Origin of the sequence: Streptomyces solitudinis (assembly GCF_036323765.1) — a bacterium.
GTDB lineage: Bacteria > Actinomycetota > Actinomycetes > Streptomycetales > Streptomycetaceae > Streptomyces.
Genome location: NZ_JAZDCW010000012.1, coordinates 114377 through 157788 on the forward strand (window position 1 = coordinate 114377; position 43412 = coordinate 157788).

Annotated in this window: 25 protein-coding genes, 8 pseudogenes and 7 CRISPR repeat arrays (1 of these 40 cut by a window edge); of the genes and pseudogenes, 14 read left to right on the forward strand and 19 right to left on the reverse strand. The window is 69.2% G+C overall.

All coding sequences use genetic code 11. The annotated features are described in order from the left end of the window. The 6 genes and pseudogenes from V1J52_RS24400 to V1J52_RS24420 form a co-directional block, all read right to left on the reverse strand. Positions 1-138: pseudogene (locus V1J52_RS24400) on the reverse strand (hypothetical protein) (its annotated part extends 98 nt beyond the left edge of the window); the annotation flags it as partial. 71 nt (positions 139-209) lie between these two features. Next, positions 210-679: pseudogene (locus V1J52_RS26205) on the reverse strand (transposase); the annotation flags it as partial. 129 nt (positions 680-808) lie between these two features. Beyond that, positions 809-1399, reverse strand: coding sequence for a DUF6461 domain-containing protein (locus V1J52_RS24405; protein WP_330142127.1), 591 nt, complete (start codon positions 1397-1399; stop codon positions 809-811). 132 nt (positions 1400-1531) lie between these two features. Next, positions 1532-2206: a hypothetical protein gene (locus tag V1J52_RS24410; protein WP_330142128.1), complete on the reverse strand. Its 675-nt coding sequence runs from the start codon at positions 2204-2206 to the stop codon at positions 1532-1534. Between the two features lie 598 nt (positions 2207-2804). After that, the gene (locus tag V1J52_RS24415) at positions 2805-2996 is read right to left on the reverse strand and encodes a DUF1877 family protein (protein WP_330142129.1); all 192 of its coding nucleotides are present in this window, start codon (positions 2994-2996) and stop codon (positions 2805-2807) included. Between the two features lie 68 nt (positions 2997-3064). After that, a pseudogene (locus V1J52_RS24420) lies at positions 3065-3643 on the reverse strand (DUF1877 family protein); the annotation flags it as partial. Between the two features lie 141 nt (positions 3644-3784). Here V1J52_RS24420 and V1J52_RS24425 point away from each other — a divergent pair. After that, positions 3785-4045: pseudogene (locus tag V1J52_RS24425) on the forward strand (transposase); the annotation flags it as partial. A 648-nt stretch (positions 4046-4693) separates the two neighbouring features. On the opposite strand, the gene V1J52_RS24430 reads toward V1J52_RS24425, so the two are convergent. After that, positions 4694-4915 (reverse strand): hypothetical protein, encoded by a 222-nt coding sequence (locus V1J52_RS24430; RefSeq protein ID WP_330142130.1) that lies wholly within the window; start codon positions 4913-4915, stop codon positions 4694-4696. Between the two features lie 261 nt (positions 4916-5176). On the opposite strand from V1J52_RS24430, the gene V1J52_RS24435 reads away from it, so the two are divergent. From V1J52_RS24435 to V1J52_RS24455, 5 genes are all read left to right on the forward strand, one after another. Then, positions 5177-6544 (forward strand): NsdA family TPR-like regulatory protein, encoded by a 1368-nt coding sequence (locus tag V1J52_RS24435; protein WP_330142131.1) that lies wholly within the window; start codon positions 5177-5179, stop codon positions 6542-6544. A 465-nt stretch (positions 6545-7009) separates the two neighbouring features. Beyond that, on the forward strand, positions 7010-8227 hold the full coding sequence (locus V1J52_RS24440) for a cytochrome P450 (protein WP_330142132.1): 1218 nt from the start codon (positions 7010-7012) through the stop codon (positions 8225-8227). A gap of 107 nt (positions 8228-8334) precedes the next feature. Further along, positions 8335-10203 (forward strand): asparagine synthase (glutamine-hydrolyzing), encoded by a 1869-nt coding sequence (gene asnB, locus V1J52_RS24445; RefSeq protein WP_330142133.1) that lies wholly within the window; start codon positions 8335-8337, stop codon positions 10201-10203. A 72-nt stretch (positions 10204-10275) separates the two neighbouring features. Then, on the forward strand, positions 10276-11412 hold the full coding sequence (locus V1J52_RS24450; RefSeq protein WP_330142134.1) for a TIGR03857 family LLM class F420-dependent oxidoreductase: 1137 nt from the start codon (positions 10276-10278) through the stop codon (positions 11410-11412). Between the two features lie 86 nt (positions 11413-11498). Further along, the gene (locus V1J52_RS24455; protein ID WP_330142135.1) at positions 11499-12578 is read left to right on the forward strand and encodes a phosphotransferase family protein; all 1080 of its coding nucleotides are present in this window, start codon (positions 11499-11501) and stop codon (positions 12576-12578) included. A gap of 110 nt (positions 12579-12688) precedes the next feature. Here V1J52_RS24455 and V1J52_RS24460 read toward each other — a convergent pair. Both V1J52_RS24460 and V1J52_RS24465 read right to left on the reverse strand, forming a co-directional pair. Then, positions 12689-13078 (reverse strand): annotated as a pseudogene (locus V1J52_RS24460) (helix-turn-helix domain-containing protein); the annotation flags it as partial. A gap of 158 nt (positions 13079-13236) precedes the next feature. After that, positions 13237-13539, reverse strand: a complete 303-nt coding sequence (locus V1J52_RS24465; RefSeq protein WP_330142136.1) for a hypothetical protein — start codon at positions 13537-13539, stop codon at positions 13237-13239. 108 nt (positions 13540-13647) lie between these two features. On the opposite strand from V1J52_RS24465, the pseudogene V1J52_RS24470 reads away from it, so the two are divergent. After that, positions 13648-13959 (forward strand): annotated as a pseudogene (locus V1J52_RS24470) (aldo/keto reductase); the annotation flags it as partial. Positions 13960-13991: 32 nt separating this feature from the next. Here the strand turns inward: V1J52_RS24470 and V1J52_RS24475 are convergent. Next, the gene (locus V1J52_RS24475) at positions 13992-15248 is read right to left on the reverse strand and encodes a serine hydrolase domain-containing protein (RefSeq protein ID WP_330142137.1); all 1257 of its coding nucleotides are present in this window, start codon (positions 15246-15248) and stop codon (positions 13992-13994) included. Positions 15249-15494: 246 nt separating this feature from the next. Here V1J52_RS24475 and V1J52_RS24480 point away from each other — a divergent pair, with 246 nt between their 5' ends. Then, positions 15495-16742, forward strand: coding sequence for an MFS transporter (locus V1J52_RS24480; RefSeq protein WP_330142138.1), 1248 nt, complete (start codon positions 15495-15497; stop codon positions 16740-16742). Between the two features lie 52 nt (positions 16743-16794). Here the strand turns inward: V1J52_RS24480 and V1J52_RS24485 are convergent, their stop codons facing one another. The 6 genes from V1J52_RS24485 to V1J52_RS24510 form a co-directional block, all read right to left on the reverse strand. Next, positions 16795-16935 (reverse strand): hypothetical protein, encoded by a 141-nt coding sequence (locus tag V1J52_RS24485; protein ID WP_330142139.1) that lies wholly within the window; start codon positions 16933-16935, stop codon positions 16795-16797. Between the two features lie 211 nt (positions 16936-17146). Continuing rightward, a CRISPR array of direct repeats spans positions 17147-18577; the repeat unit is 28 nt; unit sequence GGACCATCCCCGCGGGTGCGGGGCCGAC. A 137-nt stretch (positions 18578-18714) separates the two neighbouring features. Beyond that, entirely contained in the window at positions 18715-19431 is a 717-nt protein-coding gene (locus tag V1J52_RS24490; RefSeq protein ID WP_330142140.1) for a type I-E CRISPR-associated protein Cas6/Cse3/CasE, read from the reverse strand. Beyond that, positions 19428-20258, reverse strand: a complete 831-nt coding sequence (cas5e, locus tag V1J52_RS24495; protein WP_330142141.1) for a type I-E CRISPR-associated protein Cas5/CasD — start codon at positions 20256-20258, stop codon at positions 19428-19430. Before cas5e ends, V1J52_RS24490 begins: the two co-directional genes overlap by 4 nt. Next, positions 20255-21592 carry a type I-E CRISPR-associated protein Cas7/Cse4/CasC gene (locus V1J52_RS24500; protein ID WP_330142142.1) on the reverse strand — a complete coding sequence of 446 codons (1338 nt, stop codon included), beginning with the start codon at positions 21590-21592 and terminating at the stop codon, positions 20255-20257. Before V1J52_RS24500 ends, cas5e begins: the two co-directional genes overlap by 4 nt. Then, complete coding sequence (casB, locus tag V1J52_RS24505; protein WP_330142143.1) at positions 21589-22164, reverse strand: type I-E CRISPR-associated protein Cse2/CasB; 576 nt, start codon at positions 22162-22164, stop codon at positions 21589-21591. Before casB ends, V1J52_RS24500 begins: the two co-directional genes overlap by 4 nt. Then, complete coding sequence (locus V1J52_RS24510) at positions 22161-23648, reverse strand: type I-E CRISPR-associated protein Cse1/CasA (protein WP_330142144.1); 1488 nt, start codon at positions 23646-23648, stop codon at positions 22161-22163. The genes casB and V1J52_RS24510 overlap by 4 nt, the downstream gene beginning before the upstream one ends. A gap of 146 nt (positions 23649-23794) precedes the next feature. Here V1J52_RS24510 and cas3 point away from each other — a divergent pair, with 146 nt between their 5' ends. Then, entirely contained in the window at positions 23795-26818 is a 3024-nt protein-coding gene (gene cas3 / locus V1J52_RS24515) for a CRISPR-associated helicase Cas3' (RefSeq protein WP_330142145.1), read from the forward strand. A gap of 1591 nt (positions 26819-28409) precedes the next feature. Here the strand turns inward: cas3 and V1J52_RS24520 are convergent. After that, positions 28410-28870, reverse strand: a pseudogene (locus tag V1J52_RS24520) (HIT family protein). A gap of 263 nt (positions 28871-29133) precedes the next feature. Further along, a CRISPR array of direct repeats spans positions 29134-29711; the repeat unit is 28 nt; unit sequence GTCGGCCCCGCACCCGCGGGGATGGTCC. Between the two features lie 1032 nt (positions 29712-30743). Continuing rightward, positions 30744-31019: a DUF6087 family protein gene (locus V1J52_RS24525; RefSeq protein WP_330142146.1), complete on the reverse strand. Its 276-nt coding sequence runs from the start codon at positions 31017-31019 to the stop codon at positions 30744-30746. Positions 31020-31215: 196 nt separating this feature from the next. On the opposite strand from V1J52_RS24525, the gene V1J52_RS24530 reads away from it, so the two are divergent. The 5 genes from V1J52_RS24530 (at position 31216) to V1J52_RS24550 (ending at position 42765) form a co-directional block, all read left to right on the forward strand. Continuing rightward, a complete protein-coding gene (locus tag V1J52_RS24530) occupies positions 31216-31482 on the forward strand; it encodes a putative ATP-grasp-modified RiPP (RefSeq protein ID WP_330142147.1) in 267 nt (88 codons plus the stop codon). Positions 31483-31485: 3 nt separating this feature from the next. Next, positions 31486-32460: an ATP-grasp ribosomal peptide maturase gene (tgmB, locus tag V1J52_RS24535; protein ID WP_330142148.1), complete on the forward strand. Its 975-nt coding sequence runs from the start codon at positions 31486-31488 to the stop codon at positions 32458-32460. A gap of 3 nt (positions 32461-32463) precedes the next feature. After that, positions 32464-33663 (forward strand): ATP-grasp peptide maturase system methyltransferase, encoded by a 1200-nt coding sequence (gene tgmC, locus V1J52_RS24540; protein ID WP_330142149.1) that lies wholly within the window; start codon positions 32464-32466, stop codon positions 33661-33663. Positions 33664-33792: 129 nt separating this feature from the next. Continuing rightward, positions 33793-34126: direct repeats of the CRISPR family, unit length 28 nt; unit sequence GTCGGCCCCGCACCCGCGGGGATGGTCC. Positions 34127-34307: 181 nt separating this feature from the next. Further along, positions 34308-34640: direct repeats of the CRISPR family, unit length 28 nt; unit sequence GTCGGCCCCGCACCCGCGGGGATGGTCC. 742 nt (positions 34641-35382) lie between these two features. Then, positions 35383-36009, forward strand: coding sequence for an ATP-binding protein (locus tag V1J52_RS24545; RefSeq protein ID WP_330142150.1), 627 nt, complete (start codon positions 35383-35385; stop codon positions 36007-36009). 746 nt (positions 36010-36755) lie between these two features. After that, positions 36756-37456: direct repeats of the CRISPR family, unit length 28 nt; unit sequence GTCGGCCCCGCACCCGCGGGGATGGTCC. 181 nt (positions 37457-37637) lie between these two features. Beyond that, a CRISPR array of direct repeats spans positions 37638-38824; the repeat unit is 28 nt; unit sequence GTCGGCCCCGCACCCGCGGGGATGGTCC. 181 nt (positions 38825-39005) lie between these two features. Beyond that, positions 39006-39583: a CRISPR direct-repeat array (repeat unit 28 nt). A gap of 1556 nt (positions 39584-41139) precedes the next feature. Next, positions 41140-42765, forward strand: a complete 1626-nt coding sequence (locus tag V1J52_RS24550) for a hypothetical protein (protein WP_330142151.1) — start codon at positions 41140-41142, stop codon at positions 42763-42765. Between the two features lie 376 nt (positions 42766-43141). On the opposite strand, the pseudogene V1J52_RS24555 reads toward V1J52_RS24550, so the two are convergent. Further along, positions 43142-43412 (reverse strand): annotated as a pseudogene (locus V1J52_RS24555) (hypothetical protein); the annotation flags it as partial.

A 43412-nucleotide genomic window follows, 5' to 3' on the forward strand; every position in this document is an offset into this window, starting at 1 on the left:
TGTCATCGTCTGGCTGGACGACCACGAGGTGTTGTCGGAGTGGTTGAGGTCGCTGATCATCATGAACAGCGCGTCCTCAGACGCGTCGTCGATGCGGTCGCCGTTCTTGCTGTCGGCGCCGTAGTTCCGAGCCCCCATTCCTTCCGTTCTCCCTCGCTCCGTTCAACCTGGCCGCGGGCATGGCATGCGTAGCCGGTATCTCCGGCAGGTCACAGCCATTCGCCGGTCGCGGCAATCAGGACAGTGGCCTCGAAGCGGACCACGAGTATCTCGAACCGTGTGGCCACCACCCGAGTGCTTTTAAGCCGGTTGCTCCCGCACTCGACCGCCTGCCGGGCCTTGTAGCCGCCGCGGTCGAGAGCCGGAGGCCGTCCGCCCGTGTTTCCACGTCGCTTGCGGTTGCGGCCTGGTCAGCCAGGCTCGGGGACGGTGCAGGGGATCCCCCGCTTCCGCAGGTAGGCCCGGTTGGCGCGTGATGAAGACGCCTTGTCGCCGCGCACCCGCAGCGGCCGGCCACAGGGGCGGCCCGTCCCGATGCGAGACTCGGATGGCTTCCAGTACGGCGGCGAGCTGAAGACTGTCGCCGAGCTGTCCGGCCGTGACCAGCAGGGACAGAGGTCGTTGGCCCTGTTCAGGCCAGATGGATCTTGGAGGTGAAACCACCTCGGGACCGGCCTAGAAGGAAGGCGAAGGACTCAAACAAGCAGTGCTCGCCCTTGCCCGGTGCCGCGCCAACGTTCTGTGGGCCGTGACCTGGGACAGCGTTCCCTTCCATGCTGCGCCAGCGTGCACGACGCGCAGCTGAGCGCTATTCCTCAGCGGGCAGCGGCAGCAAGCTGCCGCTCCAGCGTCCCTCGCCCTTCCTGGCCGGCGTCACTCGTAGCCCGAAGGCATCCTCGGCGAGAGCCAGGACGCCGTACAGCGGAGCCGGCGCCCCTGGGATGAGCCCGAGGGGACGCATGAACGCTTCGAGCCGGTGGGGGTCAAGGCCAGTCGGCTCGATCGGCTGCAGGGTGTGGAAGTCGACGACGATGCCCCCTTCGACCGCGTACTTGAACCAGTGCATCGGCTTCTCGTTGCAGTGGAGCGCGACCGCCTCCGTCCCTCGCGAGACCCTGGACAGGACTCCCCCGTCCAGCCCATGACTGCCGCCCTGCTCCCATGCCCAGGCCCACACGCCGTCGACCCCGGTCGTAGCCACCGGCTCGTCCTCGTCAAGCAGGGTGTCACCGAACTCCTCCTCCAGGTCCAGCAGGCTGCGGAGGGCCAGCGTCTCGGTGTCCACCCCCATGCGGGTCAGCAACTCCGCAGGAGACAAGCCTTTGGCGAAGGTAAGCGTGTAGAGGGGCATGTCCGCGCGAAGAACATCCAGACCATGAGCTGCATCGGCACCCGTCATGCCCGGACTCTGGCACGCCTCACTGACAGATCGAGCACTGACCAACCCCACCCTCGCCCTGACAACGGGATCGGGAAGTCCGCGCACCTCAGCATCCGGGCCCGGCGCTGCTGCGCGGGACGTGGCTGCTGGCTATCCGTCGTAGCTCAGGTGAGCGGTACAGGCGACTCCGCCTGCGCCCGTCGCCGGGACCGGCGCGAGAACGGGCATACCGGCGAGTCGCAGGTGGGCGGCGATGACGGTGAGTTCGGACATGGCCATGCCGTGGTGGACGTCGCGCAGGGCCTGTTCCAGGACTGTGTCCGCCGCCGGGTGGACGGTCCAGGCGGTGACGGTGGCAGCGCCGCCGTGGGGTGGGGTGACGCAGACGCCGACCGAGGTGAGAGTCAGAATCTGTCCGGGCAGGGTGCCGAGGTCGGCACGGTCCACCGGGCATACCGCCGACCGGGCCACCCATCGGCCTGGGTGCTGAGCGGCGGCTGGCAGGGCAGCGCGGCCGTAGTCCAGCCACAGGATCACCTGGCCGTTGCCATCCGGCCCCCGGTCCTCAACACCCGGCAGGCAGGGGTCAGGCCGGTGCGGCGGGAAGACCTGCTCACCGCGGTAGGTGTACCACTCCCCCACCTCATGCAACGCAAGCGTCGCCAGGGCGTAGTGCGCCTGGGCCACAGCCAGCGCCGACACATGCCCGTCATCGAGTCCAGCCGCACACGCGGCGATGAGCTGGTCGTCGGCCCACATATCGAACCAGCGGAAGGTGCTCACCGTGCGGTGGCGATCGGTGACGTCAGGCGCCGTGAACTGCACGCGAGCGGTGAACGCGGACGGCTCAAGCTCAGGTGCACACCGCGGTGCTCGTAGGTGATGGCGGAAAGCAGTCCGGCCAGGCGGTCACCGTGCTCATCGACCGCCCGCCGCCGACAGGCCCGGCACAACAACTCCTCAGCCGTAGCGCCCGGCCGGCCGCACAGGCAGGGCTTCAGATTCCTGGCCATCGGCGGCAGATACGGAACCAAGCAAGGCAGCACCACCACACCAGCACCCGGGCACAGCACGGGACTGCGGAGCACGGAGAGAACTCCCCCTTCCGCAGTCACCCGCCAACACTCCCATTCTGCCCGACACCAGGGGACACCACCGCGGCGGTCCCGAGCCAGCACCTCAACTCGGATGGCGGCAGGCCGGCGCCTCCCAGGCTCGCGGAGAGTCCGGGCCCAGGGCGACCGGCCGCCTCAGCCGACGGACACAGCCGGTATCAGCCAACCGGGAACGAGCTGGCGTCTGAGTGCAGGCCAGCGCGCCTTGCCTGCACTCAGGCACCAGCTCATGAAACGCGCCCGGCCAGCTCGACGACATCACGAGGTCGAACTCAGCTGGTCATTCACGTCCAGCCGCCAGAAGTGGCTCAGTCGAGCCAGATCAGCATGGCGTGACCGGTGCATGCGGCACCTTGGAAGAAGTCTGTCAGCGGAGCAAACAGGTCACGGGCCCACTCCAGTGACGTGGGCGAGTCCCAGACCTGGGGGTAGACCTCGGCTTCGGTGAGTTCGGAGGGATCGACACCCTGGATGAGTTGGTCATACGTCGTCTGGTGCAAGCTGGGTCAGCCGCCAGCCGGACCCGAGCCGGAGTCAGGTATCGCGGTGGTCCATAGCCCCAGTCGTCGTCGGCGAGGGGTTGCTCGCCGTGGACGATATCGACAGGGAAGGCCGAGCGTCGCAGGAGAAAGCCGAACAGGTCCCATGTCTTGTGCGTGGTGAAATGCCGCGCCTCCTTCGGCGCTGGCTGATGCCCCTCCTGCGCGTCCTGAATCTCCTCGGCGAGGGCCAGGGCCCACTCGGGATCCTTGAGGGCCCGATCCAGTTCCGCAGGCGCGACACGCAGGTACTCCCCGTTCATGCTCATGGGCGGCAGCATACGGAGCGTGCCTGACAGTGGGGCTGGACCCCGGGCGCCGCAGGTCACTCCGTGCGTCGGGGCTTGGTTCCCTTCTGGTGGTGGACTGACCGGGCGTATGCCTTGCCGGTGACGAGGACTGCCCGAGTTCAGGGCGGGGTGCCGGTCACTGCTTCTTCGAGCCGGGCAGCCGGCCGGGGCCTGGGCGGGATCGGTGCGTCGGCCGGGGAGCCGCCGCACCACCGCGATCCGGCGCACGTCCCGGAGACGCCCGCCCCGGTCGTCGCTGAGGCTCTGAGCTACCACCGGGTTACCACGGCCAAGCTGGGCCTCCGAAACCGGAAGCATGGAGCCGATACGCCTCTAGCCTCGCGCTTTCATGAAGCGGGCTGTCCGGCAGGCGGTCAGTTAAGCGAAAAGTGCCTCTGACCAGCGAGAATGAGGATTGCTGAGGTCCTTGTTCCCGCTCCTGTCGGAGGCACTTTCCAGGTGAAGCAGCCTACCGGGTCCTACCCCCATGTCCGTGTCCAGGATGACGGCCGGGCCGTGGTCTGTCAGGCCGGGTCGGTCCTGCTGGTCGAAACAGTCCGCAAGACCGGTCTGGATCAGGCGATATCGCAGGTGCTGGCTCCGTGGCGCAAACCGCGGGCCGTCCATGACCCGGGCAAGGTCCTGCTGGACGTCGCGCTGGCGGTGGCGCTGGGCGGGGACTGCCTCGCGGACGTCGCGATGCTGCGGGCCGAGCCTGCTGTCGCCGACGAGGTCCTCGCCCGCCACGAACCCCTGATCTGCCAGGCGCGGGTCAGGGCGCTTGCCAGGCGCTGGCGCGGCAGCCGCTGGAGGGGCTGCGGGTCCGGTGGGTCCGGCGGTTCGGTCGGTGATGGAAGTTTGCTGGCCGGGCGTCGTGGCCGGCTCCGCTTCGTGATCGTGCGGTCGATGTCCTGCGGGGGGTACTTCTTGCGCAGCCGGTCCGCGCTCCGCTCCAGGATGACTGCGAGTTCGTCGAGTGGTTTGCCCTCCGAGCGCTGGCGCACGACGAGCGTCGCGATCACGTCTTCGAGGAGGGCGTGGAGGCCGGCGGCTTTCTGGAGCAGTTCTTCCGTCGAAGCGTTCTCGCTGCTGGCCCGGTCCAGAAAGTCCTCGGACCGCACGATGGCATCCTCGGCCATGCCGCGGACGGCTTCGGTGCAGCGGGCGGCGCGGGCGGGGTCGGCCGTGGGAGTGGAGCGGGCCGCCCGGCCGGACGCGGACCGGGGGTTGTGAGGGGAACGGGGTGACACCGGTACCTCTTTTGGGGTGCCGGGGCGGGTATCTATGCCCGCCCACGAGGAAGGGGTTCGAGGAGATGCGCTGCGGCCGGGCGGTCAGGAGGCTGTCCTCGCCGCCCGGCTTGTCGCGTCAGCGACGGCGGAATCGGTGATGGATCAGCACAGATCCGTGCGAGGCCGCGAGACAGAGCATCAGGCAGGGCAGCACCCGGGGCGGAAAAGAGACCGGCAGGAGGAGGAACGGCAGAGAAATCAGCACGATGAGCATGCTTGCGCGGGCCGTGACAACCGTGGCATGCCACCGCAGGGTTTGAACCCACGGCAGTGAGCCGCTCAGTGTCGAGGTGTCCACGATCAGGGTGGGAGGCCCTTCCTGAACTCCTCCGGATACGGAGACTTGCGTCCCACCTGGACATCCCTCTCTGGGCCATCAAGATCCATTGTCAGGGTGTCCACTCCAGAGGATCAGCCTCACCAAGCGAATTTTCCGTAGAAGCAGACACCTCTGGCATTCGTCCGGTAACGAACCCCTGCTCTCCCGAGGGCCGATGTGACACTGAGGGCAGCCCTCCGGGGCCAGCCGGTTGCCGGAGCCAGAGGACAGGAGACCCCTGTGCCGAAACGCCCTCGCCAGCCCAACGACTCGCTCGCACAGTTGCTGGCCGAAGCGGGCATGAGTTCTGCCGAACTGGCTCGCAGCGTCAACCGTCTCGCGGCCGCGCAAGGAGTGGTGCTGCGGTACGACCGCACCTCGGTGGCGCACTGGCTGGCCGGTTCCCGCCCCCGGGCCTTCGTCGCCCAGTTGGTGGCGGAGGTATTCACACGTGGAACCCGCCGTCTGATCGGAGTGGCGGAGACGGGACTGACACAGGGCTCGGATACCGCAGACCCTACGGGTGAGCCTGTGTCACAGGTCCCCCTTCACGACCTCGTCGCTCTGGCCCGGACCGATGCCGAGCCGGTGCGCCGGTCGGGGTTGCAGTCCTACGTCTTCCGCGAGCGCGGCCTCCCGGACATCCACGTCGCTCGTACGGCGGCCTCCGTGAGCCGCAGCGGCTCGGGGGCGAAGGCCGGCGCCGCCGATGTGGACAGGATCCGTTTCGTCGTCGACCAGTTCTACGCCAACTGGTCACGGTTCGGCGGCGCTCACGCCCGCGGCGCGTTGGCGTCCTACCTCGGTGATGACGTAGCGCGCCTGCTGGCGCAGCCAACGCCGCGGAACATCCGCCCGGCTCTCATTTCGGCGACCGCGCAACTCGCCCACATCCTGGGAGGTATGTCCGCGGACGCCGGCTTCCAAGGTCTTGCCCAGCGCTACTACTTTCTCGCACTCAGTACCGCGTCGGAGGCCGGAGACCGAAGGACACGTGCGATCACGCTCCGGGCGATGAGCGTGCAAGCGGTTCGGATGCACGCGCCGCGCTACGCGGACGATCTCGCCGACGCGGCGGTCACCACCGTCGGCCGATCGAAGGACGGGAACTTACGGGCGTTCGTTCTCGCCCAACGGGCCTATGTACGGAGCTTTTCGGGGGAACGCCGCGCCCCTTGCCGGGATCTCCGCGCAGCTGAGCAGGTGCGGGGGCAGACAAGCTCCGGAGAAGGGCCCTTCCACCGCTACCCGGCGGCCGGACTGGCCTATCGCACGGGACAGACTCTCTATCGGCTCGGGCTCACGCGGCCGGCCCTGGATGCCCTGCGGTCCGCGGCCGACCACCGTCTCGGTCACGAGCACCGTCTGCGGGCGCAGAGCCAAGCACGGCTGGCCCTGGTCCTGCTGGACCAGGGCCACGTCGACGAAGCCTGCGTCCACGGCCGGCTGTTCGTCAGCGAGTACCCGGCTCTGCGGTCCCACCGGTCCTCTCTGCTACTCCAGGAGTTACAAGCGCGGCTCACGCAATTCCAGCGGCTTCCCGAGGCGGCCGATCTCGTTAGGACGCTTTTGGCTCTCAACGTGCCTTGGGTGCCCGCCCAGCGGTGACCCGCCGGTGGCGGGGACACACAGCCGGTGCCCCGCAGGGCTGTTCCTCTGTACAGCGGTCGGGACGCGCACCGGCCCCGAGGCCGGATTCCTCGGTTCGGGGCGCGCGCCGCGTGAGGGCGGCGACATGATCGAACAATGGGTCGTTCATGGTGTCACTGTCGGCTGGGGCGCATGTGTCGGCACGGCGTGGGCGTCCGTCCGAGTGAGCCGCCCTGCGGGCAGTAGCGAGGCGTGTCGCTGGTTTCCACGTGTTCAACACGTTCACGCTTTCGCGCACCCGGCGAGGTGTGCCCCACGCGGGTCTGGATACTCGGAATAAGAGGGGCGCAGAAGCGGCCTTTCGGCTGCCGCCGGTCGTCGCCGGAATACCACTCTCCGCGTCACCCCGTGGCGGGGTCGCGCGAGTGGCCACCGCTGACCGGGGCCGCGCCCGGTGCGTTTCTCGTCCGAATGGAGATGCACATGTCGATCGATTTGTCCCACTTCAGTTTCAGCAACCCGGAACTCTTCGTCGATCCGTACCCCATCTATCAGAAGATCAGGGAACGGGATCCGTTTCACCATTCGCAGATGTACGGCGGCTCATGGATCCTCTTCCAGTACGAGGATGCCGCCGCACTGTTGCGCAGCGACAAGCTAACCAACAACAGAGCGCTTCTGCCCATCCTGGCGTTACCGGAAAGTCAAAGGGATGAATTCTCGGGTTTCGTGGACTTCCTGCGGACCTGGACGGCCTTCCATGAGGGTGATGAGCACATGCTTCGGCGCCGGCGGATGGACGAGGTGTTCCGCGCCCTGACGCCGGCCGTCGTCGGGCACGCCGTCGAAGAGATCGCCGACGATCTGATCGACCGGTGGAGCAGTAGGAGCCGGGTCGACCTGGTCGCTGACTACGCCCAGCCGTTACCTGCCTTGCTGCTCACTCGCCTGATGGGCGCCCCGGAAGGTGATCATGAAAAGCTCAGTGAGTGGGCGGACGCCATCGCTTACCTTTTCGGCACGAGTGACCTCGACGCCGATGACGTTCGGCGGGCCCGCGACAGCGCCGATGCACTGATGTCCTACCTGCGGCAACTGGCCTCCGACATGTCGAGGTTACCCGAGTCGAGCATCTTGGGCGGTCTGCTGGCAGGCGGAGGGTCGGGCTTCGATTTCAGCACAGCGGAGGCATGCGCTCAGTGTGTGCTTCTGCTGTTCGCCGGGCTGGAGCCGTCCCGTCACCTCATCGGCAGCGCTGTCCTCGCCCTGGAGAAGTTTCCCGAGCAGCGGACGCTGCTCGACGAAGATCCACACCTGTGGCCCTCCGCCGTGGAGGAGTTCCTGAGGTTCGACCCGCCCGTGCAGTACATCGGACGCCTCGCGGCCGAGTCCTTCCGGTATCAGGGCCATCGCATCCACAAGGGGCAGGCGGTACTGCCCCTCGTGGGATCGGCGAATCGCGACCCGAAAAACTACCGTGAGCCGGACGTCCTCGATGTGCGTCGGCGGGTGAAGAATCTGTCGATGGGTACTGGCATACACCGTTGCATCGGAGCCGGAATGGTTCGCGTGCAGACATCGGTCGCTCTGCGCAGATTGATGGACCGCAAACAGGGCCTGCGTGTCTGTGCTGACACCCCGCCTGTCTGGAATTCGTACGTGGGCTTCCACGGTCTGAAGACACTCATGGTCACGACCTGACCGTGAATCGCAGACAGGTCGACGAACCGGATGTGTGCGGCCAATACACGCCCGCCGACGATGAAGAAAAACGTGACCGAAGTATCGGAAGGTAGGGAACTCCACCTATGTGCGGTATCGCCGGCTGGATCTCGTATCAAGGAGAATTGGGTGCCGAGGGGCTTCGAACACGGCGCATCGTCGACGACATGACTCAGACGATGACGTGCCGCGGACCGGATGCGGGCGGCGTCTGGACGGATACGAACGCCGCGCTCGGACATCGACGCCTCGCGGTCATCGACATCGAGGGTGGCAAGCAGCCGATGCTTGTGGAACATCACGGGCACAGCCGACTGGTCATCACCTACAGCGGCGAGATATACAACCATCGCGAGCTGCGGGACGAACTGCGGGCCGCCGGACACACCTTCGCCACCTGCAGTGACACAGAGGTCGCCCTGCACGCCTACCTGGAGTGGGGCGAGGACTTCACCACCCGGCTGAACGGCATGTATGCCTTCGCCTTATGGGATTCCCGGTCCCAGCAGCTCCTGCTCGTACGCGATCGACTGGGTATCAAGCCGCTGTTCTACTGGCCGACCGACGACGGAGTGCTGTTCGGCTCGGAACCGAAGGCGATCTTCGCTCATCCCGATGCGCGTCCGGCGATCGGCGTCGAAGGCCTGGCCGAGTTGTTCACCCTCGCAAAAACCCCTGGCCATGCCATCTACCAGGGCATGTACGAAGTCAGGCCCGGCTATACGGTTCGAGTACGGCGCGAGGGTCTGACACCGCGCCGCTACTGGTCGTTGCAAGCCCAGGAGCACACCGACGACCTCCCGGCGACCATTGCCCGTGTGAGGGAGCTCCTCGACGATATCGTCGCCCGTCAGCTCGTCGCGGACGTGCCGCTCTGCACGCTCCTCTCGGGCGGCCTCGACTCCTCGGTCATCACCGCGCTGGCCGCGGGGGAACTCCGGAAAAACGGGCGTGGTCCGGTGCGCTCGTTCGCCCTCGACTTCGCCGGTCAGGCGAAGGACTTCCGCCCGGACAGCCTGCGGGGCACGCCCGACCGCCCCTACGCGCACGCGCTTGCACGGCATGTACACAGCGATCACACCGACCTTGTCCTGGACACTGCGGCCCTGGCCGACCGAGGTCACCGCGCCGCGGTACAGACCGCCCGAGATCTCCCCCTTGCCGTCGGCGAGGTCGACACCTCTCTCTACCTGTTGTTCCAGGCCATCAAGGAACGTTCCACCGTCGCCCTGTCCGGAGAGGGAGCCGACGAACTCTTCGGGGGCTATCGCTGGTTCCAAGACGGCACGGCGGCGATGTCCGACACCTTCCCCTGGGCAGAGATCTTCGGCAAGCGCGGATTTTCCGGAGACGGTGGCGGCGACATCACCAGACTCTCCCTGCTCCACCCGGAATTGCTGCGCCGGGTCGACCCGGAGGGGTACCTCGCAGACCGTTACCGAGAGGCGCTGACCGAGGTGCCGCGCCGACCGAAAGAGATGGGGCTGGAAAAGCGCATGCGGGAGATCAGCTACCTCCATCTCACCCGGCATCTGCAGTTCTGGCTCGACCGAAAGGACCGCATGAGCATGGCCACCGGGCTGGAGGTTAGAGTGCCCTACTGCGACCACCGGCTGGTGGAGTACGTCTTCAATGTGCCGTGGTCCCTTCAGACGTTCGACGGCCGGGAGAAGTCGCTCCTCCGTGCGGCGGCCGGACCGTTACTGCCGGATTCGGTCCTCCAACGGGTCAAGAGCCCGTACCCCGGCAGCCAGGATCCACGCTACTCCGACATGCTTCGTGTGCACATGCGCACGCTCCTTGCCGACAGGACCGCTCCCGTCCGCGATTTGCTGCACCTGCCCGGCGCGGAGACGGCGGCCCGGTCCTCCGGGGACGAATATCGCTACAGCATGGAGTTCGTGCTCGCATTGGAGAGTTGGCTGCGTGACTACGAGGTCGAGCTGAATCTCTGAGCATCGGCTGCGGCGCCGTAAGCCGCCCTCTCTCACGACACATTCGCGAAGAAACCGATCGAGGAGGCTCTTGTGACCCCTGAGATGCGCACTCCCCCGGCGCCAACGGGCAAGCCGCTCGCGCCGGCCGTCGAGGACATGAGCGCATGGATCATCGCCGGTGCCGTCGGATCCGACCCCGGCCGCTTCCGCCGCGCCACCGAGGGACGTACACCTGCCCAGGGGATCCAGGACGGCGTCGACGCGGAGCGGCTAGGCTTCCGTCGCGTATGGCTGTCGGAGCGATGGAACATCAAGCTTGCCGACGTGATACTCGCGGGCGTGGCGGCGCGCACGACGCGGCTCGGCATCGGGACGGGCGCCGTAGTCCCGACTACACGGCACCCGTGGGCCACTGCCGCTCTCGGAGCGACGATGCACGCGGCATTCGGTGAACGCTTCGTTCTCGGGCTCGGGCGTGGCGAGAAAGACGCCCTCGCGGGAATGGGTATCAAGGTTACCTCCTATGAGGCCTTGCGTGACTACATCCACATCTACAGGCGGCTCTGGGCAGGAGAGACAGTCCGTCACGACGGCCCGGCGGGCAGATTCGACCGCCTCCACTTCGCCCAGACCTACGAGGGGAAGCCACCGGAGATCTGGCTGGCGGGCATGGCCAAGCGCATGGGTGCCGAGCTCATCGCCGCGGCCTGCGACGGAGTTCTGCTGCCGCCGATGTATACGCCCGGGGCGACGCGGAAGGCGGTCGCGCGCATCCGCGCCGCATGTGAGCGCATCGGTCGGGATCCGGCCACCGTACGCGTGTGTGTTCCCGTGGTCACGGCGCCGGACATGGACGAAGTGGAGACGCTGTCGATCTCAGCCGGTCGACTGACGACCTATCTGCAGTTTCGCTACTACGGCGACATGCTCGCGGCCGAGAACGGCTGGGACCCCGGACCGGTCGAGCGACTGCGATGTCACGAACAGTTCAAGGGGCTGGAGCGCTCTGCTGATCACACGTTCCAGCGCCACGAGATGCTGGGGCCGGCAGCCCGTCTCCCACAGGAATGGATCACCGACTGTTCGGCGATCGGCAGTGTCGACGAGTGTGTCGCCTCCCTGCAGCGGTTCCTTGATGCGGGCGCGGACGAGGTGGCAACGTTCGGCTCGACTCCGATGCAGAACGCCGCGCTGATCGCTGCCTGGCGTGACCGGGACCGGACATGACCCGGGGCGAGCCGTCTGCGTACCCTGTTCGATCACTCTCCCCGGAGGGCCACCGAGCCGTGCATGCCCGATCGGGCCGGCCTGCGGTGGAATGGATCGCCGAGACACCCGAGGAGCTGACACCTGACTGGTTCACCCACATCCTGCATGCGAGCGGGACGCTCCAGCCCGGAACGAATGTCACCTCGGTCTCGGTCCACAGAATCGGGACCGGCCAGCTCAGCTCAGTGGCGCGCGCACTCCTGGAGTACGACCGTGTCACAGACGCCCCCGCCTCACTGGTGGTGAAGCAGCCCTCGCCCGACGCGAGCAGCCGCCGGGTGGGCGTGACCATGGGTGTCTATCGTTCGGAGATGCGCTTCTACGAGGAGATTGCGCCTACGGTCGGCCTGCCCACACCCACCCTCCACTGGGGGGCATTGGAGGAGGAGACAGGGCGCTTCACCCTTGTTCTCGATGATCTCTCGCCTGGGGCTGAGGCTGGCGACATGCTTTCCTACGCGACGACTGAACAGGTGTCATTGGCGATCGGCGAGCTAGTGGCACTGCAGGCCCCCAGGTGGGACGACATACGCCTGCGTCAGCTGCCTTGGCTCGGCGGTCTCGGCAGCATGCGCAAGTTGTTCGATGCGGTGCCGCTCGCGATCGGGAGGTTCGAAGAGCGCTTCGGAGAGCGGCTCGAACCGCGCGACATGGCCCTCATCAGAACCTTGGCACCACGGGCGACCGAAGCCTTCGGCGTCCTCTGGAAGCGACCCTTCGTCATCGCCCATGCCGATTACCGCCTGGACAACATGCTGTTCGGCAGGACGCCTTCGGTGCCTGCACTGACGGTCATCGACTGGCAGACCGCGTGCCTGGCACCGCCGGGCCTCGACGTCGCCGTCTTCCTGGCCTCAAGCGTGGACATCGAGACTCGCCGCGCGACCGAGCGAGAACTTCTCGAGTGCTACGTTGACAGGCTCGCGCAAGCTGGCGTGCGCCATTTCGGTTACGGCGAAGCCTGGAAGAGCTACCGCGCGGCTTCGCTTTCTCCCCTTCTCCTTTCCGTCTTCACGTCGGTCACTCTTGAGCGGACTGAACGCGGGGACGCCATGTGGACGCAACTGCTCCGAGGCGCCGCCCAACTCGTAGCCGACGTCGAAGCTGCACGTGTGCTGGACTGACCGGAGGTCCAGGATCACCCGGTTACCCAGGGCTTCGGCGTAGTCGGATGACATCCGGATTCTGACGTCCCGTCACGTTGGGCGGGGTCCGGTACGAAGCAGGCACGGAAGTCCGTAATCATGGAGTCCTCTACGCTCTGTGACCTTGGGGAGCCCGTGCCGGCCCGGCTGTCACCGACCCGGTTGCATTCGGCGAGCGTTCCGTCGAGCAGGACGTGATCGGGATCCGTTTCCCGCAGGACCCGCAGCAGCCCGGGCGCCCGGCGGGACAGATGGCCGACGACGGCGGCGACGTAGGCGTGGGCAGTGCCGACGGATATGCCGAAACCGGCGGCGATCTGCGCGAGCGTGTCGTGCCGGCGAAGGTAGACCAAGCCGACGAGGGCACGCTGGTGCGGCGGGAGCTTACAGCGGCGGTCACCCTCACGGGTGACGATGAGCATGGTTACCCACTCGACCAGGGCGTGCGGGAGGTCGAGTGCGGCAGGACAGGGAACCAACGAGGCTCCTGCGCTGATGAGTTGAGACGTCGAACACCTCTCTCAACGGCACAGGAGCCTCGTGCGTTGCGGGAGGCCGCCCCGTCACCCGGCCGGTGGCCACTCTGAAAACGCTCAGTGTTCCTTCGTAGTTCCACGTCACGTCGCGCGTGCGCTGGTTACTGGGCGGTGTCCCGTCCGATCGCGCGGAGGACATCGGCGAGCCAGACCAGGTGGTAGCTCACGGCTCGGTCCGGGTCGGCGAGTAGGTCTTCAAGGTGCTGCCATGACTCGGAGAGCTGCCCGATCGTAATCGTTCTCGGCTCATTGGGGACGTCATAGAGTTCGTCGCCCGGAACAGACCAGAAGTAGTCGCGTTCGAGCGCCACAGTGCTGCCGACTGACGCTTCGATGTGTCGCAGTGCCAGCTCGAAGGCGTGCCGGAGCTGGTCAAGCGGGATCTGCAGAGGTTCGCTGTCCATGCGCTCATCTTGTCGATCAGGGCCGTCGGGCCGAAGCGAGGAGTTCGGTACTGCCCTGGACCCGGCCAGGAGCGGGAACGACCACCGCGTGATCATCGTCGCGCCGTGCGCAAGGCCCGGGCGGTGCACGATCCGGGCAAGGTGCTGCTGGATGTGGCGCTCGCGGTGGCGCTGGGCGGGGACTGCCTAGCTGATGTCGCGATGCTGCGGGCCGAGCCGGCTGTGTCCGGGCCGGTCGCCTCCGACCCGACCGTCTCCCGGCTCGTCGACACCCTCGCCGCCGGCGGGATACGGGCCCTGACCGCCCTCCGCGCCGCAGTACGCGAATCGCTGGAGGCGAGCCTGCGACGTCTGAGAACCGATCGAGTGGACCTGTTGTGGGCCCGCGCTCCCGACTACGCGACGCCTATCGAAGAAATCAAGCGGTGTCTTCTGCGAGTGTGCGCCCCTGGTCACCCGCGCTTCCGGTCGCCGCACACCGCCCGGTCCAGCAGGCGGACCGCGGCCTCCGCCTGCTCGAGGAAGCGCTTCTCGTCACCGAAGCGCGTGGTGAAGACAGCGGCCGCAGCCGACACCCGGCCGTCGGGCGTGACGGCGGTCTCGGAGGCGGTGCCGAAGGACGTGCCGCCGTGGTACCAGATCCCGCCCCCACAGCCCTCGGCCGGGCGCCAGGCAAGGCCGAGCCCGTAGCGGGTCCTGCCGTCAGTGGCGTAGCCGGGCGCCGGGACGGTGGTGCGCATCTGCTCCAGCTGCTCCGGCGGCAGCAGCCGGCCGCCCATCAGGGCGCGCAGGAAGGTGTTCATGTCGCGGGTGGTGCTGATGATACCGCCGTCCGCGCCGCCGCCCACGGCCAGCGTGGTGTCGGTGAGGTCGTCCCGGCCGGGGAACTGCGTGTACCCGGCGGCCGTCGGCATCGGCACGTACGGCGAGGTATCCGGTATCAGCGTGCGGCGCAGCCCCAGCGGCTCGATGATCCGGTCGTGCACCTCCTGCGCCCAGGAGTTGCCAGTGGCCTTCTCGATGACCATCCCGAGCAGCACGTAGTTGGTGTTGGAGTACGCCCACTGCGTCTCGGCGCCCGGATCGTCCGCGTCCGGCAGCCAGCCGGGGGCGCGCTCCATCGCCACGGCGACCTGCTCCTCGGGGGTCTGCGAGCGGAACCGCTGTGCGTGGAAGCGCTCCGGCGTCAGCTCCGCCGGGCCCTCGAAGGCGATGTCCGTGTAATTGGCCAGGCCGCTGGTGTGCTGGAGCAGGTTGCGCACGGTGATGCGGCTGCCGTCGTTGCCGCTGCCGGTGACCACCCCGGGCAGCCACTGCTCGACGGTGTCGTCCAGGCTCAGCGTGCCCTCGCCGACGAGCTGGAGCGCGGCCACGGCCGTGAAGGTCTTGGTGTCGCTGCCGATGCGGTAGTAGGCGTCGAAGGGCACCCGGCCCCCGTCCTTCAGGCTCGCGGTGCCGGACCGAACCTGCGTCTCGCGCCCGGCCGCGTCCCGGGCGAGCACCGTCAGCCCGGTGGCTCCCGTGTCCCGTACCGCGTCCGCGTCCCACTGCAGCCGCGACCGCGCGTCCCCGCCGCCGGCGCCCATGGCCTCGGCCGTGGTGCCCGGCCCGAGAAGCGATGCGGTCCCGATTGCGGCGACCCCGGCCACGGCCAGCCCCGCACGCCACCGTCCGGACCGGCCCCACCGCGCACTCTTCAAGATCTCCATGGCCGGAACGCTACGGAGGGCCGGCGCCGCACACCATCCAGCTGGCTGCCCGGACGGGGGTGGTGCTGGCCCCCTACCACCCGGCGGCCACCGCCCTCCTTGCCACCCCCCTGCTGATTGTGCCGGTGAGAAGCAGCAACCCGTTATGGTGAGTTCTGAGAGGGCGTCGGCGAAGGCCCCATGAGCACGGCCGCCGATATCGCGCTGGTGCCCGCCGAGGACGATCTCGGCTAGCACCAGCCCGCTGTGCCGCTGGACCCGGCGGCCGCCGAGCGCCACGCGCTCATCGAGCGGTGGGCGCCCGGGTCTGCGGCTACTACGGCGGCAGCCAAACCGACGGAGACGTGCCGGCCAAGGGCTTCGTTCCGCATCCGAAGACGTACTTGCACCCGGAGTTCCTGTCCGCAGGAGCCCCTGCCGAATCCGGACTGCGCGGAGGTACGGCTCGGGCGGCCCTGCGAAAGCACGGTCACCGGCCGCATCGCCCAGGGCGCCGGCGCCGCCATGATCATGCCGGTAGGCCTGTCCCTGCTCACCAACGTCTACCCCGAGCACCTCAGAGGCCGAGCCACCGGACTGGCTCTGGGCATCGGCAACATCGCGACCGCTTGCGGCCCGTTCGTCGGCGGAGTCCTCACCGAAACCGTCTCCTGGCGCGCCGTCTTCTGGCTCAACGTCCCCCTGGCAGCCCTGGGCGCGCTGTGGACCTCACGCACCGGGGAGAGCGCAGCCCCCGACGCGACCCGGCCGGTGCACTGGCCGGGCCTGCTCACCGTAACGGGCGCGCTCGCCCTGCTCGCCACCCTGCTCGACCAGACCCAGCGGGACGCGCCGGCAGAGCAGCTGCTTCTCCCGTTCGCCTTCTGCGGCATGCTGCTGACGGTCTTCGCGCACATTGAGCGCCGGGCCCCGCATCCACTCATCGGGTTCGGGCTCTTCCACAACGGGCCCTACCTCATCCTCACGCTCACGGGGGCCGCCGCCAACACCGCCACCGTGATGTTCCTCCTCGTCGTCCCCCTCTCCCTCCAAGGCCAGTGGGAGTTCTCGCCCCTGGGTGCCGGCTGCGCCTTCCTCCTGCCCGCCGCCGCGATGGCCATCGCCGGCCCGCTCGCGGGCCGTGTCACCGCACGAGGCGCGGCACCGGCCATGGCGGCCTGCCTCGGCGGCGACGCCGTGGGCCTGCTCTGCCTCGTGCTCGCTGCCAGCCTGCCCACCTCTCCCACCGCGGCGGTGTTCTGCGGAGCAGCCCTCGGTGTGGCCAACGCCCTGACGCTCATCGCCACACAAGGTGCCGTCCGCCCGAAGCGGGCCGGGGAGGCGTCCGGCGTGACGAAGACCGTCATCACCGTCGCCGCCGGCTTCGGCGTGGCCCTAGCAGGCTCGGTGACCGGCGAAGGCCACGGCACGGCGGGCACCGAGCCAGCCGCAGACACGGCCCTGCTGACCACAGCACTCGGCTGCGCGGCAGCCTGCTCGGCACTGCTGCTGTGACGCGCCGGACCCACGCCCGCCCCGTCGTCCCCCGGGCGGCCCCGGAAGGGAGTCAGCCGCCGTGAGCAGACGTATCACCCGGCGCGTTGCGGTCCTGGCCGATGCCGAGGGCGCGATCGGCCAGGACATCGACGTCGGCTTCACCGCGGTGCGTGCCCACCAGCACGGGCCAGGAGACCACAAGGCTGGGCATGGAAGAGGTCGACGTGTCCGGGGCGCCACAGCCGCGGCGACTGGCGACGTTGCTTGGCCACCTCGGTGCACCTGACCACCGGGGCGGTCGACGACGCGCTGGACCTGCCGGAGGTCGCCTCCTGGGCCGGCACCGACCAGGCGATCACCTCGGGGACGGCGGCGAGGCCCGGCTCAAGGATCTGTGCAGGTGACGATCGCGGCGCTGCTGGGGACCATCCCCGCGGGTGCGGGGCCGATGAGTAGCCAAGGCTGCGCTGGTAGGCGGCGTAGGGACCATCCCCGCGGGTGCGGAGCCGACCAGCCCATCAGCCGCCGCGCCAGCGGCACGGCAGGACCATCCCCGCGGGTGCGGGGCCGACTTTTCTTGAGTCGTGAATCAACCACGATCGTAGGGACCATCCCCGCGGGTGCGGGGCCGACATCCATCGAGAGCACCGAGTGAGCACCACCGCAGGACCATCCCCGCGGGTGCGGGGCCGACTCCTGTGCAGTGGTGCGCATGGAAGGACGTCACGGACCATCCCCGCGGGTGCGGGGCCGACCAGTTGACGGATGCGGAGATGCCGCCGAAGCCCGGACCATCCCCGCGGGTGCGGGGCCGACTGCTGGAACCCGGCCGAGATCGTCTGGCTCGTCGGACCATCCCCGCGGGTGCGGGGCCGACGGTCGCCAAGATCACGCGCGACCAGGTGCGGGAGGACCATCCCCGCGGGTGCGGGGCCGACAGCCGTTCCACCAGCGGCCGAGTGAGCGGGTCTGGACCATCCCCGCGGGTGCGGGGCCGACCCGAGCGGGATCGTCGCCGCGGAGTCCTCCGTCGGACCATCCCCGCGGGTGCGGGGCCGACCGCTCCGTCCGCTCCGCGTCCACCCGAACCGCCGGACCATCCCCGCGGGTGCGGGGCCGACGCCATACCCCCTGATCCGACCAGGAGGAAGACCGGACCATTCCCGCGGGTGCGGGGCCGACACGCCGCGCGTCGTGGGCCAGGCCGGAGACCTCGGACCATCCCCGCGGGTGCGGGGCCGACTGACCGGCTCACCGTGGAATTCACCGGTTGCATGGACCATCCCCGCGGGTGCGGGGCCGACCTCGCAGAGCTGTTGGGGGTCGATGCCGGCCTCGGACCATCCCCGCGGGTGCGGGGCCGACGTCAGGCGCCTGGAGACCAAGACGTGGATCCTCGGACCATCCCCGTGGGTGCGGGGCCGACAGCAGGTCAGCCCGGCGGCCGGACCTCGACCAGGGACCATCCCCGCAGGTGCGGGGCCGACTAGAGTAGTCGGGGAGAGAGCTGCCCCGGGGTGGGACCATCCCCGCGGGTGCGGGGCGGACGGCCACCGGGCGATGAGCCGGTAGCCGGACACGGGACCATCCCCGCGGGTGCGGGGCCGACGAGCGCACGTCGCCCCCGGCCGGGACGACGTAGGGACCATCCCCGCGGGTGCGGGGCCGACCCGCCACTCGTCCACCAGGTACAGCCGCTGATCGGACCATCCCCGCGGGTGCGGGGCCGACTGTACGTGCGCGAAGAGGACCGCACGATGTGCAGGACCATCCCTGCGGGTGCGGGGCCGACCGGCGGATGGTGACGCGGGCGCCGTTGGTGTGGGGACCATCCCCGTGGGTGCGGGGCATCTTGTACTCGGCCTGTGCCACCAGTCGGCCGGACGGAAGGCTTCCGCAGATGCGGATGTACGTTTACGTCGGTACCGCTGCTCCGCTACGTTCGGAGAACCTCCGCGAGTAAGGGCTGCTATGTTCAGCCTTTCGGGTGCTACGTGCGAATGAGGATGAGACCGCACCCATAGGCGCGGGCGTGACCAATTCCGTTGGTGAGCGTGGTGACGAGTGTGCTGGGGTCGGTGACGGTAAGTTTTCCTTTCATCTCTGCTCGTGTGATGCGCAGTCCTTTGTGCGGACCGGAGCTGCTGATCGTGGGCAGCATGCGGACACTGAGGGCTTCGGAGTCTGTGTTGGCTCCGATGCGGGCGATGCCAGCTGGTCCGGTGTTGGGTTCTCCGTCGGGCTGGAGCCGTTTGAGGAACCACTGCTTGCTGTGTTCGGGCGTGGTGTGCGGGACGAGTCGGCCGCGAACTTTCTCGGAGGGGGGCTTTCGGGATGGGCGGCTGCGGGCGGGGTTCACCACGGTTCGGAAGCTAAAGGTGTCACCTGGCTGGATGGCCCGGTCCACGTTGATGGTCTGGGGTGCCGCTACAAGTGCACTACGGGGGATGCGCGTCCAGTCACCTGGTACGCGTGATTGGACGACGAGGACGAGGGTGTTGGTTTTGAGGTCAACGGTCCAAGTGGAGAGCACTCCCATCTGGGATCGTGCGGTCGGGTCGCCATCGGGTACCCAGCCGTAGAAGCCGCTCATAACAGTTCTGTGCATGTGGTGGGCGTCGATGAGGGCTTTAGCGGTGAAGGAGTGCTGCGCGTCAAGGGTAAGGACGCTGTGGATGGTGACGAGACGTGCGCTAGGGCTGGTCATGGGATCACGTCCCATTCGATGGTGGTGTCGGTGAGGGTGATGCGGGTGCGTGTTTCCCAGCGGGTGGTGTGAGCGCGCTGGTCCGGGTGGAAGGTGAGCGGTTGGTCATTTGTAGGGGTGGAGCCGGGGGTGGTGGGTGGGGTCTCGATCCAGGCCCATGGGCGGTCGGTGGTGGCTTCGGGGAGCAGGGCTGTGCGGGCCAGGACGGTTTCGATGGGGCCGTGGTGGACGCCGCCGCTGATGGTTCCTGAGGGGGGGCATGATTTCCGGCCGAGCCAGAGCAGGCGTTTGGGGTGTTCGAGTGCGTGGGCGATCTCTTTTAGCAGGCCGTGGTCGGGGTGCTGGAGGGCGGTGACAAATGCGGCGTCTGCCAGGTACCAGCGTTCAGTGATCAGTGCGGTGCGGGAGAGTTCGGCTGAGATGAGTGTCCCGGACAGCGGGTCGGTGGTGATTTTTTTCGGGGCGCCGTACCAATTGGTGAGATGGTGGTGTCCGAAGGAGGTCCCCGTGGCGGCATCGAGACTTGCACTGAGGGCGGCGGCGCGCCGGTGGTCGGTGATGATGTCTCTGGGGCGTACGGGGTAGGTGCCTGCTCCGACGGTGTGGTAATCGCGGATGGGAGTGCCGGGGCTGTCCGCTCGGACGCCGAACCGGATGTCGGCGAGGGGGCCGAGTGGTGTGGTGCGGTCGTGGCCGAGAGCGGCGGCGCACATGCCGATGACGGCGGACTTGGTCGGTCGGAGGTGGGTGTCGCGGCGGGAGAAGCGGGCGGTGGCGCCCCATGCCTGGAGGGGGGCGGCGAGCCGGCCGAGGAGAGTATGGGTCATGCGGTCAGTTCCTCGATAATTCCGGCTTCCTGGGCGGGAAGTTCTCCGGCTGTGTCGAGATCCTTGATGATCTTGTGGATGTCGAGGTCGTAAGTGAGGACACGGCCCTTCTCGATGTCGGGGCGGCGTGCGGTGACGAAGCGGTGGTGGTCCAGGAGCCGGCGGGCGGCAGCCTGGGCTGCGGGGCCGTCGACCGTTTCGTCGATGGGGTTCTGGAAGGCTGCGGCGTAGTTGAATGGCCTGTCGCCGGTGAAGGCGAGGACGAGGCCGGGGAGGGTGCCGGTGGAGGCGGTGGAGTTCTTCTTCGCCTCGGGGAAGGCGTCGATGAATGCGGTGACGAATTCTGCTTCGGCTGCTTGGGCTGCGGCTTCGGCGTCCTGTTCGTTCATGCCGGCGGCTCGGATGTTGGCCCGGATCTTCCTGCGGTCGAGGACGGCGTGACGGTAGAAGGTGCCGGTGATGAGGGACTGGTAGCCGGTCATGCCGGCGCCGGCGTCGTCGGCGGCGTCGAGGAAGTCCAGTGCGTTGGCCTTGCGCTGGAGTTTGGCGTCGTCGGCTGCGGCGTAGAAGTCGTCGATTTGCTCGGCCTCGTGGACGGTGAAGGCGTGTGCGCTTTGGATGGCGCCGTCGACGTTGGGTGAGTCGGCGATCTCGGCGAGGAACCGGCCGTAGAGGGCGATGTCGATCGCGTCCCGGGGGGCGAGGGCGGTGAGGACGGCGGCGCGGATCTCCTTCTGCAGCGGCGGCAGTTTCCCGTCGCCGTTGTCCTCCGCGGCTGGCTCAGCACCGTTGTCGTTGTTTGCCTGCTTCTTGCCCTTCTTGCTACTCGCGGCGGCTTCCTGGGTTGCCACGTAGTCCTTGGTCCACGCGGTGATCGCTTCGCGGTCGGTGTGGAGACGCTCCGCGATTTTCGTACCGGCGTCCTCGGGAGCGAACAGCAGCACTTTGGTGAGGTTCGCGACGGTCTTCTTGGCCGGGTCGCCGAACTTCAAGCCGACTGCCTCAAGGACGGCACGGGCGGTGGTGATGGCTTCTGCCTGGTCCCACCCGTGCGTGGCCTCGAGTGCGCGGGCGGTGATCAGCGCCCATTCGCGGGTGCGCATGCCCATGGTGTGGCCGGCGAGGGCTCCGACGCCTGCGTTGGCGCGGTTGCGGGTGTGGACGCGCTCGGAGCGCCGCCTGGCCTGGCTGGTGATCACGTGTCGTTCGGCGCCGCCGTAGACGAGAGTTTTGGGAGCGCCGTTCTCATCCCGGACGGGGAGTGCGGCGACGACTGTTTCGATCAGGTGCAGGGAGAGGTACTGGCGGCCGGTGAGAACGATGGGTGTGGTCACTTGGTCGTGCCTTTCGTGGTGTTCCTGACAGGGGTGTGGAAGTTGACGGCCCAGCTGTAGGGGACGGGGCGGCCTCGTTCGGTCCAGCGGTCGAGGTCGTCGATCAGCTGCCTCCAGGAGGGGGGAGGCTGGTCACAGGAGCGCAGCCGTGTGACGGCGTGCTGGAGGTGGCGCCAGGGGATGCGGCGGCTGGAGACGATGCGGTCGGCCAGGCGGGTGGCGCCGGGGTCGTTGGGGCCGCGCCCGGCGGGGCTGCCGATCTTGCGCATGGCGGTGCCCAGGCTGCCGTATCCGTAGGAGGGGTGGATGGCGCCCCGGTGGTAGACGGCGAAGAGGAATGCGACCTGCTCGAACACTTCCCGCTGTTTGGGAGCGTCGGCGGGGGCGTGGGCGGCGGCCAGGATGTGTGTGGTGGTCCTGGCGCGGGGCCTGCGCAGGTCGGCCAGCTGCCCGTACTGGCGTGTGCGGACGAGGTTGGTCAGCCAAGTGGCCAGTTCCGCGCTCGGGGTCTTTGTGGGTTGTTCGGGCGGTTTGTTGGTGGCGGTGTCGGTGGTGGTGCTGGAGGTGTTCATGAGGGGAGGGCCTCCTTCACGTAGTCGGGGGCTTTGCCGCTGGTGAGTTCGTCGGTGAAGCGTGCGCGGGTTTCCGCGCGGGCCTGGTAGCCGCGGGCGTTGGGAGGGAGAGAATCGAGGCGGCGGGTGAGGAACTCGGTGGCGGACGCGGTGATGGTGGCCGCGTACTCGGCGAGCGCGCCGGGCAGGTCCTCGCCGTCGGCGGCGGCTTCCAGGAGGGTGTGGAACGGCTGGGCGGTGGCGGCCCAGTGTTCACCGCGGGCGTCGAAGCGGGCGATCTGGCTGGCCTTGTCGGCCGGTTTGGGGTTGGGGTAGGCGATGGTCCAGGCGGTGTATGCCGCTTTGCCGAGGCAGGCGGCGATGTATTCGGCGATCTGTGAGCCGGTGGAGGCCGCGTGCCGCAGGTCGGCCTGGCGTCCGGGGACGAAGGGGAAGCTGTCGGAGATCCAGGAGATGGCGGTGGTCTGCTTGGAGATGAGTCCGACGGCCCACAGGTTGATGTGCCGTGCGGGCAGCAGCGCGAGGCGGCCGTACAGGTCGGTGTCTTTCTCGCGTTCGGCGACGGCCGCGTACAGGGCGTGGGCTTCTCGCCACAGGGCGCGGGCCGCTGACGGCCACACGGGCTTGAGGGTTCCCGAGGCGGTCTTGGCGTAGACGGCGTCTTGCATGTAGCGGTCGGGAAGCGGGGCCAGGAGCTCGCCGGCGCCCATCAGGACCCGGTCGACGGCCGGTTCCCCGCCGGGGCCGGTGACCGGGCGCATGAGGATGGACCGGCCCAGGACGCTGTGGAGGTCGGCGGGGCCGTCGACATGCCGTCCGGCGGGCTTGGTGGTGAACCCGCGGCGGGGCCGGCCGTCGGTCCAGGTGAGGTTGAGGGTGCCGGGCCCGTCGGCTGAGGGCGTGAGGTTGAGGCGGAGGGTGTCGCCGAGGGTGTCGCCGAGCGCGATGACGCGGATGCGGGCACTGAGCCGGCCGAGGGCGAGGTTGGTGATGGTCGGGCCGAGGGTCTCCTTGCCGGAGATCCTGGCGCGGCCGCCGGTGCCGTACAGGTGCTGAGCGAGCATGGCCCGGAATGCCGCGGGGGCCGGCAGGGGGGCTGGGTGCTCGAGGTGGTGGTGGTCGAAGAACTGGTTGTAGTCCCCCACATGTTCGATGACCAGCTGTGCTGGCCCGGCTCCGTGCTCGTCCAGGTAGGGGGCTAGCTGGGCGTTTTGGCCCAGTGGCCTGGTGGGGTGGAACAGGTCCCAGTCGTCGTCGGGCTGTTGCGCGAGCCACTGGGCGGCCGGGGTGAGGGGCTGGCTGCTGTGGACCCACCGGCGCCATTCGCGGGCGCTGGCCGGGTAGGTGCCCGAGGCGTAGCAGATCCCCAGCAGGTTCTCGAGGACAGCGATGGTCTCACCAGGGGTGGATCCGGTGATCGCCCGGTAGGTGTCGGCGTTCTTCAGGGCCTCGATGAGGCTGGCTGGTTCTGGTTTCCCGGCCATTGTCAGTGCCTGGGTGCATGCTTCCCGCCGTGGGTCCCAACGGGGCCGGGATGCCGCGCCGGCGACGGTGTGTGGTTCGGCCATGAACAGGATCTATCTCCCAAACCTCTAACGGTTCCGTGACGGACGGGGAGGACCGTAGCACGATGGGTGATGACCGCAGAGTGAATCAGAAAAACTCGAACAAAGTTCCCTATCAGTGGATTTGGGGGAAGACGGACCGCAGCGGAACCTCCACCCAAAGCGGCGACCCCGCATGGCATCCGCTCCTCGCCCACCTCCTCGACGTCGCCGCCGTCGCACTGGAGCTGTGGGACCGCTACCTGCCCGCCACCGTGCGCACCCGCCTGGCCGACGCCTTCGGCAACGGCCACGAACCCACCGCACGCGCCGTCATCGCATGCCTCGCAGCACTCCACGACCTCGGCAAAGCCTCACCAGCCTTCCAAGGGCAATTCGCCACCGGACCCTTCACCACAGCCCGCATGCGACAGGAACAGCAGCAATGGGAACAAGCCGCCAGAGCCACCGGACTACCCCTGCCCACCCAGTGGAAAGGACTCCCACACGCACGGCACGAACACATCACCGCAGCCACCCTGCCCCGCCTCCTGGGCTGCGACTGCGGCCCCGTCAACGGAGAAATCTGTGACCACCCCAACCACGAAGGGCTCCATACCGCCGCCTACAGCCTCGGCGGACACCACGGCCACATCCCCAACCCGGAGACGGTCAGCAAAGCCCACGGCGCCGACGGCGGACACACATGGGACCAACTCCGCGCCACCCTCATCGACGCCGTCGCCAACCTGGTCGGCGTAAACCCCCACCACCTGGCCGACCACATCGCCCCCACCAGACCCGCCACCCTGCCCCTGTTCACCGGACTAGTCGTCCTCAGCGACTGGATCGGCTCCAACGAGCAGCACTTCCCCTACGCCCACCCCACCGACACCTGTACCGCCTGGTGGAAGACCGCACGGCACAACGCCAAAGCCGCCCTCACCTCACTCCGACTGGACCGCTGGCAACCCACCCCAGCCACCTGGGAAGAACTCTGGCCCGGCACCACTCCGCGCCCCTTCCAGGCAGACACCATGAAACTGATGCCCGACCAAGGCCCAGCCCTGGTCATCGTCGAATCAGACACCGGCTCAGGCAAAACCCGCCTCGCCCTGTGGTGCGCCCACCACCTCGCCATCCGCAACGGCTACCAAGGCCTGTACATGGCCATGCCGACCCGCGCCGCAACCAACCAGGTGGCCGCAGAGATCGAAAAGTTCATCCACACCTCCGTCACCACAGACGCCGCCACCCTCGCCCTGGTCCACGGAACCGCCTCCGCGACCGACATCGTCCACCGCCTTGTCGACGCCGCACGACCCCCCGAACCCGACAGCGACAACACCGCCGGCACCCTCGAAACCCTCGCCCACGACACCACGGGCACCTGCACCACCGACCAGCCAGAGCACTCACCAGAACACAGCCGCGCCGTCCTCGACCCCTGGTATCTGCGCCGCTGCCTGGGCCTGATCGCCACCTTCGGCATCGGCACCATCGACCAACTCGTCCTGGCATCCCAGCGCTCACGCCACTGGTTCCTGCGCCTGTTCGGCCTCGCCTCCAAAACCGTCATCATCGACGAAGCCCACGCATACGAGCTCTACCAGCAAGAACTGCTGAGCGCTGCCATCGAATGGCTCGCCGACGCCGGCTCCTCCGTCGTGGTTCTCTCCGCCACCCTCCCAGCGGCCGCCCGCACCGCGCTCACCGATGCCTGGTGCACCGGCCTGCGCGTCACCGCCACCGACACCGGCGACAAAGGCCCCATCACTGTGGTCAACGACCGAGGCGAGACCAGCCGAGGAGGCCCTCTGCCCCACCAAGCCCCACCCCTGCACACCACCGTCCGCCTCGAACCCGACCCCGGCCCACAGGCCCTGGCCCGCAGCCTCCTCACCCAGGCCAGCAAGGGAGGCTGCGTCGGAGTTGTCCGCACCCGCGTCGCATCCGCCGTCACCCTCTACCAACACGCCCAAGCCCAAGCCACCGCCATGGGCTGGGCCCCCGAAGAGATCATCCTGCTCCACGGCCGACTCATGCCCCGCGACCGGCAGCCATTAGAAAACCGCCTGGCACACCTCCTGGGACCAGGAGATGAAGAAACCAGACACCGGCAGCTACCCAACCCCCACCGCCCCCGCAGACTCCTGGTCATCGCTACCCAGGTCATCGAACAGTCCCTCGACCTTGACTTCGACCACCTCGTCACCGACCTGGCCCCGGTAGACCTCCTCATCCAGCGCCGCGGCCGCGAACACCGCCACGCAGTCAACAACCCCAGCAGACCCGCATGGTGCGCCACCCCGCTCATGAGCGTTCTGTACCGGCCAGACCCCACCACACCCGGCCTGCCACTCGTCGAGCCCAAGCCCCCCGCCCCCGGCCACCCCGGCAACGCCGACGGCTTCGTCTACGCCCCCTACACCCTCGCCGCCACCTACCACGCCCTCCACACACGCCGCGACCACAACGGACTGATCCACATCAGCACGCCCCAAGACAGCTCCCCCCTGCTGGAAGCCGTCTACGGCCCGCAGCACACCCCCACCGGCCCCTGGGGCACACTGCTCGACCGCACCTGGAACGCATGGCAGGAAACCCTCACCGAGGAACGCAAACAGGCCCACGAGCGTGGACTTCACCCCTATCAAGGCGAGCGCCGAGTACCGACAGAGATTCTGGGCCTCGCCTCCGGCAGGCTCCACGGCGACGGAGACGAAGGGGGAGCCTCAGGCATCCGCGCCGTCTCCCGCCTCGCGGACCCCTCCACCCCAGCCGTCTGCCTCTACCAGCAAGAAGACGGCACGCTCACATACGACCAGACAGGCACGCTGCCCGCAGACCTCAAAGCCCACAGCCGTAACCCAGCAGACCTCGCAGCACACCGACAGCAGCAACGAGACATCCTGCTCAACACCCTCACACTGCCCGCCACCTGGTTCCGAGGCAAAAACGCCCTACCAGCACGCACAGCCTGGCCCACCCTGGACCACCCGCCACTACGCCGAACCGACGTACTCCTACTCGATACCTCAGGAAACTGCATCTCCGGCCCCGCAGGAAGAATCACCTACAGCCCACTAACAGGCCTTGCCAAGTGCTGACCGGTAAGAACCGACAGCACAGCGGCACCGAACAAAAAACCATGATCCCCGCGCACGCGGGGCGGTCGCTCCCCAAGCTGTAACGAGAGCCATCCCTGCCAACACAGGGCTATAACAGACTACGCATTCTCTCCACCCCGCCGACGAGCAGCGGTCAACCCACCACACCTCCTCGCACCATGCATAACATCGTGCACACCGCCCCACGCAGCCAGGGACGCTCCCAGGTAGACGGCACCGCCTTCCTTCCTACCCGCCTCCACCCCGCACAGACGGGATGATCCCCCGGTGGGGATGCTCAGGCAGCGGTGCCGCACACCGACCCCGCACAGGCGGGGATGTTCCCTGCGGCATGTACACATCCACAGCGTGTACCTCGTCGACCCCGCTCCGCACCCGCGGGGATGGTCCGGGGTCGTGTTCGGTGTCATCGGCCGGAGGGCCGTCGGCCCCGCACTCGCGGGGATGGCCCACCGGGCAACCCACGCCGCCGCATAGCGTTCCCGTCGGCCCCGCACTCGCGGGGATGGCCCGCCTTCCAGGCTCGTCCCGCGCCAGTGGGTGTGGTGTCGGCCCCGCACCCGCGGGGATGGCCCGGAGGGGGGGCACCCTGCTTGCGCACCTGGCCGAGTCGGCCCCGCACCTGCGGGGATGGTCCTGTCCCCGAGGGGGACTGGTACATGGTGGTCGGGTCGACCCCGCACCTGCGGGGATGGTTCGATGTGGCAGCGGCTCCAGCACGACCACGGGATGTCGGCCCCGCACCCGCGGGGATGGTCCGCCGGGCTGCTGGTCGGCCGTGGCCAGGAGGCCGTCGGCCCCGCACTCGCGGGGATGGCCTACCTCCTTCGGCCCCGCGACAGGACCAATACACTGGCGAGCCACCCTGGACACCACCACTGACAACGGCTCCTCCACCCGCACGGACGGACCGCCCCCGCACCATCTCGACACCCGGAGAACCCACGATCGAACTAATCAAAACCACGCACTGTCCGGCTTAAAGCACCAGGTCAGGAAGTGTCGGCCCCGCACCCGCGGGGATGGTCCCGGGATCTACGCGCAGGGCCGTAAGCGGCTCGTGTCGGCCCCGCGCCCGCGGGGATGGTCCCTCCAAACCGTCGAAGCCGCCCGCCTGGACGAGGTCGGCCCCGCACCCGCGGGGATGGTCCCGCCGACAAGGAACGGGCCGAGTCGCTGGCCCAGTCGGCCCCGCACCCGCGGGGATGGTCCCGCCGACAAGGAACGGGCCGAGTCGCTGGCCCAGTCGGCCCCGCGCCCGCGGGGATGGTCCTGGCGGCGACGGCCTCGGGTCCGCCCATCCGTTGTCGGCCTGCGCCCGCGCTCGAGTCGGAATGACAACGCAACCGGACCCGCGAAGAAGAATGAGCACGACGCCTCGGCGAACACCCCCGAGCCCTTTCGCCCGGCTCGTAGCCGGCGGCCCCGCTCGCCACCCAGGGGGGCGCCCGCCTCAGGATCACCAGCCGCGTCACCGACATCGTCTCGCTCAGGCGCCTCCAGTGAGCTTCGGCTGGCCGCTGACGATCGCCGGGCCCGCCGACCTGACGGTCCGGCGGCCCCGCAGCAGTCAGGTCCCAGAGTGCAGCTGGTCCAGTTCGCTGCCGATCGTTTCCCGCAGCGCGTCGTGCTGCGGACCGAGCCTGAACTGCTCGTCGCTCCACCGTTCGCGCGGATAGAGCCACACCGGCTTGTCCACCATGCTGGCTGGCTCCCACTCGAACCGCGGCCAGACATGCGCATGCAAGAACGGGTCCGTGTTCCCCAGGATTTCCAGATGGACCCGGCGGAAGGCCGGGTCCAGCCGCCGACAGGCACGCTCGACCGCTTCACCGAGCTGGTCCATATCGGACAGGAACGACAGCCGCTTGCCTTCGGCAGGTCCGACAGCCGCTGCACATCCGGTTCGTCCACGAGCAGAACCGAGTATCCCGGCAGGAACTGCACGTCCCCGATCACCGCGAACCCCGACGTCAGCCGTCGCAGCACGGTCGGGTTCTCGCCCCTCAGCGCAGTCCCGATTCGGTCCATCCGCCAGTCATGGCCAACACCTACTTCCCCCACAGCGCTCCCAGCATCCGAACCGAACCACGTCACACCCCGACGCCCTTTGACCCACCGTCAAACTCCCGTCACCCAATACACTGGCGAGCCACCCTAGACACCACCACTGAACAACGGCCCCTCCACCCGCACGGACGGACCGCCCCCACACCATCCCGGCACCCGGAGAACCTGCAATCGAACTAATCAAGAATGCGCCTTGTCCGGCCTAAAGCACCAGGTCAGGAAGTGTCGGCCCCGCACCCGCGGGGATGGTCCCACCGGCGGCGGCCCCTTCCGGGCGCTCACCGCGTCGGCCCCGCACCCGCGGGGATGGTCCCGCGTCCAGCGTCGCGACGTCCACGTCCGAGGCGTCGGCCCCGCACCCGCGGGGATGGTCCGCTGAACGCGCTGGCGAGCAGGGCGAAGGACCTGTCGGCCCCGCACCCGCGGGGATGGTCCCGGCGCAGCCGACCCCTTCGACATCGGCGACGCGTCGGCCCCGCACCCGCGGGGATGGTCCGGCACTCCGGATCGCCCGGCGACCCTCCCCGCGGTCGGCCCCGCACCCGCGGGGATGGTCCCGGTGTCCGGACCGGTCGGGCCGGGGTCCGGATGTCGGCCCCGCACCCGCGGGGATGGTCCCCATCTCCTCGGCCGTGTGGTCGTCCGTACGGGGTCGGCCCCGCACCCGCGGGGATGGTCCCTCGGCTCGGTCGACGGCGGCCGCCGCGAGGGCGTCGGCCCCGCACCCGCGGGGATGGCCCGACACCGGCGGGGCCCGCGCTCGTCTTCCCGGCGTCGGCCCTGCACCCGCAGGGATGGCCCCCGTACGGCGGCCTCATCGACCTCGCCCACGCTGTCGGCCCCGCACCCGCGCGGGTGCGGGGCCGACGGCAAGACGGTGCTGACCGGCCGGGTCACGGTCGGCCCCGCACGCGCGGGGATGGCCCTGATCAGCACCCAGACATGGCACGAGCCGAGGTGTCGGCCCTGCACCCGCAGGGACGGTCGAGAGCCTGTCCCCGACCCGTCAACACAAACCGTCACTTCGCCTGGAAAGACATCGCATGAGTGTGAACCGTCGCGCCTCGAGCGCCTTCGCGCTGCTCGCCGCACTGCAAGGCGTCATCGGCATCGTCCGATGTCCTCCGCGCGATCGGTGAGGACACCGTCGGGTAGCCCCGCTGGAGATCCATACCGATGAGGAGGTGCCGCGCGAGTGGAGGGAGTTCGCTGGGGCAGGCCTGCGAGGCAGCAGCCGAGGATCCTCGCGCGAGTGGGGGCGGCCCGACGGACGCCGCCTTGCTCGTCTTGAGTACGACGCGCTCCCCGCGTAGACAGAGGTGAACCGCTGACCGAGGCGATCGGGCCGGGGGCTGGAACGGATCTTTCCGCGCGAGCGGGGGCCCGAGACGGCAGGTAGGGCACGCGGGCCGTACCGAGTGCTCCCCGCGTGAGCGGGGGTGGCCCGCTCACGAGCAGGGACAGGGCGGCGCTGCTGGTGTGTTCCTCGTGCGAGCGGGGGTGTTTTCCGCTCGTGCTCGCTGTGCGCGACGCCGAGGGCTTGCGCGTGCGCGGTAACTTGTCGTCCCCGTCGCGGAGGGCCGGTGCACGATAATCGGCGCCCGGTCCATGTTCCAATCGGGCGGCGGGGGCTCTGAGCCTCCTCCTGCTCTTGCGAGTAGGGGGTGGTGCCCGCGCGAGCGGGGGCGGACCGCCGGAGTGCTCGGCTGGCATGCCGAGGCCGGGTGTTTCCTGCGCGGCATTTGAGCCAGGCCCCCGCCAGCGTAAGGAACTCTGTCAGGAGTACTGGCCGTGCATATGGAGTCCTGCCACGGGCCGCTATGCGGCTGAGTCGCTATCGAGCTGCGATGTGTTGAACCCATGCCTGGGCGGTGTGGAGGTTGGGGGCGGTGCCGACTACCTGGTATGTGAAGCCGGTCCACTCTTCGAGCACACGTGGCTGTTCTGGGTGGAGGTGGTTGCCTTTCCGGTGCGTCGGCCGGTGACGGCGGTACTGGCTCATCGGCGGTTGGCGGCGTTTGGTGTATGCGGCGAGGGGGTCCTGGCTGTCCGCGCGTGGGATGGCGCGTGATGGCTGATTGGGTGGTCCCGGTCGGCGGTGCGTGCCCATGCCTGTGATGGTCTCAGGTGTGCGGTGGTGGTGGTGCGTGGTTGGTTGGGCTGTCTGTGGTCTGTTTTCTGCCGAGTGTGGTGTTTCCGCTGCCGTTCGTGGCCCGTACGGTACTGGTCAGTGTCTGGGGCGGGCACCGATCCTGCTCATGCGGCAGTCTCCCGGCTGACCGCTGTTGGTACAGGAAGGGGCGCGCATGGCGACGCTTGGATCCGATGCTCCGTGGGTGATGCGGCTGGTCACCGACCGGCTCAGGGTTGGCCCGCCGTTATACGCGAGGGTGGTGCTGGATCCGGGTACGCAGACGGCTCGCTACACCGACGCCGCTGGTCAGGTCGTCGAGATGGGTAAGCACGGCACTTCCAGGACGACTGGTACGGCTTCGGTGTCCGGGGGTGGGGATGGGCAGGACCCGCAGGCGCAGACCCAGGACGATCACACCACGGACTACGAGTCGGACTGACTGATGGCCTCCACCGTCCTGGTCGTCACCGCGCTGGAGGACGTCACGGCGGACTGGGTGATCGCGGCGCTCAACGAACGGCAGGTGCCCGTCGTGCGTGTCGATCCGGCCGACGTCGGGCCCGCCTTGTCCTTCGGGTTCCGTATCGGGCCGGACGTCCCGGCGTGGGGTGGCCGGCTGTGCACGGCGAGCCGGGAGGTGGAGCTTGGGGAGGTGGCGGCGGTCTATTACCGCCGCCCCACCCCGTACGGGGACCGGTTTTCTGCGCTGCCTGAGCAGCAGCGGAAGTTCGCTGCCATCGAGGCAAGACACGGACTCGGTGGAGTGCTGAACCACCTTGCCGGAGCCCGGTACGTCAACCACCCCTCTGCGGTCGCCAGCGCTGATTTCAAACCGGCCCAGCTCCAGCGGTTCACCGAGCTGGGACTTGCGATCCCGCCGACCCTGGTGACCAATGACATCGAAGCAGCACGCAAGTTCGCCGCCGACCACGAACACATCATCTGCAAGACCTTCCGCGGCCTTCCCCCAGGGGACGATGGCTACGCTGGCGCGATCTGGGCCCAGCGCGTAAAGCCGGAACACTTCGATGCCTCTCTGGCGGTGACCGCACACCTGTTCCAGGCCGAGATCCCCAAGACCGGCGATGTGCGGGTGACCGTGGTCGGCTCCCGAGTGTTCGCCCAGCAGGTTGCCGCTCCGGACGGTGCTCTGGACTGGCGCCGGGGCGACTGGAACCAGCTCCTCCACACTCCCATCACCCTCCCGGCTCCGATCGAGACTGCTGTCCACCGCTACCTGGCCTCCTTCGGTTTGGTCTTCGGCTGCTTCGACTTCGCCCTGACCGGCGACGGGGACGCCCCCGAGCACTGGACAGCGATCGAGTGCAATCCCAACGGGCAATGGGGCTGGCTGCCAGACGCACCGGCCATCACCGAGGCGTTCGCCGAGCTCCTGAGCACGAAAGGTGAGGGGTAGGCCATGACGATGCCCTCCCATGTCGAGGCCGACGCGCTCTCACTACGCGAAGCGATGGCCAAAGCTCTCACGGAGGAAGGCGTACTGGCCGATCCCGCCTGGCGGCAGGCGGTGCAGACCGTACCCAGACACCAGTTCACCCCAGGCTTCTACCTACCCGCCGACCAGCGAGACGAGCACGGACTGACGGTGTGGCAGCCAGTCACCGCCGACCTCGACCCCGCCCGCTGGCTATCGGCCGCCTACTCCGACACCACGCTCATCACTCAGTTCGACGGCCACGAACCCGACTGGACCCAGCCAACCGCACGACACGGTGGCACCCCCACCTCCTCCTCGACCCTCCCCTCCCTCGTCCTGCGCATGTGGTCAGACGCAGACGTCCACGAAGGCCACACCACGCTGGAAATCGGCACCGGCACCGGCTACTCAACCGCACTGGCCTGCGAACGGCTCGGCTCCTCCCCCATCACCAGCATCGAGGTCGACCCACACCGCCTCGACCAGGCCGCGAACGCCTTGTACGGATGCGGCTACACCCCAACCCTCGCGGTCGCCGACGGTCTGTACGGCTACTGGCCCGAGGCGAAGTTCGACCGGATCGTCGCCGCCTGCTCCTTCCGCACAGTCCCGCCCGCGCTCCTCGCGCAGACCCGGCCGGGCGGAAAAGTCCTGCTCACGCTCTCTGGCTGGCTCTACGGATACGCCCGGGTGCTGCTGACCGTCGCCCAGGACGGCACCGCCGAAGGACCGTTGCTGCCCGGCACGGTCTCCTTCATGTCGGCTCGCACGCACGCAGCGCCAGCATTCGGCAACCCCGCCCACTGGGCCACGGACCTGCCCGACAAAGCCCGCACCGCCCGGCACCGTCCCGGGCGGATCACCGACGCCACCCGTGAAGCCTTCCACCTACGGTTCCTCGCCCAAAGCACAGTCCCCCACACACAAATGGTCACCGTTGGCCAGGTCGTCCATCTGGTGGACGTTGTCACCGGCTCTGCCGCAACCCTCACCCCCGAGGACGAGACGTGGCAGGTACGCGAGGGCGGCCCGGTGAACCTATGGCAACGAATCGAGAACCTGCTGGACGCCTACGACGCGGCCGGCACCCCGGCCCCGGAGACCTTCACACTGCACGCCCGCGACCGCGAACTACTCCTACGACACCCGCAGATGCCCACGCTGACACTGCCCCCACCCTGACCACCGCATGTTCCCCGCGCGAGCGGGGGTGGTCCGTCCTTGGAGGTCTGGGAAAGGCCGTCGGGGCCGTGTTCCCCGCACGAGCGGGGGTGGTCCGGCGTACGCGCTGGCCGCCGGCACGATCTGGTCGTCGGCCCCGCACCCGCGGGGATGGCCCGGTCGTGCGCGTCTGGGACTCCCACCGGCGGCAGTCGGCCCCGCACCCGCGGGGATGGCCCCACGAGGCGCCGCCCTCCGGCTCCGCCGGGCAGGTCGGCCCCGCACCCGCGGGGATGGTCCGGTGGGCGGGTTGGACATGAAGGGCATGGCCTCGTCGGCCCCGCACCTGCGGGGATGGTCCCTCGGCATGGTGTGGTCCGTCACCGACGCCGCCGTCGGCCCCGCACCCGCGGGGATGGTCCCCGGTCCTCCCACCGGGACGCCTGCCGGTTGGCGTCGGTCCCGCACCCGCGGGGGTGGCCCTACCTCCTTCGGCCCCGCGACAGGACCAATACACTGGCGAGCCACCCTGGACACCACCACGGACAACGGCTCCTCCACCCGCACGGACGGGCCGCCACCGCACCATCCCGGCACCCGGAGAACCCATAATCGAACCGATCAAGACTGCGCACTGTCCGGCCTAAAGCACCAGGTCAGGAAGTGTCGGCCCCGCACCCGCGGGGATGGTCCTGACGGTCCGACTGACCCTGCGGCTGGATTCGGGTCGGCCCCGCACCCGCGGGGATGGTCCTCGACGGAACCGACGAATCCCGCGACCAGTTGCGTCGGCCCCGCACCCGCGGGGATGGTCCCGAGCTGCGCGACGGGTGGCTGGGCACCGTGCAGTCGGCCCCGCACCCGCGGGGATGGCCCCCCGAGCCCCTGCCGTCCGGCGCTGGTGGTGGTGTCGGCCCCGCACCCGCGGGGATGGCCCGGCCCGCCTGGCCGTGCAGGGCGTGTCCGGCTCGTCGGCCCCGCATCCGCGGGGATGGTCCGCGCTGGACCAGCACAGCTGACCGGCTTGTTGACCCCGCCGCTGGGCAGCTTCTCCACGACCAGACCGATCACGGTGCCCGTCGATGGTGGGCAGCGGCCCGTCGTGGTCGAGCCACGTAGCCCGGGCGGGTGGCGGGGTCAGCAACGGGTGCCGTGTGGCGAGCTGCTTGGTCAGTGCACGTGTTGGCGTCCGGTTGTCTCTACGGCGAGACATCCACCGCTAGCCAGAGCCGCCTGTCCGCCGCCCTCGGCAACGGCGTTCCGGCCAGGGCTCGACGTAGCCGGGGCGAGGTCGAGCCGGCCCTGGCTGCGTCTGTCGTGCAAAGCTCCGTGGACCTTGGCGGCGTTCGGGCGCGAGCGCGTGATCAACCAGCGTCCGCATCGGCCCCTCCGTGCATAGCAGTCCGTCGCACGACGCAAACAGAGCATCGTCCGGTGCGGTCAGACTCGTGTACAGCTCCGACCGGACGTGTGACACTCCCGCAAACGCATCCCGCAGACGCCCTGGTACATCAGCCTCACGACCATGGCCACGGGCCTTCGCGCTGGTTCACTCTGTGGCGGAGCACATGGCCAGGTGGAGGCCGACCGCCTGCACGGTGACGTCCCAGGTGAGTGCGTCAGTACGAGCTACGTTCGGACCGGGAGAGCGAATGGTGAGGTCCGCCCCCACGGGTTGAGGCAGTCTGTCGTGATGGCCCGGAATCTGGAACCTGCCCGCGTGGTTGGGATACTTCCTGAATGGACAGATCAACGGTTCCGTGGCGCAACACGACGCACGACTGGACGAGCACCGTGGAGGTCCATCACCTCACGCGCATCCGGCACGATTGGGCCACCTACGCACCGACTGGTATGCAGCACCTGATCCTCGAAGTCGTCGCTTACGCAGCCGACGAGGCGGCAGCAAGGGGCGCAGGGCGTTGCACTGTCACCTTCCACGCCCACGGATCGGTATCGGTCGCGGACGACGGTCGAGGCACCGACACCCGCTTCGATCACCACGGACGAGCCGTGAAGAAGCCGGTCATGGCGTCAAAGGACCTACGATTTTTCGATCACCCCGACGCGCAACTGCTTCCCGACGGCCATCCACGCCGCGGTATGTCCGTTGTCGCGGCGCTCAGCGAATGGCTGGTCCACACCAACCGCTGCGCGGGAGGAGCCTGGAAGCAACGCTACGAGTTCGGCATCCCCACGACTGACCTGACACCGATCGCTGACGACGGCACGACCGGTACCATGGTCCACTTCCGCCCCGACGAGCCCGTACGCACAGCAGCCGGGGCAATCGTGGATGAGCTGTCACGGTTTGTGAAACTATGGCCGTATCTGTCCGTCGAGGTCGACGATCGTCGGAGCAGCTGACTCGCCAACGAGACGAGTCCGGGCTCAGGAGTTAAACAACAAGCTCAGGTCGGCCCCGCACGCGCGGGGATGGTCCTGCTCCATCACGGCAGAACCCATGCCGCCGACCGTCGGCCCCGCAGGCGCGGGGATGGTTCGCGGAGTTGCGCGCGGTCGAGGCGGAGGACGAAGTCGGCCCCGCACGCGCGAAGATAGTCCGTAGTCGGCGTGCCGTGCCCCCTCGACATCACAGTCGGCCCCGCACCCGCGGGGATGGCCCCGCGATGGCGGCCAGTAGCAGAACCTCCATCAGGTCGGCCCCGTATCCGCGGGGATGGTCCTCTCGGCGTCCCGACGCTGGCCTTCAGCAACGAGTCGGCCCCGCACCCGCGGGGATGGCCCGTTGTCCCACGAGGGCGTGATCGCGGCCGCGTTGTCGGCCCCGCACCCGCGGGGATGGTCCGCGCCTGACGATCTGTCTGAGCGCCTCTCGGGGGTCGGCCCCGCACCCGCGGGGATGGTCCCCGGTCCTCCCACCGGGACGCCTGCCGGTTGGCGTCGGTCCCGCACGCGCGGGGGTGGCCCTACCTCCTTCGGCCCCGCGACAGGACCAATACACTGGCGAGCCACCCTGGACACCACCACGGACAACGGCTCCTCCCCCCGCACGGACGGACCGCCCCCGCACCATCCCGGCACCCGGAGAACCCATAATCGAACCGATCAAGACTGCGCCCTGCCCGGCCTAAAGCACCAGGTCAGGAAGTGTCGGCCCCGCACCCGCGGGGATGGTCCCCGATCGAGACGCTGCCCCCCGACGACGGTGGGGTCGGCCCCGCACCCGCGGGGATGGTCCGTCGCTGTCGCCCTGGACGCGATCGCCGGTCGAGTCGGCCCCGCACCCGCGGGGATGGTCCGCCGCGGCCCAGGTGGGGCCGCGCAGCCTGCAGGTCGGCCCCGCACTCGCGGGGATGGTCCGCAGGGCGTGATCCTGTACGGCCCGCCGGCGTCGTCGGCCCCGCACTCGCGGGGATGGTCCTTGCGCGTAGCTCGGGTTCAGCTCGGTGAGTGCGTCGGCCCCGCACTCGCGGGGATGGTCCCGACGCGTAGGACAGGAGGCCCATGCGGCCGGGGTCGGCCCCGCACTCGCGGGGATGGTCCGATCACACACACCGAGTTGGTCAGCGGCGCCGCCGTCGGCCCCGCACTCGCGGGGATGGTCCCGCCGGCGTCCTGGACATGCAGGGCGGGCAGCTGTCGGCCCCGCACGCGCGGGGATGGTCCGCGCGCCCTGGCGCCCGAGCCAGGACTGACCCAGTCGGCCCCGCACGCGCGGGGATGGTCCTGCCCGTCGTCGGGAGTCGCGGAGTGGGTTGCAGTCGGCCCCGCACGCGCGGGGATGGTCCCCTACAGCGCCGAGAAAGGACCCGAGATGGACGGTCGGCCCCGCACGCGCGGGGGTGGCCCTACCTCCTTCGGCCCCGCGACAGGACCAATACACTGGCGAGCCACCCTGGATACCACCACGGACAACGGCTCCTCCACCCGCACGGACGGGCCGCCTCCGCACCATCCCGGCACCCGGAGAACCCATAATCGAACTGATCAAGACTGCGCACTGTCCGGCCTAAAGCACCAGGTCAGGAAGTGTCGGCCCCGCACTCGCGGGGATGGTCCCAGGACGGCCCGGCGCATCCGCCGCCGGTCGAGTCGGCCCCGCACTCGCGGGGATGGTCCCTCGCCGTCGGCGGGGTCCCGGGACCACTGCTGGTCGGCCCCGCATCCGCGGGGATGGTCCGTGCCTCATCGCCGCCCACCGGCCGCCGGCCGCGTCGGCCCCGCATCCGCGGGGATGGTCCTTTCGATCACCCGCACATCACGCCTTCACCCGGGTCGGCCCCGCATCCGCGGGGATGGTCCGGCCGTAGCCGCGCGGGAGTTGCGCGCCGTAATGTCGGCCCCGCATCCGCGGGGATGGTCCCCGGGTGCGTCACCGTGCCCGTCGCCCGCAGCCGTCGGCCCCGCATCCGCGGGGATGGTCCGCGACTGCCCCCCAACGTGGACGTCTTCACCAAGTCGGCCCCGCACCCGCGGGGATGGCCCGGGCTGGGACCACTGGTCGATCCCTTGGGGCTGGTCGGCCCCGCATCCGCGGGGATGGTCCTCCAGCTCCGGCCGTGGCTTCCCTGCGGCCTACGTCGGCCCCGCATCCGCGGGGATGGTCCTGCGCACCCGGCTGGTACTGCACCGGGCCGCCCGTCGGCCCCGCATCCGCGGGGATGGTCCGCTTGCCGGTGACGACCGTGAGCACCAAATTGTGTCGGCCCCGCACCCGCGGGGATGGTCCTGGTACGCGCCCGGTTCATGTCACTGTTGGCCGGTCGGCCCCGCACCCGCGGGGATGGTCCCGCCCGGTACTACTTCACGCTGCACCCCGAGCTGTCGGCCCCGCACCCGCGGGGATGGTCCCCCCAGCACGGGGCCTATCTCGCCGTGGTCGTGGTCGGCCCCGCACGCGCGGGGATGGTCCAAGGCCGTGGTGCAGCTCGTACTCGAGGGTCCCGTCGGCCCCGCACGCGCGGGGATGGTCCGCTGTGTCGCCGTCCGCAAATGCCTGCTCGCGTGTCGGCCCCGCACGCGCGGGGATGGTCCTCCGGAGTCGAGCTCGAACACCTCACCCGCCGCGTCGGCCCCGCACGCGCGGGGATGGTCCCGAGAGGCACCCCGTGAGCACCATGACCAGCACGTCGGCCCCGCACCCGCGGGGATGGCCCTACGAGTTCGGCTACGCGCGCGATCCTCGGCGGGTCGGTCCCGCACGCGCGGGGGTGGCCCTACCTCCTTCGGCCCCGCGACAGGACCAATACACTGGCGAGCCACCCTGGATACCACCACGGACAACGGCTCCTCCACCCGCACGGACGGGCCGCCACCGCACCATCCCGGCACCCGGAGAACCCATAATCGAACTGATCAAGACTGCGCACTGTCCGGCCTAAAGCACCAGGTCAGGAAGTGTCGGCCCCGCACTCGCGGGGATGGTCCCTGATGCTGCCGGAGTTGAGGGTGTAGGTCTGCGTCGGCCCCGCACTCGCGGGGATGGTCCTCCGAGCGCCAGCCAGACCAGGGCCTTCATGTCGTCGGCCCCGCACTCGCGGGGATGGTCCCCCGTGTCGCTTCATAGCCCGTGCCTCATTGGGGTCGGCCCCGCACTCGCGGGGATGGTCCGGATCGTCATGTCGGATCTCCCGATCTCTGTGGGTCGGCCCCGCACTCGCGGGGATGGTCCGGATCGTCATGTCGGATCTCCCGATCTCTGTGGGTCGGCCCCGCACTCGCGGGGATGGTCCGGCGTTTACGATGCCCGCCATTCCCGTCAGAATGTCGGCCCCGCACTCGCGGGGATGGTCCCATTGATGATCACTTCGTCGTCGACCCGGGCAAGTCGGCCCCGCACCCGCGGGGATGGCCCGGGGTCGGCCACGATGCGGCCGAAGGCGTCCTCGTCGGCCCCGCACGCGCGGGGATGGTTCTATGGCTAGGGATACACCGCTCATGGAAGAGCGGGTCGACCCCGCACCCGCGGGGGCGGTCCCGTGCGCCTGGGCGACCGGCAGCAGCCGGACCCGGCTGCTCCGCCTGGTCGAGCAGGCCCGGCGCGACGGTCTCGCCGACCGCGATATCGTGAGCCAGATGAAGGTACGGGCTCAGGCGCTGGGTGTTGAGACCAGGGACATGCAGGCCCTCTACTCGCTGCTGAGTGACGGTGTGGCATCGCGCCCAACGGGACCGGCTCCGCAATCCCGTACACCAACGGCAACCACCGGTCCCAGGCGATGATCGATGCCGGTGTGCAGCGCACGGTGATCGCCACCTGGCACGAACCGGACGATGGCAGGCCGCCCGGCCAGGGACCGGCCGGTCCTTCCACGTGGGGCAGACCGACGGCGGCGGGCTTCGTCAGCAGGTGCTGTCGCCGGCCAGCCGACCCGGATCTGGCAACCCTGCGTCGTCCCGACGGCCCAGGCGGAAGGACGACGACCGGATGCGGCGGAGGCAGGCCGACGGGCAGACGGCCCGGCACGGCGACCCGGCGCAGCGCATCGAGGACTGCGCGCCGCAGAGTCCTGTGGCGACCCGTGGCCGACGGCCCGACCTCGCGGTGACCGGAGCCGGCCGGCCCAGAGCGGCACTGCGGTCGGCGGCGTGGCATGGCATGGACCGGCAGGGCCCAGCGGGACGCCCCGGCAGCCTCAACCGCGATGCGTCGCAGGACCACCGGATCGACGCGGTCGACCCGGCAGCTGCGGCGACTCGGGCGGCCCAGCGCCACGAAGAGGCGACACAGCGTCGTGCCCGGCGGGCCGGGCAGCCAGACCGGCCCCGGCCGCATGAACCCGGCGGACCCCGGCACGGGGCGGCCCAATGGCGCAACGTTCCGACGGGCGACGGTAGGGCGCAGTGGACCGGCAGCGCGGCCGACGCGGCACCGGCGGCACGGCCACCGCGGCCGGACCCGCCGGCTCACCCTGCCCGACGGGGCTGCGCCGAGGTCCTGCGCCTGGTCGAGTACATCGACCAGGACATCGCCGCCTGGCTCGGGCAGAACAGCCGCGTTCCCGAGCTGCTGCGCACCCGGCCGTGACCACCCCCAGCGGCCCTCCCCTCACGCGGTCCTGCCCAACGCGCCGGCTGCGGGACCGCGGCCGGCGCCCCGGCCTCCTGCCCTCCGGGCCTCATCCCGGCAGCCGCCGCCGACGCCGCCGGATCGGTGACAGCACGAGGCGACGCGCGGGAGGAACCGCTCGTCCAGGTGCGTCGACCACGGGCTGCGGCGCGTTCCACGACGCCCGGTCAGCCGCACATCACGCATGGCAGACACCGGCAGCGAGCCTAAGCATGCGGCCGCTAGCTGATCCACCCACCCGCCGACGGGAGTGCTCCGGGTGGGCTGTCCGCCGCAGACTAGCCGAGCTCGTCCAGAAGCTCGTTGCCCGTGGTGCCGTCCGCACGGGCCACCGTCACCGCGGAAGCCGGCGGAACGCTGTAACTGACACTTCAGGTGGCAGAGCAACTGACGTTTTCGTGCCGAGGACAGTCAGTGGCGGGAGGTACTGTCAGCCAGTCGGGCGCCCGGAAGTTGGAGGTTGCATGGCCCTGGACAAGCGCAGAGTGCAGACCGCGGTGATCGGCCACGCCGATTCCGAGCTCCCTGTGGTTCTTCCGATGGAGGCGATAGAGCTCGACGAGTTCCGGGCGCGCCATGCTGGCCAGACCTTCTGGTGCGGCGTGTGGCTGGGGGGTTGCGGACACCAGCTCGTGAACAAGCTGTACACCGATCGCGCCTGCCACTTCGCTCATGCGCCGGATCCCGAGCACACCTCGACCTGTTCCCGCAAGGCGTCCGGGGTCTCCAGCGCGGACCACCTCTACGTCAAACATGGGCTGCTGAGTTGGCTGGCGGAGCAGGACATCACGGCCACGGCCTCCATCCCGCGCGACGCCGACGGTTCGATCGGAGGGGAGGTACTGTTCGTTCCCGTCGGGCACGGCCGTCTGCGGATCCTGCTTGCCGAGCCGACCGGCTCAGGTGCACCGGCGCAGGAGGAGCCCGCCCACCTGGTTCTCGGCCCCGAGGTCGCCTCCGACCCCGACGTCCTGCTGCGGCAGGGCTACGTCAACCGCATTCAGCTTGTCTCTGAGGGCACCCGCCGACGGATTCAGGTCGGCACCGAACGCCATGGCGGCACCACCGAGTGGTTCGACCTGCACGAGGTAGGGCTCACTGACACAGGACTGACCACCCCCGCGGTCGAAGAGATCCGCCGACTGCGTGCCACCCGCCGGCCCATCGGCGTGAGGGCACCCAAGGCCGCGCCTCCGCAGTCCCGCCCGGCGGTACGGGTCACCAGCGACGAAGCCCACGGTGTCCCGACACACGACCGTGCGGCCGTCATGGCGGCCCTTGAACAAGCTGTACGGGTACGGGACGGGCGTAGCCGCACAGAGATCCGCCGCTGGTTGAGCCGGGCAGAAGAGGTGACGCACAGCGGGGCGACCGCCAAGGAGAACGGCCTGATCAGGGAAGCCGCCGACGCGCTGCTGCGGCAGGAACGAGCCGTCGGCCTGCCGACACCGCGGAAACCGACCCCTCAGGAGCGGAAAGCCGTAGAGCAGGTCGAGCGGCTGCTGGGTGCTCTCGAGCGTCAGAAGGGCCGCGGTGTTCGCACGATCGTGCCCCGCGATCGCCGTCGGCTTAAGCAGGCCGCGAAGCAGGCGTCCGCCTGGCTCACTGTCGAACAGCGCTCCCAGGTACAGGCATGGCAGGTAGCTCCGACGGCCTCCGTCCCGATGCCGCGTGACCCTCGGCTACCGATGCCTGGCCGAGTGGGGCGCACCCCTTCCGCGGCCGCGCGCTCTGAGCGTTTTGACGCGGCAGGCCTCGCCGAAGCGGTCCGAGACGTCCTGGAGCACGCAGCACGGCTGAGGAAGACCGTGACCTTCGCCGAGCTGTGCGCCCAGGTCAAGGGCCTGGGGGAGCTGACGGAATCCGAGCAGGTGCAGGTGTTTCGACGGCTCAAGCCCACCGCTCAACCTCGCAGTCCGAAACCCCATCGACCAGCCCTGCTCACAGCTCTGATCACCACCGACGCAGGAACCATGCACCCGATCTATCGACGGCTCGCCGACCACACTGGCCACCACCTACCCCAGCAGGCCGACAACGTGTGGACCGACACCGTCAAGGTCCTTCACGACCGCTACGGCAGCCTGTAACGCACATCCAGACCGCACGCCCGAAGCGCTCTGGCTGAACAAGAGCGACCCGGATGTGCTCACTGGCGAGGCCGCCGCGCGCCACTGACCCGTATCGGGCGGCGTTGCCGTAGGTGGTACCACCGACGGAAGTCGGCGGCGCTCGATCTTCGGGTGCGACGCTGGATGAAGGCGCGGGCAAAACGCCGAGCACGGGACCGGTTTGGTCTCTTGGTGTGCCGTCGCTACGGCTTGGGGGGACGCCGGCGTGCTGGCCCCACCACGCGGCGACCGGTCACGGCCTCGATGGACCGGCTGGCGGGGCCGCCCCGGGTCCCGGCACCAGCGTCGTGGCCGGTGTCAGCGGGTTGGGGCGGCGGTCAGCGCGTGCCGGGTGTCAGCCGGGTAGCTGGTCGATGAGCCAGGTGCCCAGTTCCTCGGTGATGGCCGTGTGCGCGGTGGTCGTGGAGGAGCAGCGGAAGTCGTCGAACTCGCTGTTCTCCCAGGACAGGTCGTTGATGTTGGCGTACAGGTCGTCCTGCGTGTCGATGTCGTGGATGGCGACCGCGCTGACGGAGGGGACGAAGCACACGTCTTCGTGCCGCAGGTCCGCCGTGGCGCCGAGCTTTTTCATCGCTTCGGCGAGGATCGTGTAGGTGTGCAGGGTG

Excerpts from the sequence above, each read along its gene's own strand:
- casB (WP_330142143.1), bottom strand. The coding sequence starts at position 22,164 with ATGAACACCTCCAGCACCACCACCGACACCGCCACCAACAAACCGCCC.
- V1J52_RS24405 (WP_330142127.1), bottom strand. The coding sequence starts at position 1,399 with ATGACGGGTGCCGATGCAGCTCATGGTCTGGATGTTCTTCGCGCGGAC.
- tgmB (WP_330142148.1), top strand. The coding sequence starts at position 31,486 with ATGGCCTCCACCGTCCTGGTCGTCACCGCGCTGGAGGACGTCACGGCG.
- tgmC (WP_330142149.1), top strand. The coding sequence starts at position 32,464 with ATGACGATGCCCTCCCATGTCGAGGCCGACGCGCTCTCACTACGCGAA.
- cas3 (WP_330142145.1), top strand. The coding sequence starts at position 23,795 with ATGGGTGATGACCGCAGAGTGAATCAGAAAAACTCGAACAAAGTTCCC.
- V1J52_RS24545 (WP_330142150.1), top strand. The coding sequence starts at position 35,383 with ATGGACAGATCAACGGTTCCGTGGCGCAACACGACGCACGACTGGACG.
- V1J52_RS24475 (WP_330142137.1), bottom strand. The coding sequence starts at position 15,248 with ATGGAGATCTTGAAGAGTGCGCGGTGGGGCCGGTCCGGACGGTGGCGT.
- V1J52_RS24485 (WP_330142139.1), bottom strand. The coding sequence starts at position 16,935 with ATGCCCAGCCTTGTGGTCTCCTGGCCCGTGCTGGTGGGCACGCACCGC.
- V1J52_RS24440 (WP_330142132.1), top strand. The coding sequence starts at position 7,010 with ATGTCGATCGATTTGTCCCACTTCAGTTTCAGCAACCCGGAACTCTTC.
- V1J52_RS24490 (WP_330142140.1), bottom strand. The coding sequence starts at position 19,431 with ATGACCAGCCCTAGCGCACGTCTCGTCACCATCCACAGCGTCCTTACC.
- V1J52_RS24465 (WP_330142136.1), bottom strand. The coding sequence starts at position 13,539 with ATGGACAGCGAACCTCTGCAGATCCCGCTTGACCAGCTCCGGCACGCC.
- V1J52_RS24530 (WP_330142147.1), top strand. The coding sequence starts at position 31,216 with ATGGCGACGCTTGGATCCGATGCTCCGTGGGTGATGCGGCTGGTCACC.
- cas5e (WP_330142141.1), bottom strand. The coding sequence starts at position 20,258 with ATGACCCATACTCTCCTCGGCCGGCTCGCCGCCCCCCTCCAGGCATGG.
- V1J52_RS24525 (WP_330142146.1), bottom strand. The coding sequence starts at position 31,019 with ATGGGCACGCACCGCCGACCGGGACCACCCAATCAGCCATCACGCGCC.
- V1J52_RS24550 (WP_330142151.1), top strand. The coding sequence starts at position 41,140 with ATGGCCCTGGACAAGCGCAGAGTGCAGACCGCGGTGATCGGCCACGCC.
- V1J52_RS24510 (WP_330142144.1), bottom strand. The coding sequence starts at position 23,648 with ATGGCCGGGAAACCAGAACCAGCCAGCCTCATCGAGGCCCTGAAGAAC.
- asnB (WP_330142133.1), top strand. The coding sequence starts at position 8,335 with ATGTGCGGTATCGCCGGCTGGATCTCGTATCAAGGAGAATTGGGTGCC.